The 56882-nt window shown below is 47.5% G+C and carries 56 protein-coding genes and 4 tRNA genes (1 of these 60 running past the window's edge); 37 read left to right on the top strand and 23 right to left on the bottom strand.

Annotated features, from left to right (window positions below):
* The first annotated feature begins 86 nt into the window (after positions 1–86).
* Positions 87–3053, top strand: coding sequence for an AAA family ATPase (locus HAL07_RS00490; protein WP_238374452.1), 2967 nt, complete (start codon positions 87–89; stop codon positions 3051–3053).
* Here the strand turns inward: HAL07_RS00490 and putP are convergent.
* The 6 genes from putP to HAL07_RS00520 all read right to left on the bottom strand — a co-directional run bounded on the left by putP (position 3050) and on the right by HAL07_RS00520 (position 8653).
* Positions 3050–4528, bottom strand: a complete 1479-nt coding sequence (putP, locus tag HAL07_RS00495; protein ID WP_053944747.1) for a sodium/proline symporter PutP — start codon at positions 4526–4528, stop codon at positions 3050–3052. The genes HAL07_RS00490 and putP overlap by 4 nt on opposite strands.
* Before the next feature lie 107 nt (positions 4529–4635).
* Complete coding sequence (locus HAL07_RS00500) at positions 4636–8181, bottom strand: proline dehydrogenase family protein (protein ID WP_053944748.1); 3546 nt, start codon at positions 8179–8181, stop codon at positions 4636–4638.
* A 117-nt stretch (positions 8182–8298) separates the two neighbouring features.
* A tRNA-Arg gene (locus HAL07_RS00505) sits at positions 8299–8375 on the bottom strand.
* A 1-nt stretch (position 8376) separates the two neighbouring features.
* Positions 8377–8453, bottom strand: a tRNA-Arg gene (locus tag HAL07_RS00510).
* A 29-nt stretch (positions 8454–8482) separates the two neighbouring features.
* A tRNA-His gene (locus HAL07_RS00515) sits at positions 8483–8559 on the bottom strand.
* 16 nt (positions 8560–8575) lie between these two features.
* A tRNA-Pro gene (locus HAL07_RS00520) sits at positions 8576–8653 on the bottom strand.
* 182 nt (positions 8654–8835) lie between these two features.
* Between HAL07_RS00520 and HAL07_RS00525 the strand changes: the two genes are divergently transcribed.
* From HAL07_RS00525 to HAL07_RS00565, 9 genes are all read left to right on the top strand, one after another.
* A complete protein-coding gene (locus HAL07_RS00525; RefSeq protein ID WP_053944749.1) occupies positions 8836–9450 on the top strand; it encodes an XRE family transcriptional regulator in 615 nt (204 codons plus the stop codon).
* A gap of 89 nt (positions 9451–9539) precedes the next feature.
* The gene (locus tag HAL07_RS00530; protein WP_053944750.1) at positions 9540–10142 is read left to right on the top strand and encodes a cytochrome c3 family protein; all 603 of its coding nucleotides are present in this window, start codon (positions 9540–9542) and stop codon (positions 10140–10142) included.
* A gap of 38 nt (positions 10143–10180) precedes the next feature.
* Positions 10181–11554, top strand: a complete 1374-nt coding sequence (locus HAL07_RS00535) for a multiheme c-type cytochrome (RefSeq protein WP_053944751.1) — start codon at positions 10181–10183, stop codon at positions 11552–11554.
* 31 nt (positions 11555–11585) lie between these two features.
* Positions 11586–12338 carry an NAD+ synthase gene (locus HAL07_RS00540; protein ID WP_053945022.1) on the top strand — a complete coding sequence of 251 codons (753 nt, stop codon included), beginning with the start codon at positions 11586–11588 and terminating at the stop codon, positions 12336–12338.
* Complete coding sequence (locus HAL07_RS00545) at positions 12335–13240, top strand: tetraacyldisaccharide 4'-kinase (RefSeq protein ID WP_053944752.1); 906 nt, start codon at positions 12335–12337, stop codon at positions 13238–13240. The genes HAL07_RS00540 and HAL07_RS00545 overlap by 4 nt, the downstream gene beginning before the upstream one ends.
* Before the next feature lie 48 nt (positions 13241–13288).
* On the top strand, positions 13289–13867 hold the full coding sequence (locus HAL07_RS00550; protein ID WP_053940988.1) for a TerD family protein: 579 nt from the start codon (positions 13289–13291) through the stop codon (positions 13865–13867).
* Positions 13868–13875: 8 nt separating this feature from the next.
* Complete coding sequence (locus tag HAL07_RS00555; RefSeq protein ID WP_053940987.1) at positions 13876–14478, top strand: TerD family protein; 603 nt, start codon at positions 13876–13878, stop codon at positions 14476–14478.
* Positions 14475–15650: an HD domain-containing protein gene (locus HAL07_RS00560; RefSeq protein WP_053944753.1), complete on the top strand. Its 1176-nt coding sequence runs from the start codon at positions 14475–14477 to the stop codon at positions 15648–15650. The genes HAL07_RS00555 and HAL07_RS00560 overlap by 4 nt, the downstream gene beginning before the upstream one ends.
* The gene (locus HAL07_RS00565; protein ID WP_238374453.1) at positions 15590–16624 is read left to right on the top strand and encodes a hypothetical protein; all 1035 of its coding nucleotides are present in this window, start codon (positions 15590–15592) and stop codon (positions 16622–16624) included. The genes HAL07_RS00560 and HAL07_RS00565 overlap by 61 nt, the downstream gene beginning before the upstream one ends.
* Here the strand turns inward: HAL07_RS00565 and HAL07_RS00570 are convergent.
* Positions 16614–17375 carry a hypothetical protein gene (locus HAL07_RS00570; protein ID WP_053944754.1) on the bottom strand — a complete coding sequence of 254 codons (762 nt, stop codon included), beginning with the start codon at positions 17373–17375 and terminating at the stop codon, positions 16614–16616. The two genes, HAL07_RS00565 and HAL07_RS00570, sit on opposite strands and share 11 nt — an antisense overlap.
* A 70-nt stretch (positions 17376–17445) precedes the next feature.
* Here HAL07_RS00570 and mnmG point away from each other — a divergent pair, with 70 nt between their 5' ends.
* Together mnmG and dapE are read left to right on the top strand one after the other, a co-directional pair.
* A complete protein-coding gene (mnmG, locus tag HAL07_RS00575; RefSeq protein WP_053944755.1) occupies positions 17446–19338 on the top strand; it encodes a tRNA uridine-5-carboxymethylaminomethyl(34) synthesis enzyme MnmG in 1893 nt (630 codons plus the stop codon).
* Positions 19325–20464: a succinyl-diaminopimelate desuccinylase gene (dapE, locus tag HAL07_RS00580; RefSeq protein ID WP_053944756.1), complete on the top strand. Its 1140-nt coding sequence runs from the start codon at positions 19325–19327 to the stop codon at positions 20462–20464. Before mnmG ends, dapE begins: the two co-directional genes overlap by 14 nt.
* On the opposite strand, the gene hsrA is transcribed toward dapE, so the two are convergent.
* The 5 genes from hsrA to HAL07_RS00605 all read right to left on the bottom strand — a co-directional run bounded on the left by hsrA (position 20461) and on the right by HAL07_RS00605 (position 25625).
* Positions 20461–21141, bottom strand: coding sequence for a homeostatic response regulator transcription factor HsrA (gene hsrA, locus HAL07_RS00585; protein WP_053940982.1), 681 nt, complete (start codon positions 21139–21141; stop codon positions 20461–20463). The two genes, dapE and hsrA, sit on opposite strands and share 4 nt — an antisense overlap.
* Positions 21142–21310: 169 nt before the next feature.
* Positions 21311–22927 (bottom strand): arginine--tRNA ligase, encoded by a 1617-nt coding sequence (gene argS / locus HAL07_RS00590; RefSeq protein ID WP_053944757.1) that lies wholly within the window; start codon positions 22925–22927, stop codon positions 21311–21313.
* 2 nt (positions 22928–22929) lie between these two features.
* A complete protein-coding gene (locus tag HAL07_RS00595; RefSeq protein ID WP_053940980.1) occupies positions 22930–23157 on the bottom strand; it encodes a twin-arginine translocase TatA/TatE family subunit in 228 nt (75 codons plus the stop codon).
* 9 nt (positions 23158–23166) lie between these two features.
* Positions 23167–23790, bottom strand: a complete 624-nt coding sequence (gmk, locus tag HAL07_RS00600) for a guanylate kinase (RefSeq protein WP_053944758.1) — start codon at positions 23788–23790, stop codon at positions 23167–23169.
* Positions 23787–25625, bottom strand: a complete 1839-nt coding sequence (locus HAL07_RS00605) for a midas domain-containing protein (protein WP_053944759.1) — start codon at positions 25623–25625, stop codon at positions 23787–23789. The genes gmk and HAL07_RS00605 overlap by 4 nt, the downstream gene beginning before the upstream one ends.
* A gap of 99 nt (positions 25626–25724) precedes the next feature.
* On the opposite strand from HAL07_RS00605, the gene HAL07_RS00610 reads away from it, so the two are divergent.
* Positions 25725–26258, top strand: a complete 534-nt coding sequence (locus HAL07_RS00610; RefSeq protein WP_197271568.1) for a phospholipase D-like domain-containing protein — start codon at positions 25725–25727, stop codon at positions 26256–26258.
* On the opposite strand, the gene HAL07_RS00615 is transcribed toward HAL07_RS00610, so the two are convergent.
* Positions 26255–26980: an outer membrane protein gene (locus HAL07_RS00615; RefSeq protein ID WP_053940977.1), complete on the bottom strand. Its 726-nt coding sequence runs from the start codon at positions 26978–26980 to the stop codon at positions 26255–26257. The two genes, HAL07_RS00610 and HAL07_RS00615, sit on opposite strands and share 4 nt — an antisense overlap.
* 94 nt (positions 26981–27074) lie before the next feature.
* Between HAL07_RS00615 and flgH the strand changes: the two genes are divergently transcribed.
* From flgH to pseI, 5 genes are read left to right on the top strand one after another with little or no spacing between them, the layout of a single operon-like run.
* A complete protein-coding gene (flgH, locus tag HAL07_RS00620) occupies positions 27075–27782 on the top strand; it encodes a flagellar basal body L-ring protein FlgH (RefSeq protein ID WP_199767532.1) in 708 nt (235 codons plus the stop codon).
* Positions 27782–28471, top strand: a complete 690-nt coding sequence (pseF, locus tag HAL07_RS00625) for a pseudaminic acid cytidylyltransferase (RefSeq protein WP_053944761.1) — start codon at positions 27782–27784, stop codon at positions 28469–28471. Before flgH ends, pseF begins: the two co-directional genes overlap by 1 nt.
* Positions 28446–29369, top strand: coding sequence for a hypothetical protein (locus tag HAL07_RS00630; protein ID WP_156295904.1), 924 nt, complete (start codon positions 28446–28448; stop codon positions 29367–29369). Before pseF ends, HAL07_RS00630 begins: the two co-directional genes overlap by 26 nt.
* Positions 29362–29931, top strand: coding sequence for a UDP-4-amino-4,6-dideoxy-N-acetyl-beta-L-altrosamine N-acetyltransferase (gene pseH, locus HAL07_RS00635; RefSeq protein WP_053940973.1), 570 nt, complete (start codon positions 29362–29364; stop codon positions 29929–29931). Before HAL07_RS00630 ends, pseH begins: the two co-directional genes overlap by 8 nt.
* On the top strand, positions 29928–30938 hold the full coding sequence (gene pseI / locus HAL07_RS00640; RefSeq protein WP_053944763.1) for a pseudaminic acid synthase: 1011 nt from the start codon (positions 29928–29930) through the stop codon (positions 30936–30938). The genes pseH and pseI overlap by 4 nt, the downstream gene beginning before the upstream one ends.
* Here the strand turns inward: pseI and fur are convergent.
* Positions 30918–31373, bottom strand: coding sequence for a ferric iron uptake transcriptional regulator (gene fur / locus HAL07_RS00645; protein ID WP_053944764.1), 456 nt, complete (start codon positions 31371–31373; stop codon positions 30918–30920). The genes pseI and fur overlap by 21 nt on opposite strands.
* Before the next feature lie 150 nt (positions 31374–31523).
* On the opposite strand from fur, the gene HAL07_RS00650 reads away from it, so the two are divergent.
* Positions 31524–32831, top strand: a complete 1308-nt coding sequence (locus tag HAL07_RS00650) for a methyl-accepting chemotaxis protein (protein ID WP_156295905.1) — start codon at positions 31524–31526, stop codon at positions 32829–32831.
* Positions 32832–32834: 3 nt separating this feature from the next.
* On the top strand, positions 32835–33959 hold the full coding sequence (locus HAL07_RS00655) for an aminotransferase class I/II-fold pyridoxal phosphate-dependent enzyme (RefSeq protein ID WP_053944766.1): 1125 nt from the start codon (positions 32835–32837) through the stop codon (positions 33957–33959).
* Here HAL07_RS00655 and HAL07_RS00660 read toward each other — a convergent pair.
* The 3 genes from HAL07_RS00660 to feoB all read right to left on the bottom strand — a co-directional run bounded on the left by HAL07_RS00660 (position 33926) and on the right by feoB (position 37526).
* Positions 33926–34930, bottom strand: coding sequence for a formamidase (locus tag HAL07_RS00660; RefSeq protein WP_013890551.1), 1005 nt, complete (start codon positions 34928–34930; stop codon positions 33926–33928). The genes HAL07_RS00655 and HAL07_RS00660 overlap by 34 nt on opposite strands.
* Before the next feature lie 134 nt (positions 34931–35064).
* Positions 35065–35559, bottom strand: coding sequence for a ferritin (locus HAL07_RS00665; RefSeq protein ID WP_053940968.1), 495 nt, complete (start codon positions 35557–35559; stop codon positions 35065–35067).
* Positions 35560–35660: 101 nt separating this feature from the next.
* Entirely contained in the window at positions 35661–37526 is a 1866-nt protein-coding gene (gene feoB, locus HAL07_RS00670; RefSeq protein WP_053944767.1) for a ferrous iron transport protein B, read from the bottom strand.
* An 82-nt stretch (positions 37527–37608) separates the two neighbouring features.
* Between feoB and HAL07_RS00675 the strand changes: the two genes are divergently transcribed.
* From HAL07_RS00675 to HAL07_RS00745, 15 genes are all read left to right on the top strand, one after another.
* Positions 37609–38580, top strand: coding sequence for an RluA family pseudouridine synthase (locus tag HAL07_RS00675; protein ID WP_053940966.1), 972 nt, complete (start codon positions 37609–37611; stop codon positions 38578–38580).
* Positions 38507–39778: a fibronectin type III domain-containing protein gene (locus HAL07_RS00680; RefSeq protein WP_370695953.1), complete on the top strand. Its 1272-nt coding sequence runs from the start codon at positions 38507–38509 to the stop codon at positions 39776–39778. The genes HAL07_RS00675 and HAL07_RS00680 overlap by 74 nt, the downstream gene beginning before the upstream one ends.
* A gap of 1 nt (position 39779) precedes the next feature.
* Positions 39780–40943 carry a tRNA (guanosine(46)-N7)-methyltransferase TrmB gene (gene trmB, locus HAL07_RS00685; RefSeq protein WP_053944768.1) on the top strand — a complete coding sequence of 388 codons (1164 nt, stop codon included), beginning with the start codon at positions 39780–39782 and terminating at the stop codon, positions 40941–40943.
* Entirely contained in the window at positions 40936–41607 is a 672-nt protein-coding gene (locus HAL07_RS00690) for a cell division ATP-binding protein FtsE (RefSeq protein ID WP_053940963.1), read from the top strand. Before trmB ends, HAL07_RS00690 begins: the two co-directional genes overlap by 8 nt.
* Positions 41594–42403, top strand: coding sequence for a hypothetical protein (locus HAL07_RS00695; protein ID WP_053940962.1), 810 nt, complete (start codon positions 41594–41596; stop codon positions 42401–42403). Before HAL07_RS00690 ends, HAL07_RS00695 begins: the two co-directional genes overlap by 14 nt.
* The gene (locus HAL07_RS00700) at positions 42400–43629 is read left to right on the top strand and encodes a murein hydrolase activator EnvC family protein (protein ID WP_053944769.1); all 1230 of its coding nucleotides are present in this window, start codon (positions 42400–42402) and stop codon (positions 43627–43629) included. Before HAL07_RS00695 ends, HAL07_RS00700 begins: the two co-directional genes overlap by 4 nt.
* Positions 43630–43683: 54 nt before the next feature.
* Positions 43684–44058 (top strand): flagellar protein FlaG, encoded by a 375-nt coding sequence (locus tag HAL07_RS00705; RefSeq protein ID WP_156295906.1) that lies wholly within the window; start codon positions 43684–43686, stop codon positions 44056–44058.
* An 18-nt stretch (positions 44059–44076) separates the two neighbouring features.
* The gene (fliD, locus tag HAL07_RS00710) at positions 44077–46152 is read left to right on the top strand and encodes a flagellar filament capping protein FliD (protein WP_053940959.1); all 2076 of its coding nucleotides are present in this window, start codon (positions 44077–44079) and stop codon (positions 46150–46152) included.
* A gap of 12 nt (positions 46153–46164) precedes the next feature.
* Entirely contained in the window at positions 46165–46548 is a 384-nt protein-coding gene (gene fliS / locus HAL07_RS00715) for a flagellar export chaperone FliS (protein WP_053940958.1), read from the top strand.
* A complete protein-coding gene (locus HAL07_RS00720; protein WP_053940957.1) occupies positions 46532–46765 on the top strand; it encodes a hypothetical protein in 234 nt (77 codons plus the stop codon). The genes fliS and HAL07_RS00720 overlap by 17 nt, the downstream gene beginning before the upstream one ends.
* Before the next feature lie 53 nt (positions 46766–46818).
* Positions 46819–47790 (top strand): asparaginase, encoded by a 972-nt coding sequence (locus HAL07_RS00725; RefSeq protein ID WP_053944771.1) that lies wholly within the window; start codon positions 46819–46821, stop codon positions 47788–47790.
* Positions 47791–48069: 279 nt separating this feature from the next.
* Positions 48070–48456, top strand: a complete 387-nt coding sequence (locus tag HAL07_RS00730; RefSeq protein WP_053940955.1) for a molecular chaperone DnaJ — start codon at positions 48070–48072, stop codon at positions 48454–48456.
* Between the two features lie 9 nt (positions 48457–48465).
* A complete protein-coding gene (locus HAL07_RS00735; RefSeq protein ID WP_082355769.1) occupies positions 48466–48651 on the top strand; it encodes a glycine zipper domain-containing protein in 186 nt (61 codons plus the stop codon).
* 69 nt (positions 48652–48720) lie between these two features.
* On the top strand, positions 48721–49344 hold the full coding sequence (locus tag HAL07_RS00740) for an NAD(P)H-dependent oxidoreductase (RefSeq protein WP_053940954.1): 624 nt from the start codon (positions 48721–48723) through the stop codon (positions 49342–49344).
* Positions 49345–49355: 11 nt separating this feature from the next.
* Positions 49356–49736: a hypothetical protein gene (locus tag HAL07_RS00745; RefSeq protein ID WP_053940953.1), complete on the top strand. Its 381-nt coding sequence runs from the start codon at positions 49356–49358 to the stop codon at positions 49734–49736.
* Here the strand turns inward: HAL07_RS00745 and HAL07_RS00750 are convergent.
* Complete coding sequence (locus HAL07_RS00750; protein ID WP_053940952.1) at positions 49723–50871, bottom strand: epoxyqueuosine reductase QueH; 1149 nt, start codon at positions 50869–50871, stop codon at positions 49723–49725. The two genes, HAL07_RS00745 and HAL07_RS00750, sit on opposite strands and share 14 nt — an antisense overlap.
* Positions 50872–50953: 82 nt before the next feature.
* On the opposite strand from HAL07_RS00750, the gene HAL07_RS00755 reads away from it, so the two are divergent.
* Positions 50954–51256: a cupin domain-containing protein gene (locus HAL07_RS00755; protein WP_053940997.1), complete on the top strand. Its 303-nt coding sequence runs from the start codon at positions 50954–50956 to the stop codon at positions 51254–51256.
* 134 nt (positions 51257–51390) lie between these two features.
* Here HAL07_RS00755 and dcuC read toward each other — a convergent pair whose 3' ends face one another.
* The 5 genes from dcuC to HAL07_RS00785 all read right to left on the bottom strand — a co-directional run bounded on the left by dcuC (position 51391) and on the right by HAL07_RS00785 (position 55442).
* The gene (dcuC, locus tag HAL07_RS00760; RefSeq protein WP_053944772.1) at positions 51391–52785 is read right to left on the bottom strand and encodes a C4-dicarboxylate transporter DcuC; all 1395 of its coding nucleotides are present in this window, start codon (positions 52783–52785) and stop codon (positions 51391–51393) included.
* Positions 52786–53624: 839 nt separating this feature from the next.
* Entirely contained in the window at positions 53625–53978 is a 354-nt protein-coding gene (gene acpS, locus HAL07_RS00770; RefSeq protein WP_053944774.1) for a holo-ACP synthase, read from the bottom strand.
* Complete coding sequence (fliL, locus tag HAL07_RS00775; protein ID WP_053944775.1) at positions 53975–54526, bottom strand: flagellar basal body-associated protein FliL; 552 nt, start codon at positions 54524–54526, stop codon at positions 53975–53977. Before fliL ends, acpS begins: the two co-directional genes overlap by 4 nt.
* 2 nt (positions 54527–54528) lie before the next feature.
* Positions 54529–55119, bottom strand: coding sequence for a 16S rRNA (guanine(966)-N(2))-methyltransferase RsmD (gene rsmD, locus HAL07_RS00780; protein WP_082346364.1), 591 nt, complete (start codon positions 55117–55119; stop codon positions 54529–54531).
* Positions 55119–55442 (bottom strand): hypothetical protein, encoded by a 324-nt coding sequence (locus tag HAL07_RS00785; protein WP_053940948.1) that lies wholly within the window; start codon positions 55440–55442, stop codon positions 55119–55121. Before HAL07_RS00785 ends, rsmD begins: the two co-directional genes overlap by 1 nt.
* A gap of 73 nt (positions 55443–55515) precedes the next feature.
* Here HAL07_RS00785 and lepA point away from each other — a divergent pair, with 73 nt between their 5' ends.
* Positions 55516–56882, top strand: partial view of a translation elongation factor 4 gene (gene lepA / locus HAL07_RS00790; RefSeq protein ID WP_053940947.1) — the 5' portion only. It continues 427 nt past the right edge of the window; only the first 1367 of its 1794 coding nucleotides appear in the window; the start codon lies at positions 55516–55518; the stop codon falls past the right edge of the window.

A 56882-nucleotide genomic window follows, 5' to 3' on the forward strand; every position in this document is an offset into this window, starting at 1 on the left:
TTGAGCTTAAGGGGAGCTGAATTATTTAAATAATGTCTTGGCTTAAAACACCGATTTAAAAGGATGGATTTGGACAAGGGGATTAAATGAGCCATATATTTTACGGCATCTTGATTTGGATTTGTGTAGAAATTGCACTTGTTTTATGCATTGTTGTGGTACTTGTTGCTTTCGAATTTTGTAAGGGCATCATCAAGGGCATAGCCGACATGATAGCCAAACTCAAAGCTCCCAAAAACGCCGCCCAACCCCCTCAAGCAACGCCTCCAACAGAGTCTAAAACGACCTCTGAAACAAAACTCATAGAAAATAAAGCTACAATCCCAAAGAGCGACGTTAGTGGTCAGGAAATCCACGCATATAAAGGGGTGTTCATGAATCTGTCTAAAGCACCTATGGGTTTTTACGATCTCAAGGCATATTTAATCATACACAAGGCGGGCTGTTTGTCTTGGATCGCCGAGCATGCCCTTAAAAATTTTGGCTGGGTGTGCCTGAATGAAATCCACCAAGCCCAAGGCGCACACATTGCGTGGGGGGACATCACGGACGACCAAATTTATAGGGGTAAAGAAGTCCATTACTTCTTTGCGGGCATTTGCACTGAGAGGCAGAGAGCCCAAAACCCCATTAGTTTTAAAGATAAGACAGAAGTCATCAGCTTTTTGGTGCAGGTGTTTAAACCCTACGTGCTCCAAGACCCAAACCATGTCTATCATCTCAGCGAAGCCCACGACAATTTGCAAAGCGTAGATATCCCTATGGAGCGTTTTAGCAGGCGTTTATATTTAGAGATTGTCAAAATATGGGAGACTGAGTTTGCCGCGACATTGGAGGAGATTTTATTAGAAACAGATGATCTCCCAAGAGAAGCCCATATGCTCATTAAAGACCTTCCATTTTTGCCTAAAGAAGTGGCTTTAGCTCTAGAACAATACCGCGATGGCAATATTTACGCATTCAGTACCATGCACCAAACCCCCGAGGATTTACCCCCCTTTAGCCGCCAAATCATGTGCAATGCTTTAACTAGAGCGCTGAAATCGGGGCAAGGGGGTTTAGCCGGTGTGGTCGATCGGCTGGTGCGTCCTGAAAGAGAACCCGTTTTAAAACGCAAGGCACGCAAACAACTCGCCAAAATCTGCCTAAAAAAATTCTATGGGGTGCTGACTCCAAAATGCTTTGCAGATTTTAAACTAGACCGCCCTAAACCGGGTAGTTTCTTAGGAAAATGCTGCTTTATTTGTCGAGGACAGGAACACTACTACATAGAGCATGCTTTAAAAATGTGGGCCTTGCAGCGCCTCTTAGAAATCTTTAGTGGGTCTATAGAAACTAGGGGCGTGGAGGAAGAGTTGTTGAGCCGTCTAAGCCCCGAGCAAGCTAGGGATTTCACAAAGGCATTTGGCGAAAAAGTAAAAGATTTGCAAAACCCCATGCTGTGGCTTCTCATCTCTCATTTGCATCTGCCTCTTAGCGTGTTTAAAGAGCAAGATCAGCTTATTATTGCCCCAAACCCCAACTTTAAACCAAATGTCTTTTTAGACAAAAAACCACACGATAGAGAAATGGTACGCCTGCTTTATAGTTTTAATACCCTAAGCCCCCAAGAGAAACAAGAGAAATTAGCCAATTTACGCCACTTAATCCCCGATTATGCCTTGCACTATAAACTCCCCCCCATCCCCGAAAATTTAAGAGAAGAGTTTATCAAATGGTGCAATGACGGCCTAGACGAGGACACAGAGGTTTTATTTTTTGACGATAGAGAGGAATTTCTTAAAATAATCCTTGACATGCAAGAGCAGTTTTTAACGAAAAACTTGATTCCCAGCACGCCAAAAATTTTAAGCCCAGAAGAAGCCAAAGAAGCCAAAGAAAAGGCTCTACAAGCCCAGATCAAGCAAGCCAAACAAGCCTTAGAAAAAGACTTTGCGAAGTGGTGTGACAACAGCCTAGACGAGGACACCGAAGCCCTCTTTTTTGATAACAGAATCAAGTTCTTCCAAAAAATCCTTCAAATGCAATGGCACTTCATCCACGAAAAAACAAACCCCCAAACAAGCCTAAAACAAACCTCCATCCCAAGCAAATACTCCCCTAAAGCCATTAAGGCGTATTTGGATCAATTTGTCATCGGGCAAGAGAATGCCAAAAAGGGCATGAGCTTAGTTTTTAGCGACCACTACAAGCGCATCAACAACCAATCTACTTTAGAAAAAGCCAATGCCATTTGTATAGGACCATCAGGGAGTGGCAAGACCTATTTGATTGAAATGGCAACAAAGTATTTAGACATCCCCTATTGCATCGCCAACGCCGCCGCCTTCACCCCCACCGGCTACATAGGCAATGAAACCAACCAAATGTTTGCCACGCTTTATAGCAATGCGGGCAATGACAAAGAAAAAGCCGAACAGGGGGTGTTGGTTTTAGACGAGATCGACAAACTAGGGCAGGGTAGCTGGCATGACAAAGAATGGCGGCAGGGAGTGCAAAACGAACTTTTAAAAGTCATTGAAAAGGGCTTTGTGTCCTTTGACTATGGGAATCGGGCTATGGGAGAGAAGATCACCTTAAAGACGGAAAACATGCTTTTTATTATCCTAGGACATTTTGAAAAGCTGTGGCACAACAACGAACCTAAAGAGCCTAACAATGTGCTGTTTGGCAAAGTCCCCAAAGTCCCCCACTTCACCAGTGAAGACTTGATAGAATGCGGCATGAAGCGGGAGTTTTTACGCCGTTTTGCGGTGCGGGTGGTCTTTGAGCCGGTGGATATAGACATGCTCACCGAGCTTTTAGATCGCCGTTTAAAGCCCTTTGAGGAGGAATTTATCGCCAATGGGAGCGCGCTAGAATTTAGCCAAAACGCCAAACGCGCCTTAGTGCAAAACGCCCTAAACGAAGGCATTGGCATGAGTGGGTTAGATCAAAAATTGCACGAGATTTTAATGCCCCTACGTTTTGATTTGGAGGACTTTGCGGGGTTTAAATGCGTCATTACCCAAAGCACGCTAAGAAGCGGCCGGGTGCGTAAGCTAGAGCTTTAACCCCCTTTTTTGACTTCTTGCATCACCAAGTCAAAGGCATCCTTTGTCCCCGGGCGCACCGAGCTTAGTAAGCTAAAGACGACGATCGCTACAGAGCTGGCTAAAAAGCCGGGCACAATCTCGTAAATGTCTAAAAAGCTTTTGCCAAATTTGTCGTATAAAATCACCGTGCTGGCACCAAAGATCATCCCTGCGATCGCCCCAAGCCTTGTCATGCGCGCCCAAAAGAGAGAAAACAAAATCACCGTACCAAAGCTCGCCCCAAAGCCCGCCCACGCATAGGACACGATTTTAAGCACGCTGGCGTTGCGATCGGTGGAGATAAGAAACGCAATGCAAGCCACCGCCAACACAGAAGCCCGACTCACCATCATCACGGTCTTCACCGGGGCCTCTTTATTGAAAATCTTAGAGTAAAAGTCCTCAGCAATGGTAGAAGAGCTGACGAGAAGTTGCGAGCTAGCGGTGCTCATCACAGCAGCCAAAATGGCGCTTAAAAGAACCCCGCTGATCCACGGGTTGAAGAGAGTCTCGCTCATGTGGATAAAGATTTTTTCAGGGTCGGCTAGGCTAAGGTGAAATTTTGCGACATAGGCCACGCCAAGCAGCCCGATTAAGCAAGATCCGATCAAGCTGATCCCCATCCACGAAATGCCCACGGCCGTAGCTTGTGGGATTTCCTTAATGGAGCGAATCGACATGAAGCGCACTAAAATGTGCGGTTGCCCAAAGTAGCCAAGCCCCCACGCCAAACTAGAGACGATCGCCACTAAAGAGCTGCCCTCAAGAAAAGTCAGGTTACCGGGTTTAACGTGGGCGATGATGCTAAAACTTTCTTGCAGCCCGCCCAAATGGTAAAGCATCATGCAAGGCACCGCCACCAAAGCCCCCATCATCAACAGCCCTTGGATCAAATCCGTCCAACACACCGCCTTGTAGCCGCCCAAAAAGGTGTAAGTAACGATGATTAAAGTCCCTGTGATGAGCGCGTGGTTGTATTTCACCCCAAAGGTGGCTTCAAAAAGTTTCGCCCCGCTCACCAACCCTGAAGAAACGTAAAATGTAAAAAAAATCAAAATCACAATGGCTGAGATCAGGCGCAAAATATGTTTATCATCGCTAAAGCGGGTTTCAAAGTAATCGGGGATGGTGATCGAATTATCGATCACGCTGGTGTAGACTCGCAAGCGTTTAGCCACTAAAATCCAGTTGATCGTGGCTCCGATGGTGAGCCCGATGGCGATGTGGGTGTTGATTAAACCGCCCACATACAATGCCCCGGGCAAACCCATTAAAAGCCACCCGCTCATGTCACTTGCCCCCGCGCTTAAAGCGCTCACCACAGGACCCATAGAGCGATCCCCCAAAAAATAATCCTCTGTGGTTTCATTATTCCTATAAAAATAAAACCCAATGGCGAGCATCAATAACGAGTAAAGAACAAAAACAACCACAGCTTGGTAACTAATTTGCATGGATCTCCTTAACCTTTTTTGGCCTCTGCATTTAAACTACCATAAAAGTAAAAAAAGTCAAAATCACAAGAGACCAAACCCCCCAAAGCCTTAAAAAACTTCAGCCATCACTCTGCGTGCGCTTTTGCTTTAAGCCCCCTTGCACCCAAATTGCCGTAGCGGTGGTAGGAGATGCTGATGGATTTTTCTAGGTGGTAGTTTAAGAGCTCAAAGCGCCCACAGCACAGGGCCTTCGCATTTGCCACAACGATCCCTAGCACGCTACTGGCTTGATAAAGCGCGTCTAATTCTTGGCTAAAGTAGCGCACCCGCCCAAAGCCGCCAAGTTTTGCGCTAAATTCTTCCAAATTCTCATAGACAACGCTTGGCGCAAAATGGTGTTTAAGGTAATCGATGCACTCTAGTAAAAGTGGGGCGTGGGGGTTGTCTGTTTGGCTTGTTAGGCTAATGGTGAGCGGGATTTGGCACACGGCCGCTGCCATCAGCACACTAAAAATGTCTATTAAACTATCTTCAGGGCGCAAGCGAAACCCAATGCTAGCAACTTTGGTGTAGGCAAACCAATTTTCCTCGCCCCTAATCTGCACGAATTGGTGTTTTTGGCTAAACTCTGTGGCATGGTAGTGGGCGTAATTGCGCGCCATTTGTACGATTTCTTTTAAAGTGTCGTTGTGGTGTTGGTTAAAGGACTCTAAAGCTTGGATAAAGGGCGTGTTGCCGTTATGGGTGTTTTCTGCGGGGATTTCCTCGATATGCACAAATTGGGTGGCGTAGTTATAAACACCCACTTTGCGCCCTAGACCCACCGCCGATTTTTTGATCCCACCAAAGGGCTGGCGCAACACAATCGCCCCCGTTGAGGGCTTATTGATGTAGAGATTGCCCACTTCAATATTTTCTATGTAATAATCCCACTCCCTCTCATCTAAAGACTCTAAAGCCCCCGTTAAGCCATAGCCCGTAGCGTTAGCGATCTCTATGGCCTCTTTTAAATCCTTGGCTTTCATCACGGACAAATAGGGCACGAAAAGCTCGGTCATGTGGGTATAGTCGCCCTTTTTAGTGCCGTACTTAATGCAGGGTTGCATTAAGTAAGAATTGTCGTTGCAAAACTCGGGTTTAATCGCCCACTCCTCGTGGGCTTCAATGTTGTTTAAAGCCTTTTGCACCTTGGGGTTTGGCATGTCGGCTAAAGCTCCGATTTTATTCCATAAATTTAAAGGATCGCCCACGCCCATGGATTTAGTCGCATCCACTAAAGTACGCTTGAAGTCGGGATCGTTATAGACCTCCTCTTCTAAGATCAAGAGCGAAGTTGCCGAGCACTTTTGCCCCGAATTGCTAAAAGCAGAGTGAATCACATTGCGGATCGCCTGATCTCTGTCTGCCATCTTAGTAACGATTGTGGCGTTTTTACCCCCCGTTTCCGCGCTCAGAGCCAAAGTGGGGCTGGCCTCTAGCATGCGCTGCGCTGTGTCCTCCGAGCCCGTTAAAACTGCAAATTTAATGTCAGGGCTTTTTAAGAGATATTTACTCACATCCTCGCCTCTACAAGGCAAGTAAATCAAAGCATCTCTTGGCACGCCCGCATCCCAAAAGCACTCGCACAAGCGATAACCCACCACCGCGCTAAGACTGGAGGGCTTGTAAATCACGGTGTTGCCCGCCGCCAGCGGGGCAGCGATGGTGCCCACTGAAATGCCAATGGGAAAATTCCAAGGGGCGATCACCACACCCACACCCTTAGGTTTAAAGCGCACCTCTGGGTGTTGCTCCAAGAGTTTTTGCAAGCTGTGGGGGTAAAATTCCAAAAAGTCAATCGCCTCGCTCACCTCAGCATCGCTCTCCACAAAGGTTTTACCCACTTCCAGCGCGCTAAGGCCGATCAAATCCCCCCGCCTGTCCCTAAAGTTTTGCGCCGCTTGGCTCAAAATGGCGTGGATGTGGCTAAAGCTTTGGTGGCCAAAGGTGCTCGCCCTTGCCGCTTCTAGGGCTTGTTGCATGATGGTTTCGTTGGCTTGGGCGATCGTGGCGATTTTTTGGTGGGCGATTTTGTCAAAGACCTGCAAAATTTTGCAACCCCCTTTGTCGTAATCGCGTCCAATCACGGGGAAGAGCTCCACAACGGCAGCGTTTTTTGTCTTATCCACGATTTTATTAGCCCATGTGCGGTTGGCCTTTAAAACAAAATCCGTGTCGCTCTCATTTTTAAAGGGGTTGTTGGGGTAAGTGCTGTGCGCCTGCTGGTGTGTGTTGCGATCTTGTGTGCGCCTAGGGCTGTTGTCTAAACTTTCTATCCCCTCTAGACTCTTTAAAAAGCGCGTTTCTTGGTCTTTCCACGCGGGCGAATCGACCTTTAAATTGAAAAACGCTTTCATAAAATTGTCCGTTGCGGTGTTTTCGTCCAAACGGCGCACCAAGTAGGCGATGGCGTTGTTGAAGTGTTTTTCATCGCACACAGGGGCGTATAAAATAAGTTTATGCATTTCTTTGAGCTCAAAGCTGGCTTGCAAGCTCATACCCTCTAGCATTTCAAAAGTAAAATGCTCTAGGGCGATGGGGTCGTTTAGGGTGTGTATGCGGGTGTAAGCGTAGGCGATTTCAAAGAGATTGTGCGAAGCGATCCCGATGTGGATGTATTTATAGTTCTCATCGCTGAGTACATAATCTAGCATTTTGTTGTAATTCGAGTCGGTGTCTTGTTTGCGGGTGAAAGTCGGCAACGCCCAGCCGCGCATGGACGCGATGGTCTCCTCGCTCTCCATGTTTGCGCCCTTGACAAAGCGGATTTTAATGGGGGGTAAATTGCTTAAAACTCTCTCTTTAGAAAAAGCGACCAAGTCTTTTAAATATTCAAAGGACTCGGGGATATAAGCTTGCAACACGATTCCTGCGCGCAAGGGGAATTTAGAGATAGACTCTTTAAACGCCGCCACGGTGAGCTCTAAGTCCTTATACTCCTCCATGTCTAGGTTGATGAATTTTCCCATGCCCTGCTTTTCTTGTTGCTCTAGGGCAAGGCCATAAAGCTTGTCTAGCCTCTTAACGACTTCCTCTTTAGATTGCTCGAAGTCTAAGATGTTGATTTGCGAAAAAATCGTGGTGATCTTGATCGAGATGTATTCAATGTAGTCAGACTTGATCGCCTCCTCGTACTTATGCATGCGATAAGACGCTTCCGACTCGCCTAGCACCTCCTCCCCGATCAGATTAATGTTTAGTGTAATTTGTGCTTGTTGCCGCTCCTCGATTTTATCCCGCAAACTATCGCTGCTCTCATCCAAAACCAAATTTTGCGTGTCTTGGCGGATTTTACGCACAAAAAAAGGCACGCTCATAGAAGGGGCTAGCCTACCCACGCTCAAAAAGCTAAAAAGCAAAAATTTTTCAAATCCGCTAAAAAAATCCGCAATGCCGTATTTTTTAAGCGTGTGTTCGATCAAGTTAAAGCGGGCGCTGTTGTCCTGACACCGAAAAGAGCGATCCAGCAGCTCAATGAGCATCACCTTATTTTCAGGGTTAGCCAAGAGTTTTTGCATTTTGTCATGGAAAGAGCGTTCTTCTAGGCTCAAATGGTCGCTGATGCGGCTTTGCAAAGTGCGCGCAAGAGTTAGGCTGGAGTGGATCACTTCCTTATCGGGTTGGGTTGGCATATAAGCCCCTTTCATAAAATTTGGATGAAGCTGAAATTATAGGTTAATTAGGTTAATAGGCTTAAATTGGAGGTGAAAAGGTGTAGAAATCAAAGTAAGGGTTAATTTTTGAAACAATGGTACGCTTGACAGGACTTGAACCTGTGGCCTACGGCTTAGAAGGCCGTTGCTCTATCCAGCTGAGCTACAAGCGCGTGGTACGCTTGAAGGGAGTCGAACCCCTAACCCCCAGATCCGAAGTCTGGTGCTCTATCCAATTGAGCTACAAGCGCTTAAATAGTGTAAAAAAGTAATGGGGAAATGGGGTGGGTGATGGGGCTTGAACCCACGACCCCCAGGACCACAATCTGGTGCTCTAACCAACTGAGCTACACCCACCATAAAAAACTTTCGCTGGTCGGGGCGAAAGGATTCGAACCTTCGACCCCTTGGTCCCAAACCAAGTGCGCTAACCAGGCTGCGCTACGCCCCGCTACTTCATAAAAACGGGCATTCTAGCCAAAACTAGGCTAATTGTCAAGGTGCGCCAAAAAGACTCTAGTGCCCATAAAAGCCCTAAATGGCTGTTTTAGCCATATCTTACCTAGATTGTGGTATATAATCCCCCCGCAAAAGTGCATTTATGGGATTTAAAATCCAAAAAAAGGGGCTTAGATGCTAAAAGAAAAGCTAAAACAGCTAAGGAATGCGAACAATTTAACCCAAGAAGAGCTTGCTTTAAAATGTGGCGTGAGTCTGCAAAGCATCAAGCGTTACGAAAGCGAGCAAAAAAGCAACATCACTTTAGACACCCTAGAGAAACTAGCCAACGCCCTAAACACCGATTTACATTTTTTCACTTCTACCCACCACGAGGTGGAGGACATCATCATGGTGCCTTATCTCAAGGACATTAAAGTGAGTGTGAATAAGGATCCCCAAGATGCCGAAACCATGACCTTCTTACCCCAAAGCAAGTCGTTTTTAATCCGCCGTTTTGGGCTCTCTTCTACCGAGCATTTAGGCTTCGTGCAGGCGGTGGGCAACTCTATGGAGCCACGCATTAAAGAGAACGACCTGTTGCTTTTCCAAAGCGATGGGACACGCTATGAGGGGGCCATTTATGTGATGAATTTGGGCGGAGAATATTATGTCCGCCGTCTAAGCAAACGCCCCGAAGTTTATTTGATCAGCGACAACCCTGTTTATAAGCCCATTGTGGTGGAGAACATCGATGAGCTGACAATTTTAGGGAGGGTTGTAGGTGTGTTACACACCTTTAATATTTAACATTATCTTAGGAGGTGGGATTTGTTAACTTTTTTGTGTCATCCTACAAAAGAGCAGATTTGAAAGCAGATTAATTTAAGCAGGTTGCGATGGGTTTTTTGCGTGCATTGCAAGGAAAGCGTTTTGTTTTGTTCTGGCTTTTTTGCGCAGGGTGTGTGCTGGGCGTGGTTTTGACCGTATTTACCGTGCAGGCGGTGGAGTGGACGGGGGATGACAAGTTCTGTGGCATGTGCCATATCATGACCCCTGAAGTGGATTCTTACCACTTAGACAAGCATGGAGGCCATAACCATGTGGGGATGAAGGCCGAATGCGTGGATTGCCACCTGCCCCACGACAACATCGTGCATTACTTCGTAGAAAAAACCTTGCTCGGGCTTGAGGATGTCTATGGCAACACGATGAAAAACCCGCGCAAATTCGACTGGGAGATGAATCGCCGCGAGGCTAAGGATTATGTCTTTGACTCCGGCTGTTTGCGCTGCCACACCAACCTAAAAGAAGCCACACAATCAAACATGAAAGCCTTTTTGCCCCACAGAGATTATTTTGCTGGGCTCACTAAAAAACATTGTGTAGAGTGCCACTTGGACGAGGTGGGGCATAAGAATCTGGGTATCCATCTTAAGAAATTTTTAAAAGAAGACTACAAACCAACCGTGCGTGCCTTGATCGGCACGATCCAAAAATGAAGGAGCGAAGATGTTGATTTTACTTGAAGGAGAAAAGCATGCGTGCTAGTTTGGCTGGATTGTTGGCCTTTGTGTTCTGTCTAGGGTGGCTTGGCGCACACCCGCCCAAAGGGGGTACAAGCATCGACAACGCGATGGACACACAACTGCCCTTAAAGACTTTTAGGGGTATGCAAGCCGAGGCAAAGGGCTGTATTGAGTGCCACGCTAAGAAAAACCCGGGGATCGTGGCAGATTGGAAAATGAGTCAGCACGCCCACGCAGGGGTGAGCTGTATCGATTGCCACGCCGTGACAAAAGACAGCCCCATGCTCACCATGGATGGGCATGAGGGCTCTAAAGTACCCATCTCAGTGCTGGTGTCCACCAACACCTGTGCCAAGTGCCACGAAAAGGAAGTGACCGAGTTTCGCCACAGCGGGCATGTGAGAGGTGCTGTGCAAATTTGGGCAAAGGCAAACATGCGCGATTTGATGTTGATGGTGGAGGGCAGAAACCACCCCGATTTAAAACACGCCCCCGCGGCTACGGGTTGTCAACAATGCCACGGCTCCATCATCCAGTTGAATAAAAACCACCGCCCCACCCCAGAAACTTGGCCCACCTATGGCATTGGCACCGCCTTTCCTGATGGCTCAGTGGGCAATTGTGCCAGCTGCCACAGCGCGCATAAATTCAGCCTAGAAGAGGCAAGAAAACCCGCCGCGTGCGCGAGCTGCCACTTAGGACCCGATCATCCCGACATCGAGATTTACAACAACTCCATGCACGGGCACATCTTCAACGCTGAAGGGGCAAAGTGGAACTTTAATGCGGCCCCCGGCACTTGGAAAGTCCCTGACTTTAGAGCCCCCACTTGTGCCACCTGCCATATGAGCGGAAACGCCAAAAGTGCGGTTACACACAATGTGAGCCGCCGCTTGAAATGGAATTTGTTCATGCCCATCAGTAAACTACGCACGGGAGGGTATGAAACCGCCAGCGATGATTATAAATACGAGAACAAGATCACCATCGGCAACCCCCTAGCGGGCAACCCCAAAGGTCCAGAGGCCGCCCGTGCGGAAATGGAGGCGGGTTGTGTGGATTGCCACAACAAGCAACACATCGATAATTTCTTCATCATGGCGGATAAAAACATCATGCTCTACAACGAATACTACCAAGAGGCGATCAAAATGCGCGATGAGCTCGCTAAAAAACACCTTTTGGGTAAAGATATGTGGAGCGATGATTTCCAAAACACCATGTACCATATGTGGCACCACGAGGGACGGCGCATGCGTCAAGGCGGTATCATGGCTGCACCTGACTACTCACACTGGCATGGGGTCTTTGAGGTCCAACAAGACATTAGAAAACTGCGCAAAATCTACGCTAAACGGCTCAAAACAAACCAAATTGAAGACTAAGCCGCAAAGCGCCCCCACTAGGGGGCTAGACCTGCCTTCTAAAATCATAGACGCGTTAGTTAGCTTTTTACAAACCCAAACCACCCAGAGGGGCTTTGAGCGGGTGGTCTATGGCCTGAGTGGGGGGGTGGATAGCGCAGTGGTGGCATTTTTGTGCCACAAGGCGTTTAAAGACAACGCCCACGCTTTGCTCATGCCCTCACTTAGCACCCCCAAAAGCGCGCTCAAAGACGCTTTAGAGCTTTGCAAAAGTTTTCACATCTCTTATAGTGTGCGGCCCATAGCCCCCCACCACGCACTTTTTAAAGACACCCACAAAGAGGCGAGCTTAACTAGGCAGGGCAATTTTTGCGCGCGCTTACGCATGGCGGCCCTTTACGATCACGCCCTAGAGCATAGGGCTCTAGTGGTGGGTACGAGCAATAAGAGCGAGCGCTTGCTGGGCTATGGCACAATTTTTGGAGATTTAGCCTGTGCCATCAACCCCATAGGCAATTTATACAAAACCCAAATTTATGCCCTAGCTAGACTTTTACAAATTCCCTCAAATATTTTAGACAAGCCCCCGAGTGCCGACTTTTACGCTGGGCAAAGCGATGAGGCCGAGCTAGGTTTTAGCTATGCTGAAATTGATCCCCTGCTTTTTGCTATAGAGCAAAACCCGCATTTAGACACAAACACCCTTATAGCCCTAGGCTTTGCACCCGCCCTAGTTACAAGCGTGCAAGAGCGCGTGGCTAAAAACGCCTTTAAACTAGAGATGCCCACAATCTGTGTTGTATGACTTGGCTTGAGCGTTATTTTTACGCCCCCACCCTCTGCCAAAAAGCCCTCGCCTACGCTTTAAGCCCCATTTCTTTTTGTTACGCCAAAATCGCCACGTTCAAGCGCCACATTGCCCCCTTTGAGGATTTAAAAATCCCCATCATCAGTGTGGGTAATTTGGTAGCGGGGGGTAGTGGCAAAACCCCTTTTATTTTGGCGTTAGCGCAAGTGCTATCTCCACGCTATCAAGTGGCGATTGTCAGTCGGGGGTATAAGCGGGCTTCTAGGGGGCTTGTGGTGGTGAGCGCGTGGGGAGAAGTTTTAACAAGCCAAGAAGTGGCGGGCGATGAGGCGTTTTTGTTGGCAGAAAAATTACCCGCTTGCAGTGTACTTGTGAGTAAAAAGCGCAAAATGGGGGTGTTGGAGGCTAGAAGGATGGGGGCTGGGGTGGTGCTTTTAGACGATGGGTTTCGCTTTAACTTTAAAAAGCTCAATATTTTATTAAAGCCCGCGCTTAAACCTTATTTTGACTTTTGTTTGCCCAGTGGGGTGTATCGAGAAAATCCCAAATGTTACGCCCTAGCCGACTTAGTGGTGCAAGAGGGGTTAGATTATACAAGACAAGTAGAGGTGCTAGAGGCAACAGAGCGCATGCTCTTAGTAACCGCCATTGCCAATCCCATGCGTTTAGAACCCTTCTTGCCCCCCGTTGTGGGCAAACTCTACTTTAAAGACCATGCTACTTTTGATTTAAAACGCCTAGAGCAAGCCTATCAACAACACAATGCCACCTCTTTACTGGTCACCTCTAAAGATTTGGTCAAGCTCAAATCCTGCCCCTTGCCCTTAAGCCTTTTAGAATTACGGCTTGAGATCAAGCCCGCTGTGCTCAGGCGCATTTTAGACTACCTAGCTCATTAGTTTAAATCTGCTAAAATGCCCTCCATTTCTTAAGATAAAGGAGTTTTCATGTCTGTGAGTTTAGTCAAAGGTGGGCGGGTGTCTCTTAGTAAAGAAAAGCCCGGTTTGTCTAAAATCGTTGTGGGGCTGGGCTGGGATGTGAATAGCACGGACACAGGAGCGGATTTTGACCTAGACGCTTCGGTGTTTTTGACAGACAGCAGTGGCAAGGTGAGCGATGATGCCAATTTTGTCTTTTACAACAACCCTAAAAGCAAAGATGGAGCGGTTGTGCATACGGGCGACAACCGCACGGGAGCGGGCGAGGGCGATGACGAACAAATTAAAGTGGCTTTAAAGCAAGTGGATAGCGGGGTGCAAGAAATCCACATTGTCGTAACGATCCACGAGGCCGACACCCGCAAACAAAACTTTGGCATGGTGCGCCACGCCTTTGTGCGAATCGTGGATGAGAGCGACAACCAAGAAATCTTGCGCTACGATCTAGAGGAGGATTTTTCCATAGAAACGGCGCTGATGTTTGGGCGGCTTTACAGGGATGGGGATGATTGGAAATTTGCCGCTGTGGGCACGGGCTTTAAAGAGGGTTTAGCGGGCTTTTGTAAGCAATTTGGCGTGAATGTCTAGGGGATAAAATGGCGGTTAGTTTAGTTAAAGGCCAAAAAATCTCCCTTCAAAAAGAGAGCGGAGAAAAGCTAAGTGCCTTTTGTGTGGGGGCAAATTGGGGTGCGATCAGCAAAAAAGGCTGGTTTGGCAAGAGCAAAGCGGAAGCGGTGGATTTGGATTTGAGCGTGGGGCTGTTTGCCGAGCAAAAATTAGTGGATTGTGTGTATTTTGGTAAGCAGGCCGCAAGCGGAATTAAGCACAGCGGGGATGACCGCACAGGCGATGTTGGCGGGGATGATGGCTTAGACAATGAAGTCATCAGCATTGCGCTAGATAGCTTGCAACCTGAGATCACGCAATTAGTGTTTATGCTCAATTCTTACACGCACATTAAGTTTGACCAAATCCCCTTTGCGAGTATCCGCCTTTATGAGGGCACGCCCAGCCAAGTAAAATCCGTTTTTGCCACCTACAATGCAGCAAACGACAGCACTTTTGCAGGCAAAGAGGCCATGATTTTAGGCAAACTCTATAAACACAATGGAGAGTGGAAGTTCAGCGCGATTGGTGAGCCCACGGCAGACTCTAAGCTTGAAGACCTTTTACTCAAGTCTGTGCCAAAGTATTTATGACAAAACCCCGCTTAAGCAGGGCACTTTTAGAGCGACTCTTTGTCGCCGCCTCTATCCGCCGCTGGAACGATCAAGCCTGTCCCATTGAGTTTAGCGAATTAGATAAACAAGCCCACAAGGCGATGGTGGTGGTCTTGCTGGCTAAAAACCAAAAGAAACACATTGACTGGGATAGACTCCTCAATTACTTTTGTTTTGAGTTTTTAAGCCGCGTGGTGCTGACAGACATCAAACCCCCCATTTATTACAAACTCTTAGAAAAGCACCGCACCGCCCTAGCCGACTATGTGTGGGGCGTGCTCGAGCCTGAAGTGGCGGGCTATGATTTATTCTTGTCTATGCAAGATTACTTTTGTAACCCCCCCAAAGACTTAGAGAGCCACCTACTCAAAGCCGCCCACGACTATGTGTCGGCGTGGGAGTTTGGTTTTATCCACCGCTTTTACCCAGAGGGCTATGGAGTTCAAGAGATTAAGGCGCATTTAGACACTTCATTAAAAGGACATGCCTCACTTTTAGAGAAAGTGGCGCATTTGGAATTGCTCACCTCTATGTTTGGGCAACTGCGCTTCCAAAAACGCTGGAGTCAAACCCCAAGAGTGCCGCCCACAAGCGTGCTAGGGCATGCGCTCTTTGTCGCTTTCTGTGCGTTTTTACTCAGCTTTGATTTAAAAGCCTGCCGGCAAATGCGCCTAAACCACTTCTTGGGTGGACTTTTCCACGACCTGCCCGAAGTGCTGACAAGAGACATCATTTCACCCATTAAACACGGCGTGCCGGGGCTAGATGAATACTTAAAGGTCCTCGAAGCCACAGCCATGCAAGAGCACATTTTTCGCTATGTGAACCTAGAGTTTGAACAAGAGTTGCGCTATTTCACAGAAAAAGAGTTTGATGATCGCTGCATTGACCCTAAGACTCAAGAAACCCTAGAGTTTAAAGACCCAACCTTGCTTTGGCAGAGTTATAACCACGATATTTACCATGGGGTTTGTGGGCGGTTGTTGAAGTTTTGCGACCAATTGAGCGCCTTTTTAGAAGCCAAAATCTCCATAGCGCACGGCATTACAAGCGATGTTTTAAGCAATGGGGCGGAAAATATCCGCGAAAAATGCCAAAATGTTTGCATACAAGGGGTGCATTTGGGCGCATTATTTGGGGTGTTTGCCTGAAGTTTTTATTCTTTGGGTTTTTTAGTTTTTTACAAGCTGCGGCCGTCATCACTTTGGATGTGCAAGCCAACGCAAGGCTTGCCACTTCCAATGCCAATGAAAGCACGATGATTGCTAAAATGCAAGAGCATTTACACCTTTTTACACAACTCATAGAAAGGGCAAAAGCCCAAGCTGCCACCCTAGAGAGCATGCGCCATACCTTAGAGCAAAGCCACGCTTTAGAACAAGCCCACATCGCCCCTCTTGAGCCGATGCGTGCCTATTTAAAGCAAGAGCTCAAACAAGCTAAGGCGCAAGAGTTGGAGTTGCAAGAGCGATTAAACGCCTACAAACAAGCCCAAACAGCCCAAATAGCACGCCTAAGGCACGCCTGTCCGTGGCTAGACTTTGACACCGCCACAATCACAACCCCCAATGACACCGCTCAAGAGATTTTAAGCAAGCTCAAGACCCATAATCCGCCCCTAGCCCCTAGACCCTTGAGTGTTCTCTTGTGCGAACAGGTGCAAGCAAGCGTGGCTAAAGAGCAACACACAGAACGGCTAAAGGACATGCAAGATGCGCTGCTTAGGGGAGATTTCACGCATTATCAAGAATTGCAAGCTAAGGATTTTCAAGAGCTTGCAGATTTTAAAGAAAACGCTCCAAAACCCCCCACACACGCCCTAGAAAAACGCCTAGAAGAGTTGCAAACTAGATTTGCCAGCAGCACTTTAGAAAAGCAAATCAATGCCCTAAACGCAAATTTAGCCACAGATTTAAAAGAGGCTAAAGACCCCAACACTAGGGCCTTAGCTTACGCTACCTATAACCAAAAGGCGCAAAGTTTGGAGTTGCGCTTGCTCTTAGAGCTCACCCGCCATTTAGCCTTTTTAAACGAAACTATGGCGATGCAAGCGGGCATCTTAGCCAAAAGCACCCCTCTTAAAGCCAGCACCCCGCTAAACCCCTATGGCTTCCCTAACCCCTAGTGTCTAGTAAATTTTCTTCAAAGCTAAAAAGCGGTTCGGGTAGATTTTTAGTGGTGTAAATCTCTATTTGGCTAAAGCCCTTGAGCGTGTCGGTTTGCCCTTTTAAGAGGGTTGCCACGCTTTCATACGCCACGCCCAAAGACAGACAAACCCCCTCTTGTTTGTAAAGCAACCCCTGCAAAGGCCCTAAATGCGGGTAAAGGGCGTAAAACTCTAACCGCTCTTTTTTAACCCCCGCCTTAAACTGCACGAGGGCTTCTTTATGCCCATCTTTGACAACAAAACTTGCTACTTGGTGTTGTAAAGAGAGCAAGAGATTGCCAAAGAATAGAAAATCTTGGCGGCTTGTGGCGTGGGTGAAGTGTTGGATAAGCTGCTCGTGGTAATCCTTAAAAACTTCTTTGCTCTCTTGGTTTAAGAGTCTATGCAATTCTTGTAGGTCTAATTTAAGCGGCGCGTCTTTGAGCTGCGCGAATATAGCCGGTTGGGGCACAAGATTAGAGAGCATGGTCGCGCCTACAGAGCTTTTATGCACCAAAGCCCAATAACTCTGTCCTAAGATTAAATTCTTTTGACTCTTGCTCTCTAAGACTTGGTTACCTAGTTGCAATAGGTAATGATCTGCCCCCTTTTTCTCCAAAACCTTTAAGAGCAAGGGCAACGCGCCATTGAAGTTTTGCGCTTGTGGATGGTCTTTTAGGAGGTCTTGGAGCAAGCCGAGTTGTTGGAGCGCGCTAATGGGGTTTAACATGGCTTTAATTCTAGCATAAAGCCCTTTTGGGTTAAGTCAGTGTTAAAAGGTTTCACAATAGAATAAGGGCATGTTGAATCGTTTTGATATAGTTGTCGTGGGTGGCGGGCACGCCGGCATTGAGGCGGCCGTTGTCTCTGCTAAAATGGGTGCTAGGGTGCATTTGCTCACTTTATTGATTGAGAATATCGGGCTAGCCAGCTGTAACCCCGCTATAGGTGGGCTAGGCAAGGGGCACTTAGTCAAAGAAGTGGATGCGTTGGGGGGCGTGATGGGCCTTTTAACCGACATGAGCGGATTGCAATTTCGCACCCTCAATGCGTCTAAAGGTCCAGCTGTGCGGGGGACTAGAGCGCAAATTGACATGGATGCTTATCGCATCAACGCCCGTAATTTGGTGCTAAACACCCCGAATTTGAGCGTGTCGCAAGAGATGGTTGAAGGGCTTTTGGTTGAGGGGGGAGCTGTGGTGGGCGTAAAAAGCGCGCTTGGCAAAGAGTATCGCGCCCAAAAAGTCATCTTAACCACAGGGACTTTTTTACAGGGCTTGGTGCATATTGGCACGCACCAAAGCCAAAATGGGCGCTTTGGCGAGAGTGCATCGGTGGCTCTATCTTTAAATTTGGCGGATTTGGGCTTTGAGATGGGGCGGCTTAAAACCGGCACTTGCCCTAGACTCTCAGGGGCGAGCATCGACTTTAGCCAGCTAGAGGCACACGGGGGCGACTTTCCCCCCCCAAGCTTTAGCGCGCACACAACAAACTTTAACCCCACACAGCTGCCCTGCTTCATCACTTACACGAACGAGAACACCCACACGCTTATCCGCCAAAACTTCCATTTAGCCCCCATGTTTAGCGGCCAAATAGAGAGTGTGGGTCCGCGCTATTGCCCCAGCATTGAGGATAAAATCTATCGCTTTTGCGAGAAGGAGCGCCACCAGCTTTTCTTAGAGCCACAAACCCGCAGTTGTAGCGAATATTATGTCAATGGTTTAAGCACTTCTCTGCCCTTTGAGGTGCAAGAGCAGGTGATCCACTCCATTAAGGGGTTAGAGCACGCCCAAATCACGCGCTATGGCTATGCCATTGAATACGACTTCATCCCCCCCACGCAGCTTAAACACACCTTAGAAACGAGGCGGGTGGCTAATCTTTACTTGGCGGGGCAAATCAACGGCACCACGGGCTATGAAGAGGCGGCAGCACAGGGGCTTATGGCGGGCGTTAATGCGTGTTTAAGCTTACAAAATAAGCCTGAGCTGGTGTTGCGCCGCGATGAAGCGTACATTGGGGTGATGATAGATGATTTGGTGAGCAAGGGCACGCAAGAGCCTTATAGGATGTTCACTTCACGGGCAGAGTACCGCCTTTTGCTTAGAGAGGACAACGCCCGCTTGAGGCTAGGGCAACACGCCCACGCTTTGGGACTGATGGGTGTCACAGAATATGAAGAGCTTTGCGCCCAAAAAGAGCAAATCAGAGGGGCATTAGAGCGTTTAAAACAAACTGCCATCACGCCTACAAAAGAGGTCTTAAAAAGCCTAAAGGACGCAAACCAAACCCCCATTAACGACAAATGCGATGGGGTGTTTTTAATGGGGCGGGAGGGGTTTGAACCTGCGATTTTACCCGAGTTTTTAGGCTTTTTGGCAGAGCTTGGGCCTTTGATTTTGGAGCAGGTTAAAATTGAGTGCAAATACCACGACTACATCGCCAAGCAAAACGCGTCCATTGCCAAAATGGCACAAATGTTAAACACCCCCATCCCGCTAGATTTCAACTACAACGCGATTACAGGTTTAGGCTTAGAGGCGTGTGAAAAGTTAGAAAAATTCCGCCCCAAAAGTTTATTCGAGGCTTCCCAAATCAGCGGGATCACTCCGGCCAATTTAGAAGTCCTGCAACTTTATTTACACCTACACCAAAAAACTTCTAAAAAGTTGCCCCATGAACCCTGTTGATGTCGCCCAAAAACTCATAACTTACGAAACCATCACCCCCAGAGAAGAGGGGATTTACGATTACATACGTTCCCTTTTACCCGACTTTGTGGCATTGCGTGCCGACAAAGAGGGGGTAAAAAATCTCTTTTTGTATAAGGATTTTGGCGGCGCAAACCCATTGCATTTTTGTTTTGCAGGGCACGTCGATGTTGTGCCTGTGGGGGAGGGTTGGAGCATTGCGCCTTTTAGCGGAAAAATCTTGGACAGATTTTTATACGGGCGGGGCGCGCAGGACATGAAGGGCGGGATTGCGGCCTTCATCTGCGCTCTTAAGGAGTTTTGCGCCCATGTTGCGCCCAACACCCCCTTAATCTTGTCTATTTTGCTCACCAGCGATGAAGAAGGGCCGGCCAAGTTTGGCACAAAGCACGCGCTAAAGGTCTTACAAGAAAAAAATTTATTGCCCCATTTTGCCCTTGTGGCCGAGCCCACTTGTGTGCGGGAATTAGGCGATAGCGTGAAAATCGGGAGGCGTGGCTCTATCGCCGGAAGACTCACCATACACGGGGTTCCCGGGCATGTCGCCTACCCCAGGACCTGTTTAAACCCCATCCAAGTCATCGCCGACAAGTTGAATTTGATTGCCGGGGCGTTTTTAGACGATGGGGACACCGACTTTGAGCCCTCCCGCCTCATCATCACTTCGATACAAAGCCACTCGAGTGCCGAAAACGTCACCCCCAAGACTTTAGACATTATTTTTAATGTCCGCAACTCTCCAATCACCACCTTAAAAAGCCTTGAAAACTTTTTAGAAGTTGTGTTGGCCAAAGTTCCCCACAACCTGCATTTAAAGCAAAACTCCGCGCCCTTTCTCTCCTCTAAGGATTCCTTGTTGGTGGCGTGTTTGGAGCAAGCCATTACAGAAGTCTTGCAGATCACGCCCACCCTCAACACAAACGGAGGGACGAGCGATGCTCGCTTTTTGCATGCCTTTGGTGTAGAGGTGGTGGAGTTTGGGCTCACGGGTGAGCGCATACACTCCATCGATGAATGTTTAGAAATCAAACAACTTGAGAATCTGACCCAAGTCTTATTAAGGCTGTTGCAACTCATCAGCCAAAAAAACGGCTCAAAGGCTTAGTTTTCTGTGCTCCCTTTGGGGTAGCAAAAGCGATAGCCCCTGCGGCGCACGGTTTCAACGGTGGAGATGCCCAAAGGTTTATCCATTTTTTGACGGATTTGGTTGATCGCCACTTCAATCACATTGGGTGTTACCAATTCGGGTTCCTCCCAAATTGCATCTAAAAGTTGCTCTTTAGACACGATTTGATCTCTATGGCGGGCAAGATGGGTGAGCACTTCAAAGGGCTTGCCCTTAACCTCGATTTCCTTGCCCTTATAGACGATTTTCTCCTCATCGGGGTTGATGATTAAATCTTCAATCTCAATGATGCTAGACCCCCAAAAGCGCAAACGGGCTTCAATCCTCGCCACTAAAACCCCCATATCAAAGGGCTTGGCGATGAAGTCATCCACGCCCTCTTTAAACGCCCTGATCTCTTGCTCACAAGAATCTTGCTCGGCTAAAATGATGCTGACGATGGAGGGGTGTTTAGCCTTAGCATAGGGCACCAAGCTTAAACCATTGCCATCACTAAGCTCTAAACTAATCAACACCAAATCGTAGTTGCGGATGCTGATGTAATATTCCCCGTCCTCTAGATTTTCGGCAACATCAACCTGAAAACCCTTTTCATTGAGAAAAGTGCTGACCTCTTTACTCAAATCCCCATCGTTTTCCACTAACAAGATACGCATCGTAATCCTTCACTCTAAACTTAAACTTAAAGGATTATAACATAAGTTTTTAAGCTCTTGTAAAGTTTAAGAGAAAGATATAAGTTTTTTAGGTATAATCCTCTTTGGCTGGTTCTCCAGCCGGGTAGCGGGCGGGGTAACCTCCCCCTCCTTTCCCCGCCCGCGCTCTTTACATCTTCTTTTTTGCCTCAATCCCCAAGATGTTCAGGCCGATCGTCAAACTCAGACTCACCATTTGGCACAGCTTCAAATAGGGCAATTCTTGCGGTGTGTCTAAAATTCTATGCGCGTTGTAAAAGCTGTGCAAATCTGCCGCTAGGGCTTTGAGATAGTCGCATATCTTTTGCAATTCTCTATCGCTAAACGCCCCCTGTAAAACCTTAGGCAAATTCAAGGCGCTGAAAAGTAAATTCTGCCCGGCAGGAGGTAGGTCTAGCAAAGGGCTTTGGCGCACTTTTTCTAAACTCCCCCCCTTACTGACAAACTTTTCAAGCATGGTATGGATGCGGGCATTGGCGTAGTGAATATAAAAAATGGGGTTGGTGCTGTCTTGCTTTTGCAAGCTAGCCACATCAAAATCTAAATGCGTGTCTAGCTTCTTAGATAAAAAGATGAAACGCAGGGCATCCTTGCCCATGTCTTGCAAGACATCTTTCACTAAAACATAATTGCCCGCCCGCTTACTCATTTTATAAGGTTGCCCCTCTTTGATTAAAGCGACCATTTGGACCAATAAAACTTCTAATTTTGAAGCCTCATAGCCCAAAAATTTCAAGGACGCTTTAATGCGAGGGACATAGCCGTGGTGATCGGCTCCAAAAATATTGATGTAATGGCTGTAATCTTGTCGGAATTTGTAATCGTGATAAACAATGTCTGGGGCTAAATAGGTGAAGTCGCCATCGGCTTTACGCACCACGCGGTCTTTCTCATCGCCAAACGCGCTAGATTTAAGCCACAACTTGCCCTCATTTTCATACACACCGCCACTGGTCTCTAAGCGTTTAAAAACCTCATCACTCTTAGCAAACACCACCTTTTCACTGACATAGGCATCCATTTTAAGCCCCATATCTGCCAAAGTGTCTTGAATCTCCGCCAGCATTAAATCCTTAGAAAAATCGCCAAATCGCGCGATTAACACCTTTTCATCCGCACCCTCTAGACTCTCTATCTTAAAATGCTCTTGAGCGGCCTGGGCTAATTCTTGGATGTACTCCCCTTTGTGGCACTCCTGCGGATATTCCACCTCAAAACCCAAGTTTTGTTTCAACCTTAAAAACACAGACAGCCCTAGCTTTTTAATCTGCGCGCCCAAATCATTGATATAATACTCGCTATGCACTCGATAGCCCAAAAAGCGGGCCAAACGACAAAAGCTGTCCCCAAAAACCGCCCCCCTAGCATGCCCTATGTGTAAAGGCCCAGTGGGATTTGCACTCACAAACTCCACATAAAAACTCTCCTCTTTGCCTGTCTGTTGGCCAAAACCCTCCCCCAAAGACAAAGCCTCATCGCAAAGATCGTTTAAAAATTCCTGCTTAAGTGTGAAGTTAATGTACCCATTGAGCGCCGCGATTTGGCTAAACATGGCTTGGCACTCAGGATGTGCGCTTAAACTCTTAGCCAAATCTTCAGCGATGATCTTAGGGGCTTTCTTATACACCTTGGCTAAGGGGAAAGCGACCACGCTCGCGTAATGCCCCAAAGCGCGCTCTTTAGGGTGCTCTAAAACCACTTCTGTTTGTAAAATGCGCTCCAATAAATCTTTAACACGGCGGTGCATGGCTAGCTTTGTTGTTCCTTCTGTGGAGTGGTGTGCGTGGGCTGTGCGGGCTGTTGCATCCCCACACTCTCGGGGGTCTTTTTCTCTTCCTCGTCCTCTTTAATCGCCTTTTTAAAGTTTTTAATGCCACTGCCTAGGCCCTTAGCCAATTCGGGGATTTTCTTTGCCCCAAACAAGAGCAAAATCACGGCCAAAACGATCAACCAATGCCAAACACTAAAAGTACCCATTTTTATCCTTTATTGATGACTTGCGCCCCATGCTTGGCAAAACGCCTCTTTAGGGAACATCTGCTGTTTATAGCCCAAAGTGTGGGCAACTTCTAAAACTATTTTTTTAGACAATTCCAAGTCCTCATTGACCAACACATAGTCAAACAAATCGACTTCCTGGATTTCTTGCAAAGCCGTTTGCAAACGCCGCGCGATGACCTCGTAGCTGTCCGTTCGTCGCTGCTCTAGCCTTTCTTTTAAAATGTGGATATTCTTCGTGGTGATAAAAATAGAAGTGGCTTTTTGATAGACCTCTTTAATGCTGCGATGTCCCTGTACATCAATGTCAAACAAGACCATTTTACCCGCCTTGAGGGCCGCGTTTATAAGGTCTAGGGAAGTCCCATAGTAGTGCCCATGCACCCTAGCCCACTCTAAAAATTGCTTGTTCTCAATGCCTTTTAAAAACACCTCTTCGCTGACAAAGTGGTAATGCTGCCCCTCAATTTCGCCTTTTCTTCGTGGGCGGGTGGTGGTGGAGATGGAAAAGTAAATGTCGGGGCAATGCGTGCGTAAATGGCTGATTAAAGTGCTCTTGCCCGAGCCGCTAGGGCCGGCCAAAATGAGCATGCGGTAAGCGTGATCGCTCATTTTTTATCTACTAAATGCACTTGCACTTGCAGGGTTTTGCCCTCTAAAAGTTTGGGATCAATGGGTAAATCTTTGAGTAAATCCTGCAAATCAAGATCTAATTGCACGGGGGCTATCGCTATTTTGGGCTCTTCAGCGGGCATCTGCTCTTGGCACGGTGTGGGGGTTGGCTCTGGCTGTGCAGGTTTTGCAACTTGGGGGGCTCTTTCAGCTTCATAAGAGCCATCCACTATGCTAGACATCACCGGTTGAGGGATGTCTTCAATGTGTTCGTACTCTTGGGGGTCTTTTTCTAAATCCATAAGATTTTCTTGTGTGCCCTCTGCTGTGGGGGCTGTTTCTACCAAATCTTGCTCGGGCGCAGTTTCTGACTCAGGGGCTTTAGGCTCTTCTTGGGCCGCCTCTGTTGCCGTTTCAAGGGCCTGCTCTTTGGCATCCTGCGTCTCCTCTAGCTTAGGCTCGGGTTCTAATTCTGTGACCTCTTCCGTGCCTTCGTCTTTAGGCTCGGGTTCTGTGATGCCCTCAGGGTTTGTGGGTTTTGCAGATTCGGGCGTTGGCTCTAAAGTTTCAGGTTCTGCAATCTCTGGCTCTGGTTGGGTTTGGGCTGTTGCTTCTGGCTCTTCTGGGCTTGGCGTGTCTGTCAAATCTAGCCCCTCTAGCTCTGCTTCTGCGCCCTTGATTTCTTCTTGGGGGTTAAACTCTGCTGTGTCTTCTAACTCTTGCTTAGTTGGGGCTTCTTGTTCTGTCTCTGCTATCTGGGCTTCAGGCTCTGGCTTAGGCTCAGCTTCGTGGGCTTGTGTTTCTAATGAAGATGTGCTCTCTGCTTCCTGTACTTGAGGCTTGGCTTGGGATTCTTGTTTTGTTTCCGCTTCAAGGACTTGCTCTTCAGATTGAGGGGGTTTAACCTCTGCTACTAACTCTTCGGGTTCTGTTGGGTTGCTCTCTTGCGTTGCTTCTGTGGATTCTTGCGCACTTTGCATGGGGTCGTGCTCGATAGAGTGCATAAAATCTTCCATGTTTTGCATGCTATCCATTAAATCCTGCGCTTTGGGGGAGCTCTCTTGTACCAAATCCTCTAACATTTCCTCGTGTTCTAAGCCGGCGTGGGTTTCACGCTCGTGTTCGTCTATGGGCAACAAGTCATCCAAGTTTAAAGGCAGGGGGGTTTGCGATTCCTCTTGTGTGCCCTCTTGGGGGGCTTGTTCCATCTCTGTCTTGCTTTCTGTGGAGTCTGTTTTAGTTTCTTCTTCAGACCCTGTCGGCTCGTTTCCGGATTCTAATCCTTGAGATTCTAGCTCTTTTGCCAATCCAGCCGGATTCTCCTCCTTTTTGATCTCTAGGCCTTCTTGCGACTCGTCTTGGGGGGGCGTGCTCTTGGGAGTATCGACATCTAAAAGATTTTCTAGCTGACTCAAACTAGAATCGATGTCTTTAAAAATATCGGTCTCTGTGTGAGGGGCCTGTTCGAGCGCAAAAGGCTCGACTTTAGCTCCTTTTGGCTCCATAGGCTCCATGCTCCTTTGCAAAATGTGGAGCACATCGGTGGGCAAAAAGGGCTTTTTAATGTAGTGCGTGAACTCCCCAAATTCCTCAATCCCCTTGCGCAATAAAAGCCCGCTGAATTTGACGGTCTCCAAATGCGGTTTGAGACGCGCGTATTCTTCGCTATCCACGGCCGTGTCATCGGCAAAAAAGAAACAATTGGGGTTTTCCTCAAGCGTGGGTAAGATCTCCTCCACATGTTCTGCAGCCACGAGATCTAAATCTAACTTTTTGGCGATGTTTTCAAAAAGCTTGCCCACTATTTTGTTCTGATTCACTAACAGGATTTGCAAGGCCTCTCCTTAAGCTAGACTACCTAATCCGTGGATTATAATACAAATTCTCTTGTTTTGCTTTATTTTACTTTAACAACACCACAAAGGAAAGGCCCCATGCGCTGTTTAAAGGCTTTCTTGTTCCCATGTTTGCTTTCTGTTGCCTTGCAAGCTACTCCCACTCTATATATGCTCCCCTACGAGCAACACGAGGCTTTAAAAAGCCTCATTAGCGGGATCAACGCCTCCAAAAGCCAAATCAACATTTCTATTTACAGTTTCACGCATAAAGATATCGCCAAGGCCCTTAAAGATGCGGCCGCTCGGGGAGTCAAAATCAACATCATTTACGATGCAAGTGGGGCGCATGGCAAGTACTCCACAATGGGTTATCTAGCCAAATACAGGGGGATTTCCACTTGTACACTCAGCGGCAAGGAAGTCAGTTATTTCGCAAAAGGCAAGGAGCACAAGGGCATCATGCACCAAAAGCTCGCGATCATTGATCACAACACGATCTTTCTAGGTTCGGCTAACTGGAGCAAAAACGCCTTTGAAAACAATTACGAATTGTTGCTAAAAGACAACGACCCCGCCCTCATCCAAAAGGCCCAAAGCTATTACAAAAAGATGTGGAGCGCGTGCCATTAAAAATGGTAATTGTAACCAATGTAAAAAGCAAAGGTACGGCGGAAGGTAACGCTGTAATCGCCACCGCTGTAATAGATGTGGTTGATTGTGGGGATTTTAAAGCCAACATCGATGCCGTGTTGCCCCACCACTAGGGCACGAAGCCCCACATTGAAGAGAAACTGAAACGCGCTCACGCTGGGGCGCGCGTCAGCAGGCAAACCCATTGCGTTTTGCCCATCCACACCCACGAGCCACGAAGTCCCGGCGATGGCCACACCCACATAAAAACCCAAATCTAAAGAAATGTCGTTGCGGTAAAACGCCCCCTGAAAAAAGTTATAAAAAAAGTCGGCGGCCACGCCATAAGTCAGCAAGTTATTGCCCCCATAGTACTGCCCCCCACCATAAGGGCTTTTAGGGTAGTGCGCACCAAAGCCCTGCCAATCTAAAAAGGCGTAGTAACGCATCCCAAACATTTGGTCCTTGCGAAAATAGCCCGTGTAGCCCACATTAAAACCTAACCCATTTGCCCCGGCATTCATGTCGCTGCGCCCGGGGTGGTAGGTGCTCATTGCGCTAGAATTAGCGGTTAAGATCGTTACCGTGCCCGTTTGGTAGTTTGCGCCCACAAAAAGACCATCTGTCCAAGAATTGTGTTGTCTGAATTGATCGCTTCCTTGCGCCCCCAAAAAGCCCAAACTCCAAAAACCCCCAAGCACCCACGCTTTCCATTTTCTCATCTTAACTCCTAAAATAACAAAAGCCTAATGGCTTAAATAAGGTGCCATTATAGTATAATTTGGGCCTAAAATGTGCCAACTTTAAAGGATGTCTATGGGGCAAGGTTTAAAAATTTTGGGCGTGTTTTTAGCTAGCGGGGTGTTGTGTGCTGTGGAGCCGGGCATGAAATTTGATCCCCCCGATTATGTGGAAGACATGCCCTCCAAGGAGTTTATCCCTCAAATCGCCCAGCCGGGCAGCTTGTTTGGGCAGGGCGAAAGACCGCTGTTTGCCGATAGACGGGCGATGAAACCCAACGATTTGGTCACGGTGATCGTGTCTGAAAACTCCAGTGCCAATTACAGCACCGCCAAAAACTACGCCAACACCTCTAACGGCACAGCTACAGCCCCCCGCCTCACCTACAACGGCACAAATCCTAACAAGCGCAACCAAGCCCAGTTTTTAGACGACAACGCCAATTACAGCCTCACCCAGTCGGCAACCAACAACACCTTTAAGGGCGGAGGCTCGCAAAAGAAAAGCGAGGATCTAAAACTCACCCTCACTGCCCGCATTGTGAAAGTCCTAGAAAATGGCAATTATTTTATTTATGGCAGTCGGGAAGTCTTGGTCGATGGGGAGAAGCAAGTCATTAAAATCAGCGGTGTGGTGCGCCCCTTTGACATCGGGCGCGACAACACCATCCAGTCTAAATACATCGCAGACGCAAAGATTTCTTACACGAATTTAGGGGCTTTGAGCGCCAGCAATAAGAAAAAATTGAGTCAAGATGTGTTGGATTCAAGCTTTCCTTACTGATGATCGCCTTGATTTTAGCCCGCGGAGGGTCTAAGCGCATTGAGCTTAAAAACATCGCCCCTTTTTTAGGTAAGCCTCTTTTAAGCTATGTCGTGCAAATGGCGCAAACAAGCCAGCTCTTTAGCCAAGTCTTTGTTTCCACGGATCACCCAAAGATTGCCAAGGTTGCCGAAGAAAGTGGGGCAAGCGTTTTAAAACGCCCCGCCTATCTAGCCGATGATTTTAGTCCAACGCTAGATGTTGCCAGCGATGCCGCTTTAACCCTCAAGCTAGAGCCTGAAGCTTACCTTTGCGTGCTTTATGCCACAAGCGTGCTTTTAAAGGCTGAGTACATTAAAGAAGCTCGGCAAGCTTTATTGGCTTGCTCTAAAAAATACGCCTTTGCTTGCAGCCCTTACAGTGCCTCGCCCTACCGCTCTTTTTCAATCCAAGACAACACCCCAACCCCGCTTTTTGCAGGCAACATGGCCAAACGCTCCCAAGATTTACCCCCCCTCTATCACGATGCCGGGCTTTTCTACTTGGGCCAAGCGCGCCACTTCCTTGCCAAAGAAGCCCTTTTAGCCCCCCACTCTTTGCCCCTCATTTTGCCCCAAAATTGCGTGCAAGACATAGACAGCCCAGAAGATTTAAAACTTGCTGCTCTAAAATACACTGCTTTATATGAAGACGATTCATCTCTTCGCTGATGCCCACCCACAAGGCGGGCTAGGGCATTTAAGGCGCATGCAAAAGCTCAAAGCCCTTTTAAAGCCTTTGACGCAAGTGCGCCTTTTTGCCCCCCACCCTTTAGCCGATGAGCCCCTTGAGTGGCTTAACGCAAAGATTTTAGGGGCCCATTTGTGCGTTGTGGATAGCTATTTGGCTAGACCTGACTTTTTCACTAAAATCCAAACCCCCTTGATCCTTTTTGAAGATTTTTTTCAAAAAAGAGAAGGGTTTAGTCAAAGCGCCGCTTTCTTTTTTAACCCCGCCCACAACGCCCACACGCACTACCCAAAAGATTTACAAACCAACCCCCATTATTTTTTAGGCAGTGCGTATTTACCCATTGACCCGACTTTTTGCTGCGCAAGATTTAACACTGCAAAATCCCTAAAACCCGCGCCTCAAGAAATCTTGCTGTGCTTGGGGGGCAGTGATTTGGTTTTAACCCCACTAAAGCGCACCCTAGGGCTTTTAAAAAACACCCCCCTTAACATACACACCATTGCTCCAAAATCTATCTTGCCTCAGTTGCCAAAGGCGGCCAATTTTTCCTTTGAACCGCTGTTAAGCCCCCAAGAGCTGGCCCAGCGTCTGTTTGCAAGCGATATAGCCCTTTTTGGCGGGGGGCAAATGCTCTATGAGGCCATTTTAAGCCAAACCCCTTTAATGAGCTTACCCATCGCCTCTAACCAACTCTGCCAAGTGCAGGCACTGGCGCAAGCCGGGGCGTTGTTGCCCGCTCGCCTAGATAATCTTTTAAGCACCTTGCAGGCCCTGCTTGATTTAAAAACGCGCACCCACATGCAAGAAGCCCAAAAAAATTTAAAACTTGGGGATCAACTCTTGCCCGCTTTGCAAAAGATTTTAGACCATGCTTAACACGATCTTGGCCCAAAGTTTTGACATCCCCAGCCAGCATTTTGACAAAAGCCCTCCCTTGCATGCCTGCCACTTTTGCCACACCAGCAAAGCTGAAAAACTCCAAATCTTGGCCTTCCGCAACCACCCGGCCACCACCGCTTGGATGTATGCAGAGCGTGTCTCAAAAGAAGCGCATTTGCACTTCATAGAGCAGTTGCAACACAGCCAAAACGCGGCCTATTACCTCTTTAAGCGGGGGTTAGAGTTGTTGGGCGTTGGCTCGCTCACGCGCATAGACTTTGCCCACAACCATGCCTTTTTAGGCATTTATAAGAACCCAGACTTAGAGCATGTCGGGGCCTTGATTTTAGACGGGCTAGAGTTTATCGCCTTTTTTAAGCTTGGCTTACACACCTTGCATTTAGAAGTGATGGCTAACAACACCCGCGCCATTGGCTTTTACGAGCGCCACAGCTACCGTAAAGGCGGGTTTCTACGCGACTTTGTGTGCCGCCAAGACACTTATTACGATGTGTGGCTCTTTTCTAAAATCTCCCCCCTAGACAAAGGCTTAAAATGACCCCTTTAATTGTGGCAGAATTGAGCGCCAACCACGCCCACTCGCTAGAGATCGCTGAGAAATCCTTGATTGTGCTTAAAAATATAGGCGTGGGGGCGGCAAAACTGCAAACTTACACCCCTGATTGCTTGACCTTACCCCTAGATGAACCCCCTTTTATCATCCAAGGCACGCTTTGGGATAAGCAAAGCCTGTATGCGCTTTATAAGGAAGCCGCCATGCCCTTAGAGTGGCACAAGCCCTTATTTGCTTTAGCCAAAAGCCTAGATTTATGCCTATTTAGCTCGGTCTTTAGCCTCAAGGGCTTGGAGTTACTAGAGAGCCTAGATTGCCCCATTTATAAAATTGCCAGCTTTGAAATCACGGACTTAGAATTGTTGCGCCAAGTGGCTAGCACGAAAAAGCCTTTGATCCTCTCTACGGGCATCGCCACGCACGAAAACATCTTAGACGCGCTAGAAGTGTGCGCCAAAGCGGGCAATACAGACACCACACTTTTAAAATGCACCAGCGCCTATCCCGCCTTACTGCAAGACGCACATTTGCTATCCATGCCCAAACTTAAAGAGCTTTACAAAACCGCTTATGGCTTGAGCGATCACACTTTAGGACACTTAAGCGCAATCATCGCCACCACTTTGGGCGCAAGCGTGATCGAAAAGCATTTTATGCTGGATAAAAGTTTAAACACCCCTGATAGCGCCTTTAGCTTGGACACACAAGAGTTTAGCACGCTGATTCAAGCCGTGCGCCAAACTAAAGAAGCTTTAGGCAGCCCCACCCCGCCTACAAAAGAGCTAAAAGGGGCGCAATTTGCCCGCTCGCTCTTTGTGATAAAACCCCTTAAAAAAGGCCAAACCCTCACAAGAGAGCACATCAAAGCCCTGCGTCCCAATGCCGGCCTAGCCCCCAAGAACTTAGACAAAGTGCTAGGACGAAAAGCAGTGCGGGATTTAGAAGTGGGGCATCCTTTAAGCTGGCAAGATTTACTCGACCCCTTCAGCTAGGCATTTAGGGCAAACCACAAACAATTTCATGTCGTGGCTGACTAATTTGGCTTGGTATTTCTTCGCCACTTGGTTTTGTCTCTCCTCAATTTCAGGATCGACAAACTCGATGATCTCCCCGCAGTGCAGGCAAATGATATGGTCGTGGTGTTCTTTGGCAGCGATCTCATAACGCCTGCCGTTTTTGTTTGTTTCTAGGGTGTAAATAAAGTTTTCCTTCTCCAAGAAATTTAAAATGCGATAAACTGAAGAAATGCTCGTGCTTTTGTCGTTTAAGCGGATGCTTTGCGTGATCTCCTCCGGGCTTAAATGCGTCCTGCTCTTATACAGCACACTCACCACCTCCTCACGTTGCTTAGAGTTTTTCAGCCCATTTTTGCGAATCGCCAAGCGCAACCGCTCTAAAATGGATTCTAAAGTTTCTAGTCGGTTCATGCCAACTCCTTATCCAAATCACCCCCTTAAAGAGAGTTAGAGTTAAAACGGTCATTATACACCAATTGGAGTGAATATAGTTTGTCGGCATAGGCACACAAAATTAAAATTTAAGGTATAATCGAGCATTCTTTGTTGAAAGGGTGTGGCATGTTTTTTGGCAGTAAAGAACTCAAGAGACAACTTGAGCATAAAGAGGCGGAAGTCCGCACTTTGGAAAAGAAATTGGATTTTTACCAGCAGCTCGTGGATTTATGCAGTCATATGGGCTTTATTGGGGTGAAAGATCATAAGATTGTGTTTAAAAACGGGGATGTCGTGGATTTGGCCGGGATTGACAGCAAAACCAGCGATCTTAGCACCCCCAACCAAGATTTTAGTTTGAATAACCGCTTGTATAAAACCAAGAGTAAGCGCATTGACGACACGCTTTACCACTCCATTACAGAAACTATGGACTTATTCACAGAGTGTGGCAAGAATCACATTTTTAATCTCTACTACACAAGCATGCATGAGGGGCTAGAGAGTTTGCAAGGGACTATGCAGGACATTTACAAAGGTACAGACGATCTCACTAAAGCAGCGACAGATGGGAGCGATCATTCTCAAAAGATGATCGACAAACTCACGAAGGCCAGCGACAACATCAATAGTCTTTATGAAAAAATGCAAAACGCCACCTCTCTAGCCGACTCGCTCAACCAGCGCAGCAGCGAGATCACCCAAGTGATTTCGCTCATCGATGACATCGCCGAACAAACCAACCTATTGGCCCTCAATGCGGCCATTGAAGCGGCTAGGGCGGGCGAGCACGGGCGAGGTTTTGCGGTGGTGGCTGATGAGGTGCGTAAACTGGCTGAAAAGACCCAAAAGGCGACCAAAGAGATCGCCGTGGTGGTTAAATCCATGCAACAAGAAGCCAGCGACATCCAAAGCAACACCCACGATACCAACGCCACTGCCGAAGTGATTAAAAACGATGTGGACGACATAAAAAGCATCGCCCAAAATAACCTCAATACCGCAGATGCTGCGCAATACTCGATTGATAACCTCAATAACCTTGTCTTTTGCGGGCTGGCTAAAACCGACCATGTCGTCTATAAGGCGAATTTATACGGCGTGGTCTTTGACATCCCCAACAACTTTAAAATCGTGGATGGACACAATTGCCGCTTAGGCAAGTGGTATTACGAAGGCGATGGCAAGACACACTTTAGCAACACACCCAGCTACCGCTCTCTAGAGCCCTTCCACAACAGCTTACACGATGACGCTAACCACTTGGTTGACATGCTCAAGGACCGCGTCGGCGTAGCTTCAGAGACCGTTGAAAAATCCATCAGTGCGGTTGAACAGGCTTCTAAAAATGTCCAAGATACTATTGATAAAATGTTTGAAGAAAAACAAGAGGAACTAAAGAAAGAGATCGCCCATATCTTAGAACGACACTAGTAATTGCCCGACTATTCTTTTGCACTCAGGGCACTAAGAAAGGCGCATCTACATCGGGAGCGCCGTCTTTATCCCCCCAACTTAGCCGACTTTGCCTCTAACGACTATTTGGGCTTGGGCGGCCGCAAGGATTTATTGCAAAAAGCCTTTGAACTCTTGCAAGGTTTTAACACCCACGCCCCTAAAGCGTCTATGTTGGTGAATGGCTACCACCCCTTGCACCACGAGTTAGAGAGTTATTTATGCCGGCTCTTGGGCTTTGAGGCGTGCGTGTTGGTGGGGAGTGGCTTTTTAGGCAATGTGGCTTTGATCGGGGCTTTGGTGCGCCCTAGTGATTTACTCTTGATGGATGCGCACTACCACGCCAGCGGACAGTTCATCGCTAAAAAATCCCCAAATACGATTTTCTTTAAACACAACGACTCTAAAGACCTACAAGCCAAATTAGAAAAGTATAAACCCAAAGGACGGGTTTTAATCGCCATTGAGGGGGTGTATTCTATGGATGGCCACATCGCGCCTTTAGAGATTTTTAAATGCGCTAAGGAGCACAACGCTTATTTGATTTTAGACGAAGCCCACAGCTTAGGCACCATCGGAACACATTTAAAGGGGGTTTTAGAGCATCACAACCTAAAGCCCACAGAAAAAACGATCATTCTAGGCACTTTTTCTAAAGCCTATGGGAGTTATGGGGCGTTCATTGGAGGCAGTGGCGAGATCGTTGATTTTTTATGCAACCGCGCTAAGAGCATCATTTACACCACAAGTCTATCTGTGCTCGACACCGCTTTAAGCCTAGTGAATATTGAGGAAGTCTATCAAGACCCAAGCCCCTTTGTAGCGCTACTAGAGCAAATGCGTGGTTGTGTGGCTAGCTTTGGCTGGCACACCAAGAGCAATATTTTAACTCTGCCCTTTGTTGGCATTGCGCACCTGTTAGAAACCCAAGAGAAACTGCTAAAAGAGGGGTTTATTTGCGGGGCGATTCGCCCCCCCACGGTGCAACAACCTCTGTTGCGTGTGGGCTTAAATGTCCAAGCCACAAACACCCTAGGGCTTTTAAAAAGCCTGTGCGGGTGCCTGCAGGAGCTCTATTTGCCGAAGCGGCCACCTGTGGTGGGGTAGCCATAAATAGAGCCATCTTTGATTTTCATGTGATCTTCCCAAGGCAATTTGTATTTGCCAGCGGCGAGGTCTTTAATGTAGGTCAAGCCTGCATCGGATTCGCCTCCCGGTTTAGCCACATAACCGCGGTGGCCGAGGTTGTAAATGTTGTTTTCCAAGCCCCAGCTTAGGCGGGCATTGTCTGCCATTTTGGGATAAATCTCGCCAGTAACGATTTCCCATGGGTTGCGATGCCCTTGCACAAGAGTGGTGCCATCGAAGTTACAGATTTGCCCTTCACCAAAGTAGTAAAAGACATTGTCATAGCCGGCCAAATTCACGCTCACAGTGTACATGAGGTTATGCCACGCGTTGGAGCGGTTGGTTAAAATCCATTGGTCATTGACTTGCGTACTATAACCTGAGATGCGGATATAAACATTGCACCCCTTATAGGCAGCTTCACGGGCAAGCTCGGGGATCATGCCATCGTGGCAGATACACACGGCAAGTTTTGAGCCTCCGGGGCCATCGCACACAGGCATGCCCAAATCCCCGGGATACCAAGGCTCAATGGGATTCCATGGGAAAAGTTTGCGGTATTTTAAGATAATCTCACCCTGTGGATTGATGATGATGGCGGTGTTGTAGGGGTTTTTGTTGGCATCAGGATTGCGCTCCATGATGGAAAACACCCCATAAACTTTGGCTTCTTTACACGCCTTGGCATACATCTCGGTTTCTTTGCCCGGAACATCTAGCAAAAACTCCTCACTCAGCCACTTAGCGGTGTTTAGCCCTTGTGTGCTGTATTCGGGGAAAATGATGAGCTCCACGCCCGGATAGCCCGCTTTTGTAGCGTGCAAAGTTCTAATGATGCTCTCAATGTTGTGGTCAATGTCTTTGCGGCTATTGACAACGGGGACAGGAAACTGGATTGCAGCGACTAAAAACCCTTCAATGGGCTTACCCATACTTCCGATGCTTCCCATGAAATGCTCCTTCTGCTGTTGTTATTTTATTGTGTTTTGCAACACGGAGCAAATGGTAGGACTGGATTTTTAACGCTGGGTAAATGCAGAGACAACGATAAGGGAGCGTAAGCTCCCTAGCCCCCTATAAAGTGTTACTTCTTGGCGATGTTGCGGATGTATTGATCGGCTAGGTATAAGCCATGCCCGCTTTCTCCCATGAGTTTAACCTTGTCTAAGATGTTTTTAAACAAAACCTCTTCTTCGTGTTGCTCGGCGACATACCATTGCAAAAAGTTAAAAGTGGCGTAGTCTTTGTGGGCGAGCATGTGATCGACTAGGCTGTTGATGGAGTGGGTGATGTGTTGCTCATGCTTGTAAGCATCCCCAAAGATCTCAAACAGGTCTTTAAACTCGTGTTTGGGGGCTTTAACTTCTTTTAAATGCACGCCCACTTCATTTTCATTTAAATAGGTGATGATTTTCGTGGCGTGCGCGTATTCATCGCTGGCATGATCGAACAAAAACAAGCCCGCCCCATCAAAGCCATGCGTGTAGCACCAAGAGCTCATGCTCATGTAAAGGTTGGCTGAGTAAAACTCGTCCATGACTTGTCCGTTGAGTAATTTTGCGGTTTCTGAAGGCAACATAAAAACTCCTTTTCTTATTCTTAGTTTGTATCATTATTATATCCTAAATGAGAATATAAAGTCAAGCTTTTTCACTCTAAATTCTCAAAATATCTAATATTTTAAGAAACTATAAGTCGGGTCAGCCCGTAGGCGATTAAAGAGAACACATACGCCACTGCTGTGGTGAAAACAAAGAGATACACCACGAATTTGAAGCCTCCGGCTTCTTTGCCAAAGGTGATGGTGGCCGCAAAACAAGGGATATAAAACATGACAAAGACAATAAAAGCGATGGCTGAGGGCAGACTAACACTTGTTTTTAGGGCAAGTTTTGGCTCTTTCTCCCCCGCATAAAGCACTGCCAAAGTCGAAACCACCACTTCCTTAGCCATAAAACCCGCGACTAAAGACACGCTTAAACGCCAATCAAAACCCATCGGTTTAAACACCCCATCGATGCCCCGCCCAATGCGCCCCACAAAGCTATACTCCAAACTCTCTTTATCCTGCTTTTCTTGCAACGCTTGCTCTTTTTGTAGAGGGCTTAAGCGGCTTGTTTGGATGTCGGCCTTTGTGACTTCATAAGGGGCTATATCGGGCTTGGGGTATTGCGAGGCAAACCAAATTAAGAGCGAACCGCCCAAAATATAAGTGCCTGCTTTTTTAATGTAAGATAGGCTTTTGGTGTAAATGCCAAAATAAAGCACCTTTAGGCTTGGCATGCGATACTTTGGCATCTCCATCACAAAGGGCTCTTGCTTGCCCCTAAAGACGCTCAAGTTCAAGAATTTTGCCATGAGCAGCGCCACCACCGCCCCTAAAATATAAATCGCAAAGAGTACAAAACTTGCGTATTTTTGAGGGAAGAACGAGCCGACAAAGAGGACATAAATGGGCAACCTTGCGCTGCAACTCATAAAGCCGATGACAAATAAAGTGATCAGTTTTTCGTGTTGGTTTTGCAAAGTGCGGGTTGCCATGTAAGCGGGCACTGAACAGCCAAAGCCCGTAACAAGGGGGATAAAACTCTTGCCATGCAAGCCAAATTTATGCAAAATCCCATCGAGCAAAAACGCCACACGGCTCATATACCCCGTGCCCTCTAAAAGCCCGATGCCTAAATACAAGACCATGATCAAGGGCAAGAAAGAGAGCACTGCTCCCACCCCCGCCACCACGCCATCGCTAAACATGGAGGCGATTTGTGGGTTAGCGATGTGCTCTTTTAAACTTTGGCTTAAAAAAGCAAAGAAAGCATCCACTAAATCCTGTCCTAACCCCCCCACAACAAAGCTTAGGGCAAAGACAAGAAACATGAACCCTAAGAAAATAGGCAGGCCATAGTATTCGTGTAAAAACAAACGATCGAGGGGGCTTGCGCTTAAGGGCTTGCGCGCTTTCACCACCTCCTCAGCAAGTTGCTTGCAAGCTTGTAAGTCTGTTTGTGTGGGCTTCAAGCTTAAGTTGTCTAGGCTTTTGGGCGGGGGTGGGGCGGCGTGTAGAGCGATGATGGCATCTAAAAGAGCATCAATGTTGGTGCGCTTGTAGGCAGAAGTAGGGATACAGGGCGCGCCTAGTTTGTGCGCTAGGGCTTTTGTGTCGATTTCTAACCCCTCCTTTTGGGCTTCATCAAACATATTTAAGGCGAGCAAAGTTTTATGGGGCAGCTTTAAAATTTGCGTGCTTAGGGCGAGGTTACGCTCTAAATTCGTGCAATCAAGGACATTTAAAATTAAATCGTAATGCTCGGTGTCTAAAAACTCTCTTGTGAGTTTTTCCTCTAAGGTGAAGCCATTGAGGGCGTAGATGCCGGGCAGGTCTATGATGGTGATTTGCGTGCCTTTGTAGGTGGTTTGCACTTGGGTTTTTTCCACCGTCACGCCCGCAAAATTACCCACCTTTAAATGCGCCCCACTTAAAGCGTTGATGAGCGAGCTTTTTCCCACATTTGGCTGGCCTACTAGGGCGACAATGATTTCTTGCATGGATTGCCTTAATGACTATGAAAATGAAACCTAAATTATATCTAAAGTTTTGCTAAAATCAGAGGTTTGACGAAAGGACATTATGGAGCAAAAATTTAGCGCAACAGAGGTGGGGCGTTTAGACCACTTCTTAGCCAAACACTTAGGCGTGGCATCTCATCAGGTCTTGCAATGCATTAAGGCGGGGTGTGTTAGGGTCAATTCTAAAATTTGCCACAAAGGGGGGGTTAAGCTTAAGGTGGGCGATGCGGTGGTTTTCACGCCCCCAAAGACACAAGAAACGCCCGCTTACGCGCCCTTAGAGTTTGAGGTCATCTATGAAGATGCGGATATTTTGGTGATCAACAAACCGCCAAATTTAGTGGTACATCCCGCCAGTGGCGTGCGGGGGCTAACTTTACTCGATCACCTAAAAGCTAAGGGCTACACCTTATCGACTTTAAGCGGGGAGTGGCGTTGCGGCATTGTGCATCGCCTAGACAAGGATACGAGCGGGGCGATCTTAGTGGCCAAGACCAACGCCGCCCACGCCCACTTGGCCGCGCAACTAAAGAGCAAAGAAATGGGGCGTTACTATTTAGCCATTTTAAGCACCCCTTTAAGCGCCCCCACTAAGGTGGAGTGTAACTTAGGCAGACACCCAAAGAACCGCCTAAAGATGACAAACCTAAACGCCCTACGCCAAGAGGCTAAAGGGGGCAAGTGGTCTAAAAGCGCGTTTATGCCCCTTGCCACGAGCTCTAAAGGACAACAACTCATCGCCATAAAGCTTTACAGCGGGCGCACACACCAAATCCGTGCGCATTTGGAGAGCCTAAACCGCCACATTGTGGGTGACCCCCTCTATGGGCAAGCCGACTCCTACAATGGGCGGATTTTACTCCACGCCTATTTGCTCTACTGCACCCATCCAAAAACGGGGCAACGCCTGCTTTTTAAAGCCCAAATTTTGCCTGATATGCTAGAATATCTAAAAACTGATTTTCAAGAGGTTTCGTGGGATGGGTTTTTACAAGAACGCTGTATTCTCGATCTGTTTGGGGCTGATTCTTAGCAACTGCGCCCACCCCCGCAAGAACAACACCCTATCTTTTAACCAACAACAAGAGACCATGAACGCTAATCTGCCAGTGGTGCAGGGCATTAGGACCATTAACGATGTAGAGTCCGTGGGCTTTGAGTGGCAACCTGTGGGCAACCCGGGGCTCATCGATGGCTTTGCGATTTACCGCATGCAAAAAGACCAAGTTTATAGGCGAGTCGCCACGATAAGAAACCCTCTAGCCACACATTACTACGATGATGGTCTAACCCCGCAAACGGATTACACTTACCAAATTGCCACCATCGGCAAGAATGGCGGGGTGTCGCAAATGTCGGCTCCGATTTTGGTGCACACTTCCTACATCAACCCCGTTGAAAGAGTCTTTGCCAGCCAAGAAAGCCCCAAAGAGATCAAGATTTTTTGGAGCCCACACCCAAACCCAAGCATCGCCCGTTACATCGTGCAAAGAGAAAGCGCTGATGGAAAATTTTCTAATATCGGGGTGGTGAAAAACCGCTTGTATGTGGAATATTTTGACAAGAATTTACCCGATGGGGCAAAACAACGCTACCGCGTGATTGCGGAAAGCTTTGAGGGGGCAAAGTCCTTGCCTAGCGCCATCGTGGAGGGGCAGACCAAACCCCTACCCCTGCCTTTATCTAATTTACAAGCCAGCACGAACTTAACCCGCAAGATCGAATTGTCTTGGGCTCCCTCCAGTCAAAGCGATGTTGCGCTTTATCGGGTGTATGCCACAAACCGCATAGACGGGCACTTTAAAAGCATTGCCGAAACCAAAGAGCCCCACTACACAGATGAGGTCGATGCAGATGGGGCTAGTCGCTTTTATAAGGTCGTGGCGGTCGATAAAAATGGTTTGGAAGGAGTGATGCCCACCGAGTCCATTAAGGGGGTAACCTTGCCCCGCCCCACCCCGCCCATCATCACAAAGGGTACAATCGAGGATGGACAGGCCATCATTGAGTGGCAAAGCGTCCCAGATAAGCGCGTGAAGGGCTATGCGGTCTATCGCTTCGATGGCAATTCTAATTCTAGCCCCGTGCGCTTTGGAAATTTGACGAACACGCAATTCATCGATAAAAACATGGCAAATGGGCAAAAATACCGCTACCAAGTGGTGAGCATCGATGCGGCCGGGCTAGAGTCGCGCCCGAGCAAAGAAGTCGAATTGCGCCTAGATCGCTAGCATGCCCCATTTTTATGCCAAAGAATTGCACCTACCTCCCTTGCCTTTTGAAGAAGAGGGCTTTAAGTTTTGCTACGAGGCCAAGAGTTTAAAAGACCCTAGAGTCGGATTAATGCGGGTGCAACACAAATTGCACGACTTCTGTGTGCTTAAAATCCAGCAAAAAGAGGGGGTTTTACTTAAAGGGGAGAAATCCACCCGCCCAATCCCCGTGGGGATTTTGCAGCGCGCCCTAAAAATTTTAAGCCAGTGTGCTAAAGATTGGCGGGGCAATTTAGCCTTAAGCCATTGCCCTAGTGAGGCGTATTTAATCGATTGGGCGCATTTTAACTTTGAACGATTCCACCTTGAAATTGGCTTTGGCTCGGGGCGGTTTTTGTTGCAAAAAGCGCGGGCCAACCCCAAAGAAATTTATATTGGTCTAGAGGTACATACCCCCTCCATCGAGCAAGTCTTGCGCCAAATTGAACTCTTGGGGCTTACAAATCTCTACATCGCCCGTGCCGATGCGCGGACACTTTTAGAGGTTTTGCCCCCCTGTTGTGTGGGGCTAGACATACACTTTCCCGTGCCATGGCCTAAACACCCCAATCGGCGCATTTTCACTCTCCACACTTTAAAGAATATGTTTTCTGTTTTGTGCCCAAATGGCGAGATTTGGCTAAGAACGGACAGCTTAGAGTATTTTAAAGACAGCCTAGAATTGGCTTTAAATTTACCCACTTGCCTAGCCACCATCGCTAAAAACGCCCCACAGGAGGTGGTGAGTAAATACGAAGCCCGTTGGGTGCGTCAAGCGAAAGACATTTACGACTTGCGCTTAAAAAACTTAGCCACGAGCGCACACCCTAAGTTGCCCTTATTGTTGCTTTCTAGCCCAAAGATTGAAGATAAAGGGCTTGCGGCTTCTTATTTATGGCAAGCCAAGCCCCAAATGGGGGAGGATTATTTTTTAAACATCCAAGATGTGCTAGAATACAAAGGTTTATGGTTACTCCCAGTGAGTCTAGGCGATGTGCGCTCCCCTTTAAATAAAATCGTCATTTGGGATCGCAAGGCGGGGTCTTTAGAGTATGTGGGGGGGGTGCCTTTTAACACGAGAGCGCAACGCCACGCCCACGAAGCATTGTGTGCCCTTTTGGGGCAGGAGGTGTGTTTTGGGTAGCATTATTTTTGCGCGGGATTTGTCTTTGGGCTATAAAAAAGACGAGTGGGTGATTAAGGGGGCTCACTTTAAAATCGAACAGAAGGACTTTGTCTTTATTTCAGGGGCGAGCGGGAGCGGTAAAAGTACTTTATTGCGCTCTTTGTATGGGGATTTGCCTCTTTTGGGAGGGGATTTGGAGGTGTGCAACATCAGCGTGAATCGGGCTTCTAAAAGTTTTATCAACGAGCTTAGGCGCAACATCGGGGTGGTTTTTCAAGATTATAAACTCATTGAAGAATGGACTGTGGAGCAAAACATAAAATTGCCCATGATCATCAATGGCTATAAAAAAGAGGAGTGCAACATTCAAGCAGAAAAACTTTTAGCGCATGTGGATTTGCTCTATAAGTCTAACCGCTACCCCTTAGAGCTGAGTGGTGGAGAGCAGCAAAGAGTGGCGATGGCGCGCGCGATTGCCCACAAGCCCTTTTTGATTCTAGCCGATGAACCTACGGGCAACTTGGACGACTACTCCAGCGACATGATTTGGAGTCTGCTAAAGGGGGCCAATAAGCAATTAGACATCACAATCGTGGTTGTAACGCACCGCATCCCCAGCAACTTTAATATCCCCTATCGCAAGCTTTACATCAAGGATGGAGAGGTGCATGAATACACTTAAGGAGCATTTGGCGTTTTTGCTGCCCTTGATTGCCCTGTTGTTTAGTTTGGAGAGCATTTTATTTATCCAGCGGGCGGTACATATCCGTGAGGAAAAGCTGTCTAAGAATTACGCCATCACCATCGTGAGCCACCAAAAGCTCTCTTTGCAGTTTATCCGCCAAAATATCCAAAGCAGCGCATCTTTGGATTTGATCAGCCCCGATGCGCTCTTAGAAAAACTTAAACAAAATTTAAGCACGGCGAGCATCGCGAATCTTAAAAAAAATCTCCCCTTTTTTTATTCTCTCAAGCTCAGTCTTTTCCCCACTTTGGAGCAATTGCGCCAAATCAACCAAAAATTATTAAAAATCCCGGGAGTGGAGAAAGTCGAAGTCTTTAGCAAAACCCACGATCAAGAGTACCGCTTGTTGCTCTTGCTTAAAAAGAACACCCTGATCTTTGCTTCAATTGTAGGGGTGCTCTCCATTCTCTTGCTGGTCAAACAAATCAGCGTGTGGCATTTGCAATACGCCAAGCGCATGGAGATCATGGACCTTTTGGGCGCGCCCATGCGGATTAAGAATGGCTTTTTGTTTCGATTGGCCTTTATAGACTCTATCATTGCTAGTGGAGTCGTGTTGCTGGGGAGTCTATACATGTCTTGGCAGGATCAATTCCAATCTATGTTGCAGGTACTTGAAATTGAAAACCGCCTTTTTATATGGCAAGAAGACACTTTAATCTTTTTAGCCACCTCTATCATGGTATCCTTAGTTTGTGTTTGGATTGTTGTTATCCAAAGGAGAGTGGCATGAAAAAACGAGCGGTACTTTTAGGGTGTTGTCTAATTTTTGGGGTTTTAAAAAGCCAACCAATCGAAGAGATTGATAAGAATATTAGCCTCAATCAGGATAAATTAAAAGCCACTGCCCTAGAAAAGACCAAGATTAGCAGCCATTTAAACAGCCTAGGCACTGCCATTAACCAAAAATACCGCCAAAGCCAAGAACTCTCCCAGCAAATACAGAGCATCCAAAAAGAAATTGACAAGAACCAAGCACAAAACCAAGCCCAAGAAAAATCCTTGGAAGAAAACCGCCTTTTCTTAGAAAGCCTACAAAAAAGTCGAAGTAAAATCCAAGACTCGGTTACAACCCTGTTGCTCAAGGATATTTTATTGGTTATGGTTTTAGACAAGCAGGATCTAGCCACCCCTGAAGACATCATGCTCCAAACTGCCTTTAAATATTTAAACCACGACTCGCGCTCGCGTTTAGCCACTCTCAACGCCCAAGAGGAGCAAATCAACGGCCGCATCGCCCAAATCATACGCAACATTAATCAAATGAGCGCCACCATCAATGCGCAAAAGGGGCGCAAACGCAACTTGCAAAGCATGGTCATCGCCCAGCAAAAGTTGATTGAAAACATGCGGGCTGAATTGGCCGTCTATAATAAAAAACTTGAAAATTTAGACAAAGAGCGCAAAGGGCTAGACCAACTTTTGGCTTCCTTAAATATCATCAAACAAAGAAAATTGGAGCAGCAAAAACACCCCCAAAAAGAAGAGCCCCCCTCCACAGGTCTGCAAGCCCCCCTAGAGGTGCGCCAAGTGGCTAGCTCTTATAGAGACATCACGACCATTGCCTACAATGGACCAAAGACCATAGCTCCTCTAACGAGTTATAAAATTGTGCAAAAATTCGGCCCTTATTTTGACCCGGTGTATAAACTCAAAGTCTTTAACGAGTCGGTAACTTTAGCTTCAACCAAGCCTAACGCCGTTGTGCGTAGCATTTTTGATGGTCGGGTGGTGTATGCAAAAGAAGTTCCTATTTTAAAAAAGGTCATCATCATCGAGCACAAGGACGGTATGCACACCATTTACTCCCAGCTGGATAAAATCGCCCCCACAATCCGACACGGCCTTAGAGTGCAAAAGGGCTATGTGATCGGGCGCATCGACCAACGCTTGAGTTTTGAAGTGACTTTAAAAGACAAACACATCAACCCTTTAGAGATCATCGCCCGCACCCAATAAGCCAAAACATAAATAAAAACCAAGCTGTGCCGATTTAGGGGCAAAGGAGTGTCTATGCCTACTGAAATTGCAAGCATTACCCCCCACATCAACACAACACAGCTGGGTGCGCCCCAAGCCCACGCTCAAAATCTGAGAACACAGCAGCCTTCCCCTGTTAATGAAGTCAAATTAGAGCATGCCAAAAAGGAGGAAGTGCCCTTAAAGGAACGGGATTTGCAGAAGCTTACGAAAGAGCTCAACGAGAAGATGAAGCGCATTGAGTCTAACTTGACTTTTAGCTATAACGAGGTGTTGCATAGCCTTGTCGTCACGATCAAGGACAGCAATGGGGACCGGATTGTCCGTGAGATCCCCTCGCAAGAGGTGATCAAGCTGACCGAGAAAATGCGCGACATCTTGGGGATCATCTTTGACAAAAAGGGTTAGAGCGCACCGGAGCAAGACATGGGAATTGGAAAACTTAGTTCTTTAGGGATTGGTAGCAAGGTTTTAAACTACGATGTGATCGACAAACTCAAAAAGGCCGATGAGCAAATGATGGTGGTTCCCATCGAAAAGAAAATGGAAGCCAATGTCGAAAAACAAAAGGCCCTGATCGAGATTAAAACCCTGATCTCTAACCTAAAGTCCCCTGTAGATGCGCTTACCGATTATTCCACCTACACAAGCCGCAACAGCAGTGTGAGCGGCGATGCCCTCAAGGCCACGGTGAGCCCGGGCATTCCTGTGCAAAACATTAAAGTCGAGGTTGAAAACCTAGCGCAGGGCGACATCAACGAGGTAACCACCCACTTTAGAGACCGCGATGATGCCTTTAGCGAGGCAGACACAAAATTACACTTTTACACTAACAATAAAAATTACACCATTAACATCAAAGCAGGGATGAGTTTAGGGGATGTGGCACAGGCGATCACGGATGCGACCGATGGCAATGTTTTAGGCATTGTGATGAAAACGGGGGGAGATAAACCCTACCAGCTCATGCTAAATAGCAAAAATCCGGGAGCCAATAGCCGTATTTACTTCGGTACAAGCGTGATCTCGCATTTAAGCAGTGATGCACCCATCACTTTGGCAACGGGTGGCACGGACCAAGCCACGGGCAAAACCACTGAAGACGACTTTTTCATTAAAGTTAAGGACGCACAAGGGCAGGTGGTTAAAATCCCCATTGCCCTAAACATCGGCACAAAAACAGCCGTGCAGAACAAAAACCAAGCCTTGCAAGAGGCGATTAAAAAGGCTTTAGAAGCCAATCCCCAAACCAAATCCCTACTAGAGAGCGGACAGCTCAACGTGGGTCTAGTCGATGATGGGAAATCCTTGATCCTGAACGACAAAAGGGGTTTTTCTGTGGAGGTGGGCGGAGCCAAGGCAGCCGAGCTAGGCTTTATTAAAACCACTTCTAACACAGAGGACTTGGTTAAGGGCACGACGGGCATCCCCTCCGGACAAATGACAGGGGTGGTGAATTTTAATGGGCATGCCCTCGATCTTTCCAAAATCACGCTTTTAGCCAGCTCCAGCGATGACAATGGCAAGGCGATTGTCAAAGCCATCAACGCCATTAGTGGCCTGCATGCTTCTTTGGGCGCAGATGGCAAGTTGGTGATCAATAGCGACAGCGGGGAGTTGCGCATCACAGGCGTGGGGCCAGCAGGTAAGGCTGCAGTGTCTAAATTAGGGCTAACTGAGGGCTTGAGTCAGTCCTACGCTAAAATACACGATCTCTTTGGCTTTAAGAATTTGCAGAAGGCTTCGGATGCGAAATTCACCTACAATGGCGCGACCATCACCCGCCCCACAAACGAGGTGAATGATGTGATCAATGGGGTGTCCTTAACCTTGCTTTCCAAAACCGAGCCGGGCAAGCCCGCTATTGTGAGCATCACTAGAGACAGCAAGGCGATTGTCGATAACATCAAGGCTTTTGTCAAGGCTTATAACGAGTTGATCCCTAAACTGGATGAAACGACCCGCTACGACCCCGACACCCACATTGCAGGGGTGTTTAACGGGGTGAGCGACATCCGCACGATCCGCTCCTCCATCAACAACGCCATTGCCTTTAGCATCACAAGCGCTAAGGGAGTGGATAGCTTGATGAAATACGGCATTAGCCTAGATGAACATGGAAAAATGAGCTTAGATGAGGCTAGGCTCACAAACGCCATCAACACCGACCCCCAAGCTGCCCAAGATTTCTTTTACGGCAGTGATGTCAAAAGCATGGGGGGTAAAGAGATCCACCAAGATGGGATTTTTATCCGATTGGATAAAGTTTTGGCCGGTTTAGTCGATGGTGGTAATGCGCGCTTGAAGTTGTATGAAAATTCGCTAGAGCAGGATGCCAAGGACCTTAGAAAAGATAAAGAGAGTGCGATGGAGATGCTCAAGACTCGTTATGACACGATGGCAGAACGGTTTGCAGCTTACGATGAGCGCATTTCAAAAGCGAATAAATCCTTTGATGCGGTGCAGATGATGATCGATCAGGCAGCCGCTAAAAAGAACTAAGAAAGGGAGATGATGTTTAAAGCCAATGCTTATAATGTGTATCAGCAAAATGCGGTAACCGTAGAGTCGCCCGCTAAACTCATTGAGATGCTCTATGAAGGGATTTTAAAATTTGCCGCCCAAGCCAAACACCATATGGAGGCTGAGGACATTGAAAGGAAAATCACCTACATCAATAAAGTTACAGACATTTTTACAGAATTGTTGAACATTTTAGACTACGAGCGGGGTGGAGAGGTCGCCGTGTATCTCACCGGGCTTTACACCTACCAAATCAAACTGCTCACCCAAGCCAATGTCGAAAACGACAGCACAAAAATCGATTTGGTCATGCGTGTGGCGCGGGGGCTTTTGGAAGCGTGGAGAGAGATACACCCCAATGAATTGGCTCGATGAGCTTAAGATTGCGCTTGTGGAAAACAATTTAGAGCGCGCTTCTTTTTTAGTCGAAACTTGCCCCTTTCTAAACGACCCTTGCCACGATTTGGAGGTTTTGCAAAGCGCAGGGGCTCTCATCGCCACCACCATTGAACGGTTACAGGAGGAACAGCGCACACTGGGCGCGCAAATGCGACAGCTCAAAGCTGCCCAAAAATTTTTAGAAATCCCTTAAGCATTAGACACCATTAAACTTTGGGCGTTACAATGCCCTAAAAAGGGGCTTGTTTGGATAAGATTGTAGTTTTAGCGACAGGGGGGACGATTGCAGGCACGGGCGAGGGCGGGGCTTATGTCAGCGGGCAGGTGGGCATAGAGCGTTTGCTCGAGGGGGTTGTGCCCGAGGGCTTGAGGATAGAAAGCGAGCAAGTGGCTAATGTCGGCTCGCAAGATATGGACTCTAGCATTTGGCTTAAACTCTTGGAGCGCATCCACACTTTAAGCGCGCAAGAAGACATTAAGGGTTTTGTCATCACGCATGGTACGGACACGATGGAGGAGACTGCTTACTTTTTGCACCTCACCTTGCAATCTCATAAGCCCGTGGTGCTCACGGGGGCGATGCGCAACTCTACGAGTCTTAGCTCCGATGGACCGATGAATCTTTACAACGCCTTAGCCGTGTGCGCCCACCCTGAAAGTGCAGGGCTTGGGGTTTTAGTGGCGATGGACGAGGGGATTTACAGCGCGCGCGGTGTCAGCAAAGCCCACACAAGCCACTTAGGGGCGTTTAAGGCCCCAAGTGGGGGGGCTATCGGGCATGTCTATTATGGCCAAGCGTGCTTTGATGCTAAACCAACTAAAAAACACACCTTGCAAAGTTGTCTAGCCTTAAGCGATCACTCCCAACCCCTCCCTAAAGTGGCCATCGTCTATACTTATGTCGATTGTGGGGATTTTTTATTGAAAGCCGCTTTGCAGGCGGGCGTGCAGGGCGTGGTGGTGGCTGGTATGGGCAATGGCAATGTCAGCCACACGCTCTTAGAAACAATGGCGCAGGCAACACGACAGGGGGTTGTTGTGGTGCGTTCTAGCCGTGTAGGGAGCGGGTGTGTGCAACTTGGCGAGATAGAGGATGCGCGCTATAACTTTGTGCGTGCGAGGGATTTAAACCCCCAAAAGGCCCGGATTCTATTGCAACTGGCTCTACTCAAAAGCACCCAACCCCAAGCCATCCAAGAATTTTTTGACACACATTAAAAGTGCCTGTGAGCATCGTGTAACCCCACCAAATAAGTGGCCCTAACACCGCTTTTCATGGATTTTTGCCTTAAATGGGGGAGGTGTGGTGTTGCTTTTACAAGCAGGGTTGGGCGAGCAAAAAACCTTGTCTAGGTGGGGTTTAAGTGATTGGGTGTCTGACACAGCTAACGCATCCACGCTTTAAACATGCAAGATCGCACAACCCAAGCCACTTTCAGGCGTTTAAATTGGTAACTTAGCTATAATCGCGCTTATTTTTATCCTTTCGGAGCGTGCATGTTTATCCAGAATTTAAGTGTCCAACAGCAGGAAGTGTTTTTGTATTTAGCAAGAAAGGTCATTGAGGCCGATGGGGTGTTGCACGAATTGCAAATAGGCGCGCTCGATCTTTTAAAAAGCCAGTGTAAGCCGGGCATTAGTGAAAAGGAAGTCTCCCTAGACACTCTAGGCGCGATTTTTAACACAAATTACACCAAACACGCCGCCCTTTTGGAGTTGGTGTCTGTGGCTTTGGCCGATAGCCGTTGGCACGACAATGAAAGGGACACCATCTACGCTTATGCTAAGGGAATGGGCGTTTCCACGCAAAAAGTCGATCAGTTCAAAGAGTGGGTGCTTAAAAATTTTAGACTCTATCAAGAGGCCTTAGAGCTTTTAGAGTAGGGAGGGTCTATGCCAGAGAAATCCCGAATGCCTAAAATCCCCAAAGCTGCCGCCGGGTTTGCCATTGGGGGGTTTTTAGGCTCTATGATACCCGTTGTGGGTACAATCATTGGCGCAGGTGTGGGTGCCACCATCGGTGGGGTGATGGGCTTCATGGAAAAAGAGCCAAAAGACACAGATGAGCAAAAACCCTAGCTTATTTGCTCTTGGTTTTTGTAAGTAAGCTAGAATGGGAAACTTGGGAAACTTCAATAAAGGACAGCCATGCAAACATTAAGCCCTGACACATTAAACGCTTTTTTACACCGCCGTTTTGCGTGTAAGAAATTTGACTCCAAAGCCCCTCTACCTGCGGAGGTTTTAGAGCAAATCTTAGAGGCAGCTAGGTTAGCCCCTAGCTCTTACAATACCCAGCCATGGGAGTTCATTGTGTTGCAGGGGGAAATGAAAGATAAACTTTTGCCCTATGTCTATACAAATACAGAGTTGGTACAAAGTTGTGCGGCTTTAGTTGTGGTGGGCTATATGCACTCTAGCGCACTCAATGCCGCCTATTTAAGCCGTTTTTACACCAAAGAGTATCAAGAAAGAGTCGCTAGTGGGGTGCAAACTCTGTTGAGAGAACGCCTAAAAAATGACCAGACTTTAATCGAGGGCTATATGAAAGAGCAGTGTTATATCGCTGTGGGGCAGATGACCCTAGCCGCCACATTAATGGGTGTGGATTCGTGTATCATTGGGGGCTTTGAGGCGCAAAAGGTGATGGGCGTTTTAAACGCCTATTGTAATCCCCCCCACATTGCTTGTTTAGTGGCTCTAGGCAAGGCAGACATGCCCACCACTGCCAAAACCCGTAAGGAAAAGGGGAGCGCGGTTAAGTACTTGTAGAGGAGGGAGTTGTGGATATTATACGCAATGAAAAAGAGTTGCAGCAGGCTTTGGGGGGGAATCAAGCCAAGATTGGCATGGAGGGGCGGGTTGTGGCTAAAATCGAGCCTCTCGTTTGTGCCAACAGCGCCGCTTGGTGTATCGCTATGGTTGCCATTGCTACGGCTTTTTTCGATTCAATTGGAGCGACAAAAATGGAGGCGGCTTCGCCCCAGCGTATCATGGCAACCGAGGATGCGGCCGGGGCTGTGGATATTTTGGGGGCTGAAGCGACTTACGCGGCCATTTCTATGGCAGTGGCTGCGGGGGGCGTGGAAGTTTTGGAGCATTTGCGCGCCTACCGCCTCGAAAAACACGGAAACAACCGCGCCATCTTGATCAAGAGGTCGTGAGCAGGTAAAAATTCTTTTGTTCAAAAAATTCGGCTTTGATCTCCACTTCGAGAACATTTCCTATGAGAGCGTTTAAGTCCTGCACGATCAGAATAGGTTGAATGCTCTCTGCCCCTGCGATTTTCTCCCTAATGCATAACTCTTGGGCATAAGTGAGTTTGAGAGATTTGAGGGGAGTTTTAGGGGCGTTTAAAATGCATGCCACTCCCGCTGTGTCTAAAAATAAAGTGTCGTCTTTGGAGCTAAAACCTAGTTCAATGCTCGATGTTGGGGGCAAGACACCCAGCCTTTTACAAAGGATGTCTTCGGCTAGGGTGGGCTTTAGAGGGGTTTTAGCGATCTGCAAATCCTTGATTTTAGTTTTCTTTGTAGCGGAGTGGGTAAGGATTTGGCTAGCAATTGCCCCCCTTTTGGTGTAAGCACCCCCTCTTAGGAGTAAATAAGTTTGTAAATTTTGTTGCAGTAGATGGTAGTCCTGTTTTTTAGCTTCTAAATCTTGGCGTTGTTTAAAAAGCTCTAGGCGGCTAGCAATGCTGGCTGGGTGGGTCTGGCCATTTAGGGGGCTGATTAATTCTATACAGGGCTTGTCTTGCGCTTGGCGTTGCTTCTCAAGGGCAAAGACACAGCCACAATAGTTTTGGCGATAAAGCTTGTCTTTTTTAGCCAAAGCGTTTTGCTTTTCCACCCCCCCGCAAGCGCGCACATTGAGATAGACAAACTCAAGGCCGTATTTTTGCCCGATTGCCTGCCCCTGTGTTTTTAAGGCTTCTTGCTCTTTCATGGGGCTTGAAAGCAGGGTGGTGCTAAAGTGCTTTAACCCGAGCATTAAAGCCATTTGCGCGCTCCTTTCTAGGCGGGCATCAAAGCAAACACTACACCTCTTGCCCTTCTCTTTTTCTTGCTCCAACCCCTTAATGGCTTGCATCCACGAATCTAGAGTGTAATCCCCCTCAAGCAGGGGGATATTTAAGGCTTGGCATGAGCGTTTGACATCGAGCAAGCGCAATTCGTATTCTGTGTGGGGGTGTATATTGGGGTTATAAAAAAAGCCCGTGAGCGGAGTGTGCGGATAAAGTTTTTGCAACTCTTGTAAGAAATAATGGCTATCGACTGAACAACAAATATGCACCAACATAAAAACTCCGTTTTTTGCGCCATTGTAGCCAAATTTGCTTTTCTAGGCTAGAATGCCCCTTATCTTTCAAGAAGGTTGTTTCGTGCAAATTTTACGCTTTTTAGAAAACCCGAATTTTCAAGCTTTAGACATACAAAAACTCTTTGAAACCGCGCATAGCAAAGAAATCCGCATTTGCATGCCAAAGGGCGCACAAATGCAAGAGCATAAAGCCCCTGGGGCGATCGTGGTGCGGGTGTTGCAGGGGCGCATTTGGTTTGAAATTGGGGGAGAGAAACACACGCTAGAAAGCGGCGATTGCATCGCTTTGGAGGCAAATGTCTCCCATAGTTTGGGGGGGCTGGAAAACAGCGTGATTAATTTGAGCTTAAGCAAGCATGCCTAAGGTCATTTTTTAAGCACCATATACACATAGTAGCCCACACCTCCCACCAAGACCCCCACTAAGAATAACAACAATAGGCTATCAAGCAAACCCATAAAAACCCCTCAAGTGGAATAAATTGCCATGATAGCCCATTAAACCCCATGCGCTGCTAACACCATCCCCACCCCTAAATTCACTCCCATGCCCACGAGCAAAAGAGGCCATGTCCGTTTAATGATCTCTAAAGGCGCGACCTTAGCAAAACCCGCTAAAGCCAAAATCCCCCCGGCTATGGGTGAGCTTGCCCGCCCCAAACAAGAGGCGATCTCTAGGGGCAAGATTAAGTGAATGGGTTGCACGCCCATTTTTAGGGAGATGTCGGGAGCTAAACGCCCAAAGGCGTTAAAGGCCGCAATGCCACTGCCCATCACCACAGAAAAGCCATAGACCATGAACGCCAAACCCGCCATCACCAGCCCAACCACCCACAAGCCCCCACCGCCTTGCAAGCCCCCTAGACTTTGGGTTAAAAGCGCAATCCCGCCTAGACTTTTAAGCCCTGCGGCAAAGACACTCGCGGCGATGATGATGCTCACCACACTCACGAAAATATCCCCCATCGCCCGCAAAATCGCCTCCATCCCAGCCCCAAGCCTTTTAGCGTCCTTGTAGCGGATAAATTCCACACAAAAGACAAAAGCAGTGCTGATAAAATTTGCACTCACAACATCTAATTTGACTCCCATAAAATACCCCCCAAAGAGCAAGAAAACAGGCAACCAAGGGAAAATAATATAAAAGTTAGGGCAGGGTGGTTGGGCGATCTCTAACTCCTCTATGGGGTCGCAAAGGCAATTTTTAGCCAAGTCGCGTTGATCGACCCACGCAAAATAAAAGGGGATTAAGAGAGCAATGATGGCCGTGTAAGACAACACAACCCAAATTTGGTGGTGCAAGAAAAGCCCCACGATGTTGTCCTTTTGCCCCACCATGTCAGCCATGTTGAGGGTGTTAGCGTCCTTGGGGCCATAATCTAGGGTGATCAAAGAGAGTATGCACACGGCCGTGATGGGGCGGATTTTTAAGGCAATCAGTACGGGATAAATGCAGGCCAAAAGCAAGAGCAAAATCCCCGTGTAGCTAGAAATGACAATTTTTAAGCCCATGCCCACAACAAAAGTGCCACTTAAGACCAAGTATTTGTTGCGGATTTTACTAAGGGGGCGGTTGCTCAAATAAGCGAGTTTTGCCGAGGCGTGTATGTGCTTCATGTAGGCCGCAAAGCCGGCCACGCTCATGATGATCAGCCCCACTCCGCTTAAATTGCGTTTAAAAGTTGAGGCGATGAAGTCAAAAGCGTTTAAAAGAACTTGGCTAAAGTTGTGTGCAAGCGGGGTGTTGGGAATAGATGTGCCCGCTAGGTAGTGGCCCAACACCAAGAGCGACAAGCCGACACATAAAAACACAAAAATGGGGTGGTATTGCTTAAGAATATAATAAAAAGTTACGCCCACTGCCAAGAAAGTTGCCCCGACCATCGCGAGCATGTTTGGCCTTTCTGCCAAGTTTAGCACCTTTAAAACCAAAAAAGTAAATCTTAAGGGATTGTCTGCGGGATCAACAGGTATTTTTGAGTCCAAACAAGAACGCGCGCGGGTCGCACGGCGTTTAGGGCAGTTGCAAACAATGTGGCCTCTGTGGTTTTTGGCTTTACTGGGAACAAGCGTTTGGCTGCGCTTGTGGCTGTGGGTTTTTAAGAGTCTAGTTAGGGATTAATGGGCTAGAGGCATTTTAGAGATTGCGCCAAAAGGGTTTTGTTACACTTGGCTCATTTGGCTATCGATGCCCTTATAAGAGTCTTGGTTGCCACTTTAACGCACGGCGACACCTTAGCACAGTTCTTAGGGGCCTTGTGTGTGAGAGGGTGAATAAAACTACAAGCCCCCAACAAAGCTCAAAATCTACATCTTGTAATCGCTTTTAAAAAGATTTGCGCCTTAAAAAAAGCCTTATTCACATGTTGGGCACAGTTTATTCACATGTTGGGCACGCACACAAATGCCCTTGTGTGCGTGGTTTGCGGCGGGTTTAAAAGGCTTTAGGCACATGCATGTGAAAAGTTTAGGCACATTTTTCACATCCATGTGCATTCACGTGAATGCCGTGTACCAAAAAGGGGTTAAAAATCTCTTTTTAGGAAAGGTTTTAGGTTGTTTGTCCCATGTTTGTGTGCCGCCATGTGCATAGAATAAGTTTTTTTCCTAGAGTGGTCAGGGCGCACACAACGAGGTTGGCTAGCCTTTAGGCACAAATTCACATGCTCTACTACTACTACTAAAATTTATCTACCATGGAGTTTTTGGCCTGTGTGTGAAAAAGGAGGAGATTAAGAGTTAAACTGCACGAACACAATAGCGGCGGCAAACCCACCATCGTGGCTAATGCTGACATGTAGGCTGTTGATCTTAAATGCGGCTTGTTTAGCGGGGTTAAGATTTAACAAGGGCGCGCCTAAAGGGCTTTTAGAAAGCTCTATGTCTAAGAAACCAAGCCTTGCGCCTATGCCTACCCCCAAAGCCTTAGAGCAAGCTTCTTTAGCTGCCCATGCCCCGGCTAGGCTAGCGGGCTTAGTAAAAAGTTTTTGTTCTTGTAAGGATAAAAAGCGGTTTAAAAAGCGATCTTGGTAACGGCAGACATTGTGCGCGATACGCTCAATGGCGACAATGTCTAACCCTATCATTGCACCACAAATTCGGTAAAGAACACATTCTTGACAAAGCCATCGATTAAAAAGCTGTTAATGTTGCTGCGGATCTCCTCTTTGAGCTTGTTTTTGCCCTTTAAGGTGCTGATCTCTTCAATGGATTTAGAGGACAAAATCTCTATAATGGTGTCTTTGATCGCCGTCTCTTTGTTTTTGACTTCTGCGAGCAACTTCGCATCACTAAGCTCTAAAGTGATGCTTGTCTTTAAATAACGCCGCCCGTTTTGGGTGATTAAATTCACCACAAAGGGGGAATCTAGAGGGTAGAGTGGCCCTAAAGAGAGATAGTCAGACGAGCGCACCATTAAATCCGATTTCCCACCATTGTCGTTGAGCTTTGAGCTTTCTCGAACTTGGCGCATTTTATTGTCCACGAGGCCTTCTTTGGCCCCATCTTTGTCGCTATTTTTATTGAGCAATAAAATGGCGATCACCCCGATCAAAACGATCATCACCACAATTGTACCCACGATCACAAACAACAAGGCCTTATTTTTCTTAGGCTCTTTGACCTCATCTGCCATAATTATTCCTTTGTGTAAAGATAGTAACTTAAAGTCGTCCTGCCAAACTTTCTTTCTTTGATTATACTAAAGCTTGCCGCATTTCTAGGCATACTGGCCCCGCTTAAATGCTCGAACACCAACAAAAAGCCATGCTTTAAAAACCTCTCTAAAGGATTTAAGCTTTCTAGCAACGCCCAACACTTTTCATAAATGCCCTCCATAAAAGGCGGGTCTAAATACAACACCACTAAACCTCTTGGCTCTAAGCCCTTTAAATGCCCGCTAAACGCGCTCAACACGTCGGCGCAAATGGTCTTTAAGCGGGCTTGTGGCAAGCGCTCCTTGATGGTTTGGGCGTTTGTTTGTAAAACCTTGAAAGCCTGCGCGTCTTTTTCAAAAAACAAGGCCTCATAAGCCCCCCGACTCAAGGCTTCTAAACCCATTGAGCCACTGCCCCCAAAGGCTTCGATAAAAGTACTTTGCAAAACCGAGTCTTGCAAGACATTAAAAAAAGACTCTTTAATGATCGCCTTTGTGGGGCGGGTGGTGGCTTTGGCAGGCATTTGTAAGTTAAGCCCTTTGCACACCCCGCCCAAAATTTTTAAGCGCATCAGCGTTTGTAATCCTGCAATAAGTCAAGGAGCTTATAAGTGTATTCTTGCAATAAAGATTGCACCTTGTGCTCTAGGCTCTCGGTTTGGGCCTTGTTAGCGTAAAACTCTTGCAACTTTTGGAGCAACTCGTTTTGCGTGAAGGGGGTTAAAATGTGCGCGCTTGAATCCGAGCCAACCAAACAAGTCGCCTTGTAAGGGTTTTTAACGGGGTGGTCGCTTAAAATAAAATCGCAATTCTCTTCGGTGGCCAAGAACTCTTGTAAATAGCTTTCTAAAACCTGTCCTAGCAATAAAGAGTGGCAATTGATAAAAATCTTCACTACAAGGCTCCGCTTTTAACACAATAAGGTATTATTACACATTTGGGTTTAAAAATGCTTGTTAAGGAAGTCCATGCAAGATCTCATCCGCAATTTTTCCATCATCGCCCACATCGATCACGGCAAAAGCACGCTCGCCGATTGTTTGATTCAAGCTTGTAAGGCTTTGAGTACGCGAGAAATGACTAGCCAAGTGCTAGACACCATGGACATTGAAAAGGAGAGGGGCATCACCATTAAGGCCCAATCTGTGCGCTTAAATTACCGCTATCAAGGGCAAGATTATATTTTAAATCTCATAGACACTCCCGGGCATGTGGATTTTAGCTACGAGGTGTCCCGCTCGCTGTGCGCCTGCGAGGGGGCTTTGCTCGTTGTGGATGCCACGCAGGGCGTGCAAGCCCAAACAATCGCCAATGTCTATATCGCTTTAGACAACCACTTAGAAATCTTGCCCGTACTCAATAAAATAGATTTGCCTAATGCTGAAGTGGAGGCGGTCAAAGAGGACATTGAGGACACCATCGGGTTAGATTGTGCTGGGGCTAATTGCGTGAGCGCAAAGGCGCATTTAGGCATTAACGAGCTCTTAGAAACCATCATCGCCAAAATTCCTCCCCCAAAGGGCAACAAAGAAGCGCCTACAAAGGCCTTAATCTACGACTCGTGGTTTGACAACTATCTAGGGGCGCTGGCTCTCGTGCGCTTAAAAGAGGGGCGGTTGTGTGTCAATCAAGAGGTTTTGGTGATGGGCAGCGCAAAGACGCATCAGGTGCTAGCTCTTTACTACCCAAACCCCTTACACAAAATCCCCACCGACTCCATTGAATGCGGAGAAATTGGCATCATCTCTTTGGGCTCAAAAAACCTCACCGACATCGCGGTGGGCGACACCATCACCGATGCCAAAACTCCCACAGCCACGCCCATAGAGGGCTTTAAACCCGCCAAACCCTTTGTCTTTGCCGGGCTTTATCCTATTGAGAGCGACCAATTTGAAGAATTGCGCGAAGCCTTGTTAAAACTCCAGCTCAACGACTCGTCCCTGCAATTTGAGCCTGAAAGCAGTGTGGCGCTGGGCTTTGGCTTTCGCGTGGGTTTTTTGGGCTTGCTGCATATGGAGGTCATCAAAGAGCGTTTAGAGCGGGAGTTTAATTTAAACTTGATTGCCACCGCCCCCACAGTGGTTTATGAAGTGCATTTGACAGACGGGCAGGTGGTGGCCGTGCAAAACCCTAGCCAGCTGCCCCCTGAAAGCACGATAGAGAGCATTTACGAGCCCTATGTCAGGGCAAGCATCATCGCGCCCAGCGAATACTTGGGCAACTTGCTAGGCTTGCTCAACAACAGGCGTGGAGTGCAAGAGAAAATGGAGTATTTGAATCAAAACCGCGTGATGCTCACCTACGATTTGCCCAGTAATGAAATTGTCATGGACTT

Origin of the sequence: Helicobacter ailurogastricus (assembly GCF_001282945.1) — a bacterium.
GTDB classification, from domain to species: Bacteria; Campylobacterota; Campylobacteria; order Campylobacterales; family Helicobacteraceae; genus Helicobacter; species Helicobacter ailurogastricus.

Coding starts and splice junctions, on each gene's coding strand:
- HAL07_RS00535 (WP_053944751.1), top strand. CDS start 10,181: ATGCGTGCTAGTTTGGCTGGATTGTTGGCCTTTGTGTTCTGTCTAGGG.
- fliD (WP_053940959.1), top strand. CDS start 44,077: ATGGGAATTGGAAAACTTAGTTCTTTAGGGATTGGTAGCAAGGTTTTA.
- pseH (WP_053940973.1), top strand. CDS start 29,362: ATGCTTAACACGATCTTGGCCCAAAGTTTTGACATCCCCAGCCAGCAT.
- HAL07_RS00615 (WP_053940977.1), bottom strand. CDS start 26,980: ATGAGAAAATGGAAAGCGTGGGTGCTTGGGGGTTTTTGGAGTTTGGGC.
- HAL07_RS00705 (WP_156295906.1), top strand. CDS start 43,684: ATGCCTACTGAAATTGCAAGCATTACCCCCCACATCAACACAACACAG.
- HAL07_RS00660 (WP_013890551.1), bottom strand. CDS start 34,930: ATGGGAAGCATCGGAAGTATGGGTAAGCCCATTGAAGGGTTTTTAGTC.
- HAL07_RS00555 (WP_053940987.1), top strand. CDS start 13,876: ATGGCGGTTAGTTTAGTTAAAGGCCAAAAAATCTCCCTTCAAAAAGAG.
- putP (WP_053944747.1), bottom strand. CDS start 4,528: ATGCAAATTAGTTACCAAGCTGTGGTTGTTTTTGTTCTTTACTCGTTA.
- flgH (WP_199767532.1), top strand. CDS start 27,075: ATGGGGCAAGGTTTAAAAATTTTGGGCGTGTTTTTAGCTAGCGGGGTG.
- HAL07_RS00735 (WP_082355769.1), top strand. CDS start 48,466: ATGCCAGAGAAATCCCGAATGCCTAAAATCCCCAAAGCTGCCGCCGGG.
- HAL07_RS00740 (WP_053940954.1), top strand. CDS start 48,721: ATGCAAACATTAAGCCCTGACACATTAAACGCTTTTTTACACCGCCGT.
- trmB (WP_053944768.1), top strand. CDS start 39,780: ATGCCCCATTTTTATGCCAAAGAATTGCACCTACCTCCCTTGCCTTTT.
- HAL07_RS00630 (WP_156295904.1), top strand. CDS start 28,446: ATGAAGACGATTCATCTCTTCGCTGATGCCCACCCACAAGGCGGGCTA.
- fur (WP_053944764.1), bottom strand. CDS start 31,373: ATGAACCGACTAGAAACTTTAGAATCCATTTTAGAGCGGTTGCGCTTG.
- HAL07_RS00665 (WP_053940968.1), bottom strand. CDS start 35,559: ATGTTGCCTTCAGAAACCGCAAAATTACTCAACGGACAAGTCATGGAC.
- HAL07_RS00550 (WP_053940988.1), top strand. CDS start 13,289: ATGTCTGTGAGTTTAGTCAAAGGTGGGCGGGTGTCTCTTAGTAAAGAA.
- HAL07_RS00560 (WP_053944753.1), top strand. CDS start 14,475: ATGACAAAACCCCGCTTAAGCAGGGCACTTTTAGAGCGACTCTTTGTC.
- HAL07_RS00730 (WP_053940955.1), top strand. CDS start 48,070: ATGTTTATCCAGAATTTAAGTGTCCAACAGCAGGAAGTGTTTTTGTAT.
- HAL07_RS00490 (WP_238374452.1), top strand. CDS start 87: ATGAGCCATATATTTTACGGCATCTTGATTTGGATTTGTGTAGAAATT.
- HAL07_RS00595 (WP_053940980.1), bottom strand. CDS start 23,157: ATGGGTACTTTTAGTGTTTGGCATTGGTTGATCGTTTTGGCCGTGATT.
- pseF (WP_053944761.1), top strand. CDS start 27,782: ATGATCGCCTTGATTTTAGCCCGCGGAGGGTCTAAGCGCATTGAGCTT.
- HAL07_RS00570 (WP_053944754.1), bottom strand. CDS start 17,375: ATGTTAAACCCCATTAGCGCGCTCCAACAACTCGGCTTGCTCCAAGAC.
- HAL07_RS00720 (WP_053940957.1), top strand. CDS start 46,532: ATGAATTGGCTCGATGAGCTTAAGATTGCGCTTGTGGAAAACAATTTA.
- HAL07_RS00700 (WP_053944769.1), top strand. CDS start 42,400: ATGAAAAAACGAGCGGTACTTTTAGGGTGTTGTCTAATTTTTGGGGTT.
- HAL07_RS00610 (WP_197271568.1), top strand. CDS start 25,725: ATGCGCTGTTTAAAGGCTTTCTTGTTCCCATGTTTGCTTTCTGTTGCC.
- HAL07_RS00675 (WP_053940966.1), top strand. CDS start 37,609: ATGGAGCAAAAATTTAGCGCAACAGAGGTGGGGCGTTTAGACCACTTC.
- HAL07_RS00530 (WP_053944750.1), top strand. CDS start 9,540: ATGGGTTTTTTGCGTGCATTGCAAGGAAAGCGTTTTGTTTTGTTCTGG.
- HAL07_RS00525 (WP_053944749.1), top strand. CDS start 8,836: ATGCTAAAAGAAAAGCTAAAACAGCTAAGGAATGCGAACAATTTAACC.
- rsmD (WP_082346364.1), bottom strand. CDS start 55,119: ATGCGCTTAAAAATTTTGGGCGGGGTGTGCAAAGGGCTTAACTTACAA.
- hsrA (WP_053940982.1), bottom strand. CDS start 21,141: ATGCGTATCTTGTTAGTGGAAAACGATGGGGATTTGAGTAAAGAGGTC.
- HAL07_RS00500 (WP_053944748.1), bottom strand. CDS start 8,181: ATGCCAACCCAACCCGATAAGGAAGTGATCCACTCCAGCCTAACTCTT.
- gmk (WP_053944758.1), bottom strand. CDS start 23,790: ATGAGCGATCACGCTTACCGCATGCTCATTTTGGCCGGCCCTAGCGGC.
- HAL07_RS00565 (WP_238374453.1), top strand. CDS start 15,590: ATGCCAAAATGTTTGCATACAAGGGGTGCATTTGGGCGCATTATTTGG.
- feoB (WP_053944767.1), bottom strand. CDS start 37,526: ATGCAAGAAATCATTGTCGCCCTAGTAGGCCAGCCAAATGTGGGAAAA.
- fliL (WP_053944775.1), bottom strand. CDS start 54,526: ATGGCAGATGAGGTCAAAGAGCCTAAGAAAAATAAGGCCTTGTTGTTT.
- dapE (WP_053944756.1), top strand. CDS start 19,325: ATGAACCCTGTTGATGTCGCCCAAAAACTCATAACTTACGAAACCATC.
- HAL07_RS00750 (WP_053940952.1), bottom strand. CDS start 50,871: ATGTTGGTGCATATTTGTTGTTCAGTCGATAGCCATTATTTCTTACAA.
- pseI (WP_053944763.1), top strand. CDS start 29,928: ATGACCCCTTTAATTGTGGCAGAATTGAGCGCCAACCACGCCCACTCG.
- mnmG (WP_053944755.1), top strand. CDS start 17,446: ATGTTGAATCGTTTTGATATAGTTGTCGTGGGTGGCGGGCACGCCGGC.
- dcuC (WP_053944772.1), bottom strand. CDS start 52,785: ATGCTCGCGATGGTCGGGGCAACTTTCTTGGCAGTGGGCGTAACTTTT.
- argS (WP_053944757.1), bottom strand. CDS start 22,927: ATGCACCGCCGTGTTAAAGATTTATTGGAGCGCATTTTACAAACAGAA.
- HAL07_RS00545 (WP_053944752.1), top strand. CDS start 12,335: ATGACTTGGCTTGAGCGTTATTTTTACGCCCCCACCCTCTGCCAAAAA.
- HAL07_RS00695 (WP_053940962.1), top strand. CDS start 41,594: ATGAATACACTTAAGGAGCATTTGGCGTTTTTGCTGCCCTTGATTGCC.
- acpS (WP_053944774.1), bottom strand. CDS start 53,978: ATGATAGGGTTAGACATTGTCGCCATTGAGCGTATCGCGCACAATGTC.
- HAL07_RS00650 (WP_156295905.1), top strand. CDS start 31,524: ATGTTTTTTGGCAGTAAAGAACTCAAGAGACAACTTGAGCATAAAGAG.
- fliS (WP_053940958.1), top strand. CDS start 46,165: ATGTTTAAAGCCAATGCTTATAATGTGTATCAGCAAAATGCGGTAACC.